Raw genomic sequence first — 57671 nt, forward strand, 5'->3', positions numbered from 1 at the left:
CGAGTGGGCTGGCACTAGTCCTAAGAAATTTTTACAATACATTAGTGTGGCTCATGCTAAGCAGTTACTGAAAGAAAACCAAGCGACACTTTTTGAAACAGCCTATCAAACGGGACTTTCTGGAACGAGCAGGCTGCACGACCTATTTGTCAACATTGAAGGCATGACGCCAGCCGAATACAAGAATGGCGGTAAAAACTTACTGATTAACTATCAGTTTTCCCCCAGTCCGTTTGGGAATATTCTTGTAGCCTCTACTACTAAAGGGATTTGTTATATGGCTTTCGCCGAAGAAGAAACAACCGCGCTAATTGATTTACACAATCAGTATCCCAATGCCCAGTTTCGTAATGGCGAAGATCAGTGGCAACGCAACGCAATGCAAATTTTTAGCCATCCCAAAGATCCATTACAAGAAATAAAATTGCATTTAAAAGGCACTGATTTCCAACTAAAGGTGTGGGAAACCCTACTCAAAATTCCGTTAGGACAGTTGTCAACATACGGAGCCGTTGCCCAACAAATAGCAAAACCAAATGCCTCTAGAGCGGTAGGGACAGCGATAGGAAAAAATCCAGTAGCCTTCTTAATCCCCTGTCACCGTGTCATTCAGGCCAGCGGAAACTTAGGAGGTTATATGTGGGGAAACACTAGAAAAACGGCCATTATAGGTTGGGAAGGTTCCCAATAATAATAATAATAATAGAAATAAGAATAAGAAAATAAATAATAATAATAATAATAATAATAATAATAATAATAAAAATCCCCCCATGACCATACAAAACAGCACCGCTGCAGATATTGACGAAATTTTCCGTTTGTATGCGATAGCCTCTGCCTACCAAAAATCCAAAAATGTAGTTGTTTGGCCCTCTTTCAAAAGAGAATTAGTCGCAACAGAACTGGCCGAAAACCGCCAATGGAAACTGATTATTGACAAGCAAATTGCCTGCGTGTGGGCGATTACTTTTAATGATGCCGAAATCTGGGAAGAACGGGATGCTGATGCCGCCATTTACATCCATAGAATCGCAACTAATCCTGATTTTAGAGGACATAATTTTGTAGCTATTATTGTAGACTGGGCCAAGCAGTACGCCAAGAGCATAAATAAAGAATACGTACGGCTCGACACCTTGGGAAACAATACAGGACTCATTGCTCATTATACCCGCGCGGGTTTTGATTTCTTAGGCATGTTTGATCTGAAATCCACGGCAGGTTTACCGCAGCACTATCAAGACACTAAAGGCTGTTGTTTGTTCCAAATTCAATTGCATAAAAAGTAGTGCGTGCCCCTGCGGGTCGGGCTTTACGTTGCAATCTCCCGTAAAAAAACGGGAGGATTTTCACTGCAATCCCTCACGCAAATCCCACTATGATAACACACAACCAAATTACCGATACCGATCTCCAATCCAAAATTAGGACACAAAAAATAACCTTTGCTGGCAACAGCAAATTAAAAATCTATGGAACACTCCATTGCAAATCAGGCAAACGATTGAAAAGAGAAAATCGCGTCTTTTTTTCGGATGAAGATCAAGCAATTCAAAACAATTTCCGACCTTGTGGTCATTGTATAAAAACCCAATACCAACAATGGATTTATTCAACACAGCACCAGAACAAGAAAACAATTTACTGCCCAAAGACGGCACCGTAAACTATTATGGCACCTTGATGACACAGGCAAAAGCCAACGAATACCTAGCGGAGCTACTAGAAAATATAGCCTGGCAAAACGATCAAGCCATCATTTTTGGGAAACTAATTATTACCAAACGTAAAGTAGCTTGGTACGGCGATAGTAATTTTAGTTATACCTACTCTAACACTACAAAACAAGCCTTGCCGTGGACACCCGCCTTACTGGAACTAAAAGCCCTAGCCGAAGAAGCGACAGGAGAAACCTACAACTCTTGCTTGCTCAATTTATATCATGATGGCAACGAAGGCATGGCCTGGCACAGTGATGCCGAAAAAGACCTAAAGAAAAATGGCGCGATTGCATCGCTAAGTTTTGGTGCCGAACGCAAGTTTGCTTTCAAACACAAAGAAACCAAAGAAACGGTTTCCAAAATACTACAAAACGGCAGCTTACTGGTGATGAAGGACCAAACTCAAACCCACTGGTTGCATCGCCTCCCTCCTACTAAATTGGTAAGCAAACCCAGAGTCAACCTTACTTTTAGGACAATCGTCGTTGGGCAATAATCTGATTTGTAAAATATCACCAAAAGTGGGTATTGGATTACTAATTTATAAATTGTTAATTTACAATTAAGCAAATAGCAGGACTATAAACTAGCTAATAAATTAGTAGCAATTGATGTTATTTGCTAGTTGTGCATAATGCAAAAAATCGTACTAACGATCAATATTTGAACAGTAAAAGCCAACGCACAAACAGCACATTTGGTTTTTTGCCGACACATAATCCAACGCTGAAAAAACCAAAAGAGCTGTTTCGTACCAACGCTCACTTAGATTTATCATTATGAGTAGACTTCAAACAATAGAAAACCAACTTAAAGCAATAAATGGAGCAGTATTTCAAGAACTCTGTGATAGCTATTTAACAATTAGAAATAAAAAATATTCTGGATTATCAAGAATTGGAAGTCAAACTGGAAAACAAAAAACTACAAGAGGCACTCCTGATTCGTTTTTTCTACTACCCAACGGAAATTATCTTTTTGTAGAAACCACAACCGATATAAGTACCAAAAACAAATTATCTAACGATATACTAGCCTGCTTTGATTTTAAAAAGACTAAAATACCAATAAACAAAGTAGAAGAAATAGTTATGTGTATCAATTGGAATATTGATCAAAAAGAAATATTAAAACTAAATAAATTAGTAAAAAGACATAATAATAATGTAATCATTAGCTTTGTTATGCTACAAGAATTAGCTATAGAACTTCACTTAAATCACAGAGATTTAGCACATAGCTATTTAGGCTTACCTCTAGATACAGGTCAGATAGTTTCAATTGAAAACTTTATTAAGGAATATGATAGAGCTTCAAAAGGAATTGCTACTCCTTTAAACAACACCTTTTTACATAGAGAAACAGAATTAAAACAGCTAAGTACTGCAATAGATAGTCACGACTTCATAATTCTTACAGGAGCACCAGGAGTTGGTAAGACAAAATTAGCGATTGAAACTATTAAAGAATATTTAGTGAATAATGATTCGTTCCAAGCATATTGTGTATCATATAAAAATCATACACTACTAGATGATTTGTATCAATATTTTGACGTAAACAAAGATTATTTACTTTTTGTTGATGATGCTAACAGAATTGACGCATTTGAACAAATAACAGGCTTTTTTAAAGCCTACAGAAAAGGTAAACTTAAAATAATAATAACGGTAAGAGATTATGCATTCCAAGAAATTGGGCGTAAATGTCAAGAGTTTTCAACTCAAAAAGTAGACTTGCTCAAGCTTACAGATGAACAAATTATTGATATAATAAAATCTGAGCCATTTGAAATTTTAAATTCAAATTATTATGATAAAATAGTAAGAATTTCTGAAGGTAATCCAAGATTAGCAATTATGATTTCTTTATACGCTAAAGAAGTTAATAACCTAGATGCTTTAAATGATGTTTCCGATTTATTTGAGAAGTATTTTTCAACATTCATAAAAGATGATGGTGAATTTGAAAATTCTTTAAACATTAGATGTCTTGGAATTATTTCATTCTTTTATACTATTCCATATAAAAATAAAGAAGTAACCGAATCAATTCTCGATAAATTTGAAATATCATACAATGATTTTATAGATACAATTGATAAGCTTGACAAGTTAGAATTAGCAGAAATTCAATTTGAACACGTAAAAGTTCCAGAACAAAATCTTGCTACATTTTTCTTTTACAAAGCATTTATAAAAGATGATTTACTCTCGTTTCAAATCCTTTTAAATAACTATTTTGAAAACTATCAAAATAGATTTACAGATAGTATAATCCCAGCTAATAATACGTTTGGTCCACAAAACGTAATGGTCAAGATAAAACCAAAATTAATTAATTATTGGAATCTGATTAAAGATGATGGAGAAGATACATTAGGTTTTCTAAAATCGTTTTGGTTTTACCTTCAAAACCAAACTTTAGAATTTGTATATGAGTATATAGAAACTTTACCAAGAATTGAAGAAAATAAATATGATACTACTTATGAAAACAATCAATTCACTTATGACAAGGATAATATTATAGAACTAGTCGGCAATTTCTTTCGCCTTAATAGTAATTATCTTAAAGACTCAATTGAATTATTATTTGAATATGTATCTCGACAACCCGAAAAACTACCTGAACTTATTCATAAAATAAGGGAATTACTAATCTTTGATAGAGATGATGAACGATTTAATTTTTATAGACAAAATACCCTTTTCGATATTTTAATAGAAGGCATAAATAAAGGAGATGAATTACTTTCAATATCATTTTTTGAACTTGCTAAAACTTTTCTTTCTCATTCATTCCAGCAATTCAAAGGAGGAAGAAATAACAGCTTTATTCATTACCAATACCCAATTCCAAATAATAAAATTATCCAAGAGTTTAGAATAAGAATATGGGATGTTTTAGGTAATAATTTTGTATCTCGTCCCGAAATATCTTTTAAACTACTTTGCAGTTATTCACGAGTTTATCCAGATGTCAATAAAGAAATAATGGAATTCGACATTCCGTTTATTTTAAACATTATTGATAAACACTTAAAAATTGAAAACTTTGAGCATTGTAAATATGTACAAAATCAGATAAGATGGTTTAAACGACACGACCTTGATTTAGAAGAGTTTACTAATTTGACGAATAGATTTGTCAACGATACTTACTTTACATTCCTAAAAATAGATTGGGATAGATTTAGAGATAAAGAAATGTATGAATTTGATGATTTTCGTGAGTATGAAAGATTAAAAGAGGCAGAAATAAGAACTTCATTTATATTGACCACTACTGATGATATAAATAAGTTTTACGTCACTTTTATACTTTTAAGAAATACAGCAAAGAATAACTACAATTACAACAACGCTCTTGAGTTTATCATTGATGAAAATTGCTCAATAGATTTTGATATTGGGATTAATTTACTCAACATAATCATTGAAAAAGAAAATGAAATCAGTTATATCCCGAGAACTGTTTTTAGAAATCAATTAAATACTGACATTAAAGCAAAACGATTTTGGGAAATTATTCAATCCAAGGAGTTTGACTTAAAAGAACGTTGGGAATTATCATTTTACGATTATTTAGACGATTCATTGATAACCAATGAATTTTCTAAAGCACTAATCTGTACGATAAAAAAAATGACTGGTTCCAATACTATCCACTTTGATAGGCTAGAACGTTTTCTTTCAGTAGAACCAAACTTGTTTCAAATAATTTTAAAAACTATTACCGAAAAAAACGAAAAAGAGAATACAAGAGTACAGGTTTGGATGGATTTCTTTAGCAAGCACTTTAATAATCTAGGAAAAGACATTGAGTTAATAAAAAAGGCATATAAACAACAAATCTTTATTCAAAATGATTTTGATTATCAAGGAAAAGGTATTTTAGAAATATTGAAAATTGATAAAAATTTCTTGATTGAATTTGTTGATAGTTTATATTTAGAATCAGACAGACGTAGTCTTAGTGCTGAAAATAGCGATATGAGCTATATTTGGAATATTGATGATATAGAAAATACATTAATTTCGGTATTTGATTTAGTAATCAAAAAGGATTTATATTTCGGAATAAATGAACATTTTTGTAACTCCTTCTTTAGAAATTTAAAGGAAGAGTATAAAGAAAAAGCAAATAATTTTATTAAAAACTATGTAATTAAAAACAATGGAAGTTATAGTAAAATGCAAGTAATTGCTGATATAATTAGACATTCCAGAAAAGAAATTTTCGAAGAAATATTCAAACTATATATTATACAGAATCAGGATAAAGAAGATTTTAGCAAGTTGCTATGGCGAGATAGTGTTAGAACTTATTCTGGTAATGTGAATATTGGCGATGTAAATGCATCAGAATGGAGAAACCTTTTATCAATTGTAAATGAATTAAATCTGGGGATAAAATCGCTTCCTATAAAGAAATATCTTAATGATCAAATTGAATCCTGTTTAATAAGTGCTGATTGGGAAAGAAAACGAAAATTTTTAAGGAAAGGATATTAAATGCCAATACGTAAAGCCATACACATTAGCAATTCGCTACAGCCAACGCTACGCCAAAAATTGCAAAAGAGTATGTCTTTCCAACGCTCACTTCCGAACTAAATAAGAAACACTGGGAATCCAAGTTGAACGTGAAATCACTATGCACAACAGCCGTTTGGCAAGATTGCGAATTTTGTGGTAAATACATGTTTACGTTTCGCAAGAAATTTCATCTTTAACGGAAAATAAACGGTTACGAACTTCGATCCAACTCAAAGCGCCAAAACGTTAGCAGAAACCGTAAGGAAAATTGTGTAATACAACAAACCATAAATTATGAAGAAAATTATAATTTTACTAGTCATTGTACTAAATTTTGGCTGTTCAAATGATTCAATAATTGAAAAAAATACTGAATTAATCGAAAATCCAAATAAAATCGATTTAAAAATAAGTGGATTGAATTCAAATGAGAATATTGTGGGAATTAGTTCGTATTTTAGTTGTGATAGAGATTTGAACGTTACAGTAACATCGAAAAGAAATTTTGTAACAGATGATCTGATAGTTATGAACCTTACAAAAGATGGTACATTAAAATCCGTTTATTTTGTAGACAAGAGCGGACATTCTCGTCAAGATTATTACTCTCCTGATTTTATTCCATCTTCAACAATAACAATTTCTGAATTTGAATTTATAGATAACACAAAACTTAAATTTAAGTTTTCGGGACAAGTTTTTAAAAAGAAACATAGTTTGTTGGAACCAAATGAAACTATGACTATTGAGGGTACTGTCGAAATTAAAAAATTTATAGACAATCAGTGTAATACTTTTGTAAACTATATGACTTTGAATAATGACATAAAATTATCAAATATTAGCAGAATAAATCAAAATGATCAGCAGAATGCAATTGTAAGCTATGAAGGAACATCATTAAATGGCTATAACATTGTATTAAAAAATTTTAAACAAAATTTAACGGAAATGCCATTAGGAACTTATTCCTTTTCAAACAATTCAATAAATGAAAAAATTGAGTTTAGAAAATATATTGGGTTACCGAAATCTTTTTCGACGAGTTACCTAATTCCATCTGACTGGATTTTATACGAAACGCAAGGCAGTTTTACTATTGTTGAAAAAACTAAAATTAATGGTTTTGAAGTAGTAAAAGTTAAGCTTAATTTTACTGCATCACATAATGGAGTAATCGAATACACTATAAATAATGCTGACTTTATTACAGCGTACTAAAACGGCTATCTGCCAACCTCCATTATGAGCTAGCTGGAATTTAGTGGAATTATAGTTTCGCATCACGTTTTCGTTAAGCCGAAAACTGAGCGGTTACGAAGTTCCAGCCATCTCGAAGCAGCAAGACGTTACCCGCGATAATAACCCGAGAAACCTTATTAATGGCTAAAGCTAAAAAGACAGAAGTAGAAATTTCATAAGTGTCTAAAAAATCTGATGTACTTAAACCTAAAGTAACAAAACTGCCAACTAGAAAAACTAATACACAATTAATAAGTGAAAATTCCCTCTAAAGACAACCACCTAGGATTATACCATGCGTTGATCATCATTTTACCTTACATTTTTATAACTGGGATTCTACAACTTACAGGAGCCTATTTGATCGACTATGATATTATGGCGCAACCTAGAGTTGCTAAAACAGAGTTTCAATCGCTAATCATACAAGCTTGTACAACTATCGGATCTGTAATTACTGCTGTACTAATGCTCAAAAATAAAAGCATAAAATCCTTCATAGCTGTTGGTTTTCAAAACATAGCACTAAAAAATGACCTTATGCTGGGGCTGTTAACGGGGTTTATTATTATGTTAGTCGGTTTTTTGACCCTGTATTTTACAAACCAGATTCACTATGAGTCTTATGACTTTGATGCGATCAAATTATTGATCAGTTTTGTTACTTTCGTTCTTGTTGCCTTGTCCGAAGAGCTATTGTGTCGCGGTTTCATGCTGAATAATCTCATGAAATCCTATAACAAATATGTTGCCTTAATCCTATCATCAGCCCTTTTCAGTTTGATACATATTGCAAATCCCTATATTTCGACGCTCAATCTAATAGGTCTTTTTGTTGCTGGCCTACTCCTTGGTATCTCCTACATCTATACCGGCCGATTGTGGTTTCCTATTGCCTTACATTTTAGTTGGAACTTTTTTCAAGGCAGTATTTTTGGATTTAATGTTAGTGGGATTAATAATTATTCGCTAATAAACACCCATTTATCTAGCTCTAATTTATGGAATGGAGGTGATTTTGGTTTTGAAGGCTCCATTCTATCCGTTGTATTTCAAATTATTGCAATTTATTTTGTAGCTAGACATTACCAGCAGGAACCTAGCAGCCTTTAAAATCTTTGCTTTGCTTTGCTAAAAAAATGCCAACTGCCTTTATTTCAATACTCCTTTTTGATTCAATTATTCTGCATTATATTATTACTATTTATCCCCTTTGTAATTAGCCTAAAAAGAAAAATAAATGGTAATTTAGTACTAGATTTATAATTCAATCTCAAAAACAAACCGAGATGACACCCATAAAAATCGCAGTCACTGATCAGGAAATAAGAATGTGCTGGGAAGCTTTGTTCTTATTAAGACCCATGCTACAGCCCGAAACTTTTGTAGAGCAAATTAAAGAAATGCAAAAAGAAGGCTACGTCCTCTTGTATCTTTTTGAGGATAACAAAGTAGTTTCAATTGCTGGCTATCGCATATTTACTATGTTGTACTGTGGTAAAATCTTGTACATCGATGATTTATCCACTTTAGAGTCTGTAAGAGGAAAAGGCTATGCCTCTAAATTGCTCAACCATTTGTATGAAGTAGCTGCAGCTCAGGATTGCAAAGCGGTACATTTGGATAGTGGCCATCTAAGAACCACAGCACACAAACTGTACCTCAAAGAAGATTTTACGATCAGTGCGTTTCATTTTAGCAAACCCATTGGATAAGATAATTTGCGCTCGTTGCCCACTTTTTTAACCGCTGCACTAACTGTAGCGACAAAGGATTTTAAAAAGCAATTAAAACGCGCTGTTCAATATCAAGTTAAGAAATAATAATAATAATAATAATAATAATAATAATAATAATAAAGGGATTCATGAATCACAAAGCCAAATCTATTCGTCCTTTCATTGGAGCTAAAAATTATGACATTTCACGTAATTTTTATCGAGATCTAAATTTTAAAGAGATTGTATTAGCACACAATATGTGTTATTTTGAAGCAGATGGTTTGGGTTTTTATTTGCAAGACTATTACGCAAAAGAGTGGGTTGATAATACGATGATTTTTATGGAGGTAGATGATGTGAACCGCTATTATAAAGAATTAGAAGCCTTAGCACTTCCTTCAAAGTACGACAATGTAAAACTTATTCCGGTGCGCATACAAGATTGGGGAAAAGAATGTTATTTGATCGATCCATCAGGTATTTTGTGGCACTTTGGAGAATTCATTTGACAGTATTGGTGTGTTTCCATAATTTAAAAAAGGAATCAGCTAAATAAAGTACTAACTACAAAAATACACCCGCGGAAATAAACCAATCAAGCTTTGATGATTTTTCAAATAACCAGATTATTCGTTATTAAGAGTATCAAAAATATAAAAACTAAAAATCCCTCTTGAAATAAAACAAGAGGGACTTCTATATATCCTCATTTTTAAAACAAACGTTCTAAAATTTAAACCTTTAAAAAACTTTAAACAAATTTAAACTATGAAGCTTTGAAACTCTGAAACTTCAAACAAACTTAAACTTCAAACAACTTTAAACTTTAAACAATTTTAAACTTTTAAAAAACCTTAAACTCTGAAACAACGCTACCCCTCTTCTTCCTCCGTCAAATGTGACTTAGAATACCCTCTCCATTTCTCGATACAATCCTGGAAATCTTGTGGCAGTTCTGTATCAAAACGCATCATTTCTTTAGTAGTAGGATGAACAAAGCCTAAGGTTTTAGCGTGTAAGGCTTGTCTTGGCAACACTTTAAAACAGTTGTCAATAAATTGCTTGTATTTAGTAAATGTAGTTCCTTTTAAAATCAAATGACCACCGTAACGCTCGTCATTGAATAAAGGATGCCCTATGTGCTTTAAATGCGCTCTAATTTGGTGTGTACGTCCTGTTTCCAGTTGGCACGAAATCAAAGTAACATACCCAAAACGTTCTAAAACTTTGTAATGAGTTATAGCAGGTTTTCCAATTTCTGGATCGGCAAAAACAGCCATTTGCATGCGGTCTTTCAAGTGACGTGCTAAGTTACCTTCTATCGTTCCTTTGTCTTCAGCCACATTTCCCCAAACCAAAGCCACGTATTCTCTTTCAGAGGATTTGGCTTCAAATTGTTTGGCTAAATGTGTCATCGCCGCTTCGGTTTTAGCGATTACTAATAATCCCGAAGTGTCCTTATCAATACGGTGTACTAATCCAGGACGCTCACTGCTGTTCATTGGCAAATTATCAAAGTGATGTGCCAGCGCATGCACTAAGGTACCGGTATAATTTCCGTGACCGGGATGTACAACCATTCCAGGCTCTTTATTGATCAACAACAAAGCATCATCTTCATAAACAATATTCAACGGAATATCTTCTGGAATAATATGGTTTTCGTAAGGTGGATGCGTTAACATCACACGCACTACGTCCAAAGCTTTAACCTTATAATTTGATTTTACAGTGGCATCATTGACAAAGATATTTCCGTCGTTAGCCGCTGTTTGTATTTTATTTCGGGTGGCATTTTGAATCAATCCCATTAAATATTTATCAATTCGCAAAGGCGTTATACCTTTAGGAACTTCAAATTTAAAATGTTCGTATAATTCTTCTTCTAAGTCATTCGACTCTACATTATTGTTCATTTGGCATTTCTTCAATTGGATTAGCAATACTATCCGTTCTTATATCTTCTTCATAACTCGCTTTTCCATCTCCTAAAACCAAATCAATTTTAGATGATTTTAAAACCTTATCACCTGCTTTGATGTTTCTTCCTTTGTAACGCATCTCCAGCACCATGTCTTTACCTAAATTAGGAATATAAGTAATGGTTCCTTCTTCCAGTCCTAATGCTTTTAAAGTAGGTACCGCTTCACGATAAGTTTTCTCAATTAAATCCGGAATGGTCACTGAGGAGAATCCTGAACTATTGATTTTAATATATACTTTTCTACCCACTTTAACCTTTGCTCCTGGCAATGGATCTTGTTGTACAACACTATATTTAGGATAATCACTTTGGTAATCCATACTGTCAAGCAACACATAATCAAGGTCTAAACCATCTAATTTTTCTTCCACTTGCTCTTCTGTCAATTTACTTAAATCAGGAACCACGATTTCATTTCCGTGATCTGTGGTAAAGGTCAACCAGTGCATAAACAAATAGCCCAAAACGGCAAAAATCAATACGGCTAGAAAAACTTGTATTAAAAACACTCGGCTAGTAAGGTACTTACGTAAACTCATAAATTTATTTTTATAATAGGGCAAAGATATAGCTTATTCGTTTCAAAAAAAATGATAATTTTGTTTAAGCAAAAAATAGGCTTTTATATTAGAAGCTATTTCCCGCTATTCGCTTGTATCTTTTCTTTTTTAAAGAAAAAAAGAAAAGGATACCGCTGCTATCGGGGCTAGAAAAAGAAAGACGATACTTCCGCATAGTAGTTATCACTATGTAAACATTAAACTATAGTAAATGAAAAATATTGCCATTATCATGGGCGGCTATTCCAGCGAATATAAAATATCCTTAATCAGCGGTAACGTTGTATATCAATTCCTAGATCAAACAAAATATAAAGGTTATCGCGTTCACATCTTCAAAGAAAAGTGGGTGTATGTTGACGATAAGGAAACGGAGTATCCTATTGATAAAAATGATTTTTCAGTAGTCGTTAACGGTAACAAAATCGTTTTTGACTGTGTTTTTAACGCCATTCATGGGACACCGGGGGAAGACGGACTGATGCAGGCCTATCTCGAATTACTAGAAATTCCGCAAACATCTTGTGATTATTACCAGGCCGCACTTACCTTCAATAAAAGGGATTTTCTCTCTGTATTAAAACCATACGGAATAAAAAGTGCGACTTCGTATTACCTAAACAACGGGGACGAAATACTAACTCAAGAAATTGTGAATAAAGTCGGTTTGCCTTGTTTTGTTAAACCCAACAAAGCGGGTTCTAGTTTCGGAATTTCAAAAGTAAAAACCGAAGCCGAACTTCCTATCGCCATTGAAGTCGCTTATCAAGAAGACAACGAAATTATCATTGAGAGTTTCTTAGATGGAACAGAAGTAACTGTAGGTGTCATTAATTATAGAGAAGAAATAATCGTGTTACCGATCACCGAAATCGTTTCTGACAATGACTTCTTTGACTACGAAGCTAAATATCTAGGAAAATCACAGGAAATCACCCCTGCCAGAATCTCTGAAGAGATGACTAAAAAAGTGGGAAATATTGCAAAGCGTGCCTATGAATTGCTTAAAATGAAAGGCTTCTCTAGAACCGAGTTCATTATTGTAAATGACGAGCCGTTTATGCTAGAAATGAATACGATTCCAGGTTTAACACCAGAGAGTTTAATACCACAACAAGCAACTGCTGCCGGGATTTCATTAGAAGATTTGTTCTCTAATGCCATCGAACTGGCTTTAAAAAAATAAACCATGAAAGACATCTTTGAATGGAGTCGCGTTTTGTTTAATGACCTGCCCGAAATCTTTCTTTTTGAGGTAATTTTTAGGTCCACCATTATGTTTATCGTTTTACTGTTAACGTTAAAAATTGCTGGTAAAAGAGGGGTCAAACAACTTTCGGTTTTTGAAACGGTAATCATTATTGCCTTAGGATCAGCAGCTGGTGATCCCATGCTTTATGAAGATGTAGGTATCCTGCCAGCAATAACCGTTTTTGTGGTGATCATCCTCTTGTATCGATTGATTACTTGGTTAGCGGCAAAGAACAAATTTTTTGAAGAATTTATAGAAGGGAAAACGGAGTGTATCATTAATGAAGGCCGCTTTTCTATTACGACGTTTAAAAAAGAAAGTTTAGCACAGGATGAGTTTTTCTCAGAACTGCGCATGAAATCCATTGATCACCTTGGGCAAGTAAAAAATGCTTTTGTAGAAACCAGCGGAGAAATTAGCACCTACTATTATGCAGATGAAGACGTAAAATATGGTCTGCCTATTCTACCGCATTTATTCAATGCAAAAAGTAAAAAAATCACCGAAAAAGGCATCTATTCCTGTACATTTTGCGGTCTCACCGAAGAAAAGGAGACTGGAACAGCACGCTGCGAACATTGTAAAAGACAAGAATGGGTAAAATCAATTAAAACGACCCGCATAACCTAAAACAAATTTATTATTCTAAATTTGAATATCAAGATACAAAACCATGAGAAAAGCCATATTTCCTGGATCATTTGACCCGATAACCCTTGGACATGAAGACATCATTAAAAGAGGAATTTCTTTATTTGATGAGATTGTCATTGCCATCGGAGTCAATGCCGAAAAGAAGTACATGTTCCCACTAGAAGAGAGAAAACGCTTTATAGAGGAAACTTTTAAGGACGAACCTAAAGTGACCGTGATAACTTATGAAGGCTTAACCATTGATTTGTGCCACCGCATTAAAGCCGATTTTATTTTACGTGGTTTGCGCAATCCTGCCGACTTTGAATTTGAAAAAGCCATAGCACACACTAACCGACACCTGTCTAAAATAGAAACCGTATTCTTGCTGACCGCTGCCAGAACCTCTTATATCAGTTCTAGTATTGTTAGAGATGTGATTCGCAATGGAGGTGAATACCAAATGCTGGTTCCAAAAGCAGTACGCATTAAATAACTTCTTGGTAGCGTTTGTCAAAAGCTATAAATCAGCAATAGCTTGCAGGGCGTAGCTATTAAACGTATTTTCGCAAAATCATAATAAATGCAACAATGAGTATAGAAAGAGAATTAAGCAAACGTAGTGGGTCTAAATGTGAATTATGCGGTGCCACAGAAAACCTAAAAGTATATCAAGTACTTCCAACACAAAAAGGCGGAATTGATGAAGCTATTATGGCTTGTGGCAGCTGTATTGATCAAATTGAAAACCCAGGTAATGAAGATCTAAACCATTGGAGGTGTTTAAACGATAGTATGTGGAGTGAGCACACTGCAGTTCAAGTAGTGGCTTGGAGAATGTTAAGCCGTTTGCGCTCTTCAGGATGGCCACAGGAATTGTTAGAACAAATGTATTTTGACGATGACACCCTTGCGTGGGCACAAGCTACAGGCGAAGGTGAAGAGGACGAAAACAAAATCGTTCACAGAGACAGCAACGGCGTAATTCTGGAAACAGGTGACTCTGTAGTTTTAATTAAAGACTTAAAAGTAAAAGGATCTAGTATGGTTGCAAAGCAAGGAACTGCAGTTCGCAACATACGCTTAGACCATGAAAACGCTGAATACATTGAAGGTAAAGTGGATGGACAAACCATTGTTATTATTACACAATACGTGAAGAAAACCTAATATTCAGTAAGTAATATTCATTTTTTTTAGTGTTCAGACTTGTTCTGTCGATAGAAAAAAGGATCAACGAATAGCTTAAAATATAAAATCGTTAACAGTAAAATAGATTTACCGTTAACGATTTTTTTTATTGCTTTAAAGGAGCCAATGATGACCATTTTCAAATTAAAGACTGATCATTTTTTAACGGGAACACAGAACACTAGTCCTCCTCTTTTTTAATTACTTTTCTAGCCACTTCAATTTTAAACTTTTTGCCTTTCATTTTCTGATCTCTGACATTTTGCAACAAGTCTTTTACTTTGTTGAATTTTACCGCTGCAAAAGAGATAAAATCTTTTACTTCAATCAAACCTAAATCGCCTTTTTCTAATTGTCCCTTTTGAGAAAAGAAACCTACAATATCAATTTTATTTAATTTGTTTTTCTTTCCACCACTAATATAAATGGTCTGAAATTGCGGTGGCTTAGGCAAATTAGTAGCCGTGTCAACTTTTAAAACAGGCATACCGTAATCGATATAATCCATTTTTTTCTCACTGTCGTGAGCAATGATATAAGCAGTTCCCGAAGCTGTCATACGTGCTGTACGTCCGTTTCTATGGGTAAATTCATCTTCCTTTGATGGCAGATGATAATGGATAACATGATTCATCTCAGGAATATCTAAACCACGAGCCGCTAAGTCCGTAGTGATTAAATAGCTCACACTACCATTTCTAAACTGGATTAAAGCACGCTCACGCTCATCCTGATCCATACCGCCATGGTAATAAGTAGCATAAATCCCTTTTTCATTCAAAGTATCACTAATGCGTTCTGCTGCATCACGATGGTTGCAAAAAACAATAGCCGATTCCGATTTTAAAGAACAAATCAAGTTGAACAAACTTCCTATTTTATCTTTTTCCTTAGAAACCACTAATTTCATAGCCAGATTACTCTCTAACTCATGCTCCGGAATAAAATCTAAAATCGTAGGGTTGACCACACGGGTATATCTCGGAATCTCAATATCAGAAGTAGCCGAAACTAAAACACGTTTGTTAAGTTTGCTTAATTTTCCAATGATAAAAGACATTTGCTCATGGAATCCCAATTGCAATGACTTATCAAATTCATCCAATATCAATGTTTGAATCTTATCTACTCTAAAAGTTCCTCTATCAATATGGTCAGCAATACGCCCCGGCGTTCCTATTAAAACAGCTGGAGGGTTGCTTAAATTTTTAATTTCGGTATCGATGGAGTGTCCTCCATAACAAACATTTACTTTGTAATCAGTCCCCATTTTTTTCCAAACCTGCTCAATCTGTACACCTAATTCACGAGACGGAACTAAGATTAAACATTGCACTGATAAAATTTCAGGCTGCAACATCTCTAAAACTGGTAATAAAAAAGCCAACGTTTTTCCTGATCCCGTAGGAGAAAGTAATAAAACATTGTTGTCATTTAAAATAGCATCCTGTGCTACTTCTTGCATTTCGTTTAGGCTTTCGATACCTAAATTCAAAAGTATATTGTTGGAATGGTGTTTCTTATTCATTTTGCAAAAGTAATTAAAAAAATTGGTCAGTCTTCTTTTTTTGTCTTCAGAAGTATTTTGGAGTTATCCTGTCATCACACTTTGAAAATGCCTATAAAAAGCAGTATTTTTGGCTGAGACCAAAAAAACGAACCATGAGATATTTTACCCTTTGCTTTTTATTCGCTCCTTTACTACTGTTCTCACAAAAAAACAGTGCATACGCTACCGCTTTTGAGAAAGGAAATGGCAATCAAACAGCAACTTACCAACAAACAATTGCTTATTACCAAAGTTTAGCCAAAGCTTTTCCAACTATTCAGATGGAAGAAAAAGGACTCACTGATAGTGGTGAACCACTCCACATCATAACTTTCAATCCCGAAAAGAACTTTAATTTTGATGAGCTTCAAAAAAACAAAACCATTCTTTTAATCAATAATGGCATTCATCCTGGAGAACCAGATGGTATTGATGCTACGATGCAACTGTTTAGGGATTTGGCCTTAGCCAAAATAAAAATTCCAAAAAACACCGTCATAGTAACGATTCCCGTATACAATATTGGTGGCGCTTTAAATCAAAATTCGACTTCAAGAGCAAATCAAGACGGACCTGAGCTGTATGGTTTTAGAGGTAATGGCCGCAACTATGATTTGAACCGTGATTTCATCAAGTCAGATACGCGCAACAGTAAAAGTTTTGCCAGCATATACCACCAGATCAATCCAGATGTTTTTATTGACAATCATGTAAGCAATGGAGCTGATTACCAATACGCACTTACCTACATCATGACGCAGCACAACAAACTGGGAGGTACATTAGGCAATTTTTTAAGTGGAGAAATGACGCCTGCCATTGTCAAAGATTTGCAGCAAAAAAAGATAGAAATGACTCCTTATGTCAATGCTTTTAGCGAAACTCCAGATCATGGCTTTGCTCAGTTTTTTGATAGTCCACGCTATTCTACAGGCTACACTTCCCTATTCAATACGTTAGGTTATGTAGTAGAAACCCATATGCTAAAAAAATATGCTGTTCGTGTAAAAGCGACTTATGAATTCATGCTAAGCACCATTAATTTTATTGATCAAAATCATTTAAAAATAAAGCAATTACGTTTAGAGAATGAGAAACAGTACCATCCTAATGAAAAATACAGCCTATTGTGGGAAATAGACACGGTTAAACAAAGTCAATTTTCGTTTTTAGGATTTGAAGCCGCCTACAAAAAGAGTGAAGCAACAACGGGAAGTCGCTTGTATTATGATAGAAGCAAGCCTTATAAAAAAGACATTCCTTATTTTAAAGAGTACAAAGCCACTACTACAATAAACATTCCAGAGGCATATATTATCTCTAAGGCTTTCTGGAATATTATTGACTTATTAAAAAACAATAACATCCAGCTGACGCAATTAAAAAAAGACACAGTAATCTCAGTTGAAGGTTATCGAATAGCAGACTACAAAACGGCTAGCAACGCTTACGAAGGCCATTTTTTACATCGAAATACAAAGGTAATTACTGAGAAAAGCAATAAGGCTTTTGCCAAAGGAGATTATGTGGTGGGTACCCAACAAAAAGGGGTTAAATATTTATTAGAAACGTTAGAGCCAGAAGGAATTGACTCCTTTTTTAACTGGAACTTTTTTGATACCATGTTACAGCAGAAAGAAGGCTATTCTGACTATGTTTTTGAAGATACTGCTGCACAACTACTCAAAGACAATCCGGCAATAAAAGCGGCATTAGAACTGAAAAAAAATACTGACGCTGCCTTTGCAAAAAGCCCAGAAGCACAATTGGACTGGATTTATAAAAACTCTGTCTATTATGAAAAAGCACATATGCAGTATCCTATTTACCGCATAGTGAATTAAATAGGCTTTGACTAAAAAATTAAGGGCTGCTAATCTTTGCGATTCGCAGCCCTTCTTTTATGTTATAGTCTTCACAAAATGTTTATGCTTGTACTTTTTCTTCTTCAAATAATAATTTAATATTTTCATAAGAATTTTTTAGCGCTTCCGGAATGTCGTTTGGATCAATCCAAGCTACTTTTTCAATTCCTTCCTCCAGTTGTCCTTGTGGCGTTCCTTCAAAATCAGAGTGCATTTCAAACCAATGCGTGACTTTTAACTTATGTCGGCCATTGCGTTTAAAAATGTGATAGGTTTTTTGAAGTTTCTTGATAATACGCAATTGATTTACGCCTGTTTCTTCTTCTACCTCTCTCATCGCGGTTTCTTCAATAGTCTCCCCTTTTTCAATTCCACCTTTAGGCAAATCCCATTTTCCATTCCTAAAAATGAATAAGACTTCTCCTTTTTTATTGTACACCAAGCCTCCACCTGCTTTATTAACAGGAATTTTTGTTTTCAAAGTCTTCATAATTTCCTTCTCATCAGGATGATAGAGAGAGGCCTTCTGAATTTTATTTTGAAACATTTTTACGATAAGCTGCTTGATATCAATACTTTCTAACAAAAATAATTGAAAATCTGTTTCCTTTGAGATTTTATTTGTCAAAAAAAGTGGTTTGTCGTTCACAAAAACTTTATACATTTGTACTATGATTTTTAATAAAGATACTGCCGAAAAAACAGCCGAATTGCTTTTGCAAATAAATGCAATTAAATTGAATCCAGGAAATCCTTTTACATGGGCTTCTGGATGGAAATCACCTATTTATTGTGATAACAGGCTAATACTCTCATTTCCACCCATAAGAAATTATGTTAGAGACGAATTTTCTAAACACATTGAGAAACAATTTGGAAAACCAGATGTAATTGCTGGTGTTGCTACTGGAGCAATAGGAATTGGGATGCTCGTTGCAGAAAGCATGGGACTTCCGTTTGTATACGTTCGCCCAGAAGCTAAGAAGCACGGTCGTCAAAACCAAGTGGAAGGTTTTTTACAAAAAGGACAAAATGTGGTTGTTGTAGAAGATTTAATTAGTACTGGTAATAGTAGTTTGAATGCGGTAGAAGCGCTGCGTGCAGCAGGTGCTAATATTAAAGGGATGGCAGCAATTTTTACCTATGGTTTTGATGTAGCTGAACAAAATTTTAAAGACGCTAAACTCGATTTATATACGTTAAGTAACTACCAAAACTTGTTAAACTTAGCTGTTGCTAAAAGTTACATTACGGAGAAAGAAGAAAAAACTTTAAGAGAATGGAGCGTAACTCCTTCTACTTGGGATGTTGAAAAAAAATAAATAAAATAAAAAAATATGAACTTAGAAAGTCCAAAAGTTACTGTTCAAAAATCAGCACCTGAATTATTTAATTTATTGACTGATGTACAAAGTTTTGAAAAATTAATGCCAGATAACATCGCTAAATTTGAAGTCATTGGTGAAGACGCATTTATTTTTGGATTGAAAGGGATGCCTGAGATCAAATTGAAGATGAAAGAAAAAGTAGCGCCAAGCAAAGTAGTATTAGGAGCTGCTAGTGATAAACTGCCTTTCACACTTGTGGCAAACATAGATGCTATTTCTGATAGCTCTAGTGCCGTTAAGTTAGATTTTGAAGGTGATTTTAACCCGATGATGGCCATGATGATCAAAGGACCAATTGGTAAATTCATCGAAACATTAGCAAACAATATGGGTAAACTATAAAACCCATTTCAACAAATAAAAAAACACCCTTTAAGCATTCCTTAAAGGGTGTTTATATTTATGCATCAAGTAGCCTCAGTATAGCATCTGAATTTCTTTAATCGAATATTCACCCACACTATCATCTTCAAGTTGTAATTGTAATTGACCATATTCAGAAACTCCTTGAATAATCCCCATAAAATGCCTTTCGGCACTGTCCTTAAAAGCCATAGGAACGCCTTTTTTAAATAACCGCTGTGTATAATCGCTCCACAACGAGGAAGATTGATTTTGAATCATTCCAATATTTTGCTTCATTTTTTCTACGAGCAGTATTAGTAGTTTTTCCTTAGCAAAATCTTGATTACAAATGACTGCCAAGGAAGAAGCTTTAGGCAAGTTTTCAAAATTCCTCTGGTTGACATTGAGTCCTAATCCTACAATAGAACTCACCGTTCCATCACTCTTAATGCTATTTTCAATTAAAATGCCAGCAATTTTAAAATTGTATGACATAATGTCGTTAGGCCATTTAATGCTTAATTCTGGAATTTCAAGAGATTCCAGTACTTGAGCAACCGCCAAAGCAACTGCAATATTCAAATTGTAGATTTGATTGATATCCGCTAAAAAATCCTTGACAAAAACACTCATTATTAGGTTTTTACCTTGCTCAGAGGACCATACTGATCCCATTTGCCCCTTGCCTTTAGTCTGACTTTCTGCAGTTACTACGGTAAAATTTTCGAGTATTTGCTTATTCGAAAGCCCTTTTAGAAACTCATTAGTAGAATCTATGGCATCGAGTTTGATTAGTTTCATTGACTATAATTTGTGTAACAGAATTTAATATTTTGTTAAGGTTCAAAAATAAACACAAAAAATGGTAACTTTACCAACTTATATAAAAATTTTTCATGGCAAAAAAGACAATAAACAATGATGACTTATTAGCAAACATCATTAAAGGAATAGAAGAAGTAAAAGGAAATGACATAAGTATTCTTGACTTAAGAGAAATAGATCAGGCTGTTTGTGACTATTATGTTATTTGCAATGGTAATTCAAATACTCAAGTAAACGCAATTGTTAACTCTATACAAAAAACAGTTTCTAAAGAATTAAAAGATAAACCTTGGCATGTTGAAGGTTCAGATAATGCGGAATGGGTTCTTATGGATTATGTAAATATCGTAGTTCACGTATTTCAAAAACAAATTAGAGAATATTACAATATCGAAAGTTTGTGGGGAGATGCAAAAATTACTACAATTGAAAACAAATACTAAAGAAAGACACTCATAATGGCTAAAGATAATAATCCAAACCCTAATAAGTTTAAAGTAAGTTCATGGTTAGTTTACACTGCCATTATACTTATTTTCCTTTTCATCAGTTTCATTACAGGAAGTTCTAGTTTATCAGAACCAGCACAATTAAAATCGTCCAACATAGATACTATGTTAAACAAAGGGCAGATTAAAAATGTTATCATTTTTAATAATAAAGATGCTGAAATTTACCTTTCTGAAGCTGGATTGAAAGATCCTGCTAATAAAAAAGTAGCTAAAGATATTTTTGACAGACCTAACAAAGGCCCTCACTATACTACCAAATTTGGTGATCTTAAATCTTTTCAAGAAAAACTAGACAAAGCGAAAGCAGAAAAAAAACTAACTGATTACGATTTCAAAGAAGCGAGCAACTGGTCTGATATTCTTATCAGTTTATTGCCTATCATCATCATTATAGGAGTTTGGATATTCATCATGAGAAAAATGTCTGGCGGTGGCGCTGGAGGTGGTGGTCAAATATTCAACATTGGCAAATCAAAAGCTAAACTATTTGATGAGAAAACAGATATCAAAACTACGTTTAAAGATGTAGCTGGATTAGAAGGAGCTAAAGAAGAGATACAAGAGATTGTAGAATTCTTAAAAAATCCTGAAAAATATACCAATCTTGGTGGTAAGATCCCAAAAGGAGCTTTACTAGTAGGACCTCCTGGAACAGGAAAAACATTGCTTGCAAAAGCAGTTGCAGGTGAAGCACAAGTTCCTTTTTTCTCTTTGTCAGGTTCTGATTTTGTTGAAATGTTTGTGGGAGTTGGAGCATCACGTGTTCGTGATCTATTCAAACAAGCTAAAGAGAAATCGCCTGCTATTATCTTTATCGATGAGATCGATGCTGTAGGTAGAGCGAGAGGAAAAAGCAATATGTCAGGTGGTAATGACGAGAGAGAAAATACATTGAATCAATTACTAACTGAGATGGACGGTTTTGGAACCAACTCGAATGTAATTGTTTTAGCAGCGACAAACAGAGCTGATGTATTGGATAAAGCGTTGATGCGTGCTGGTCGTTTTGACAGACAAATATTTGTTGATTTACCAGATATTCGTGAGCGTGCTGAAATTTTCAAAGTACACTTAGCCCCTTTGAAAAAGGTGGAAGGACTTGATTTAGAATTTTTAGCAAAACAAACACCAGGTTTTTCTGGAGCAGATATTGCTAACGTATGTAACGAAGCAGCATTAATTGCCGCTAGATACAACAAGACCGCAGTAGATAAACAAGATTTCTTAGATGCTGTAGATAGAATCGTAGGTGGATTAGAAAAGAAAAATAAAATCATCACTCCCGAAGAAAAGAAAGCGATTGCTATACATGAAGCAGGACACGCAACCGTTAGTTGGATGTTAGAGCACGCTGCACCTCTTATCAAAGTAACTATTGTTCCTAGAGGACAAAGTTTAGGAGCTGCTTGGTATTTACCTGAGGAACGTCAAATTGTGCGTCCTGATCAAATGCTAGACGAAATGTGTGCAACGATGGGTGGTAGAGCTGCTGAAAAAGTAACTTTTAACCGTATTTCAACAGGTGCATTAAGTGATTTAGAAAAGGTGACTAAACAAGCTAGAGCCATGATCACAATTTATGGTTTGAATGATAAAATAGGTAATGTTACTTATTATGATTCAACAGGACAAAGTGAATACAATTTTTCTAAACCTTACTCTGAAGAAACTGCTAAAGTAATTGATACTGAAATTTCTCTATTAATTGAAGGACAATACCAAAGAGCTATTGCCATATTAGAAGAAAACAAAGATAAATTGAACCAATTAGCCGATATCCTTATCGAAAAAGAAGTTATCTTTAAAGACGATTTAGAAGCTATTTTTGGCAAAAGAACATTTGATGCTAATCTTGATCCAGTAGTGTCTTAATAGCATACCAAATATAATTATTTTTAAAATCTTAATTCAAAAGTCTCTTTTGAATTAAGATTTTTTTATCTTTGGACGTTTACAACTAATATACAAAGTACCCTTACAATATATGAGTCTTTTTAGAAAAATTTTTGGTTCTAGTCTTTCCGCTTCTGAAGAGGAAAATGAGAAGGAAAATAATAGCTCTTCCCCTATTAATGATATGTCTATAGATGAACAGTTTATCTATAATTTCAAGAAAAATGGAGGTAAGTTTTTATACTGCGAAAATTTAGAAGAAGTAAAAGAGCAGTTTGAAAATATATTAGAAGAAAACGACTGGTACGAGAGTGAAGTATTATGTTATGACCCGAAGCTTTTTGGGCTTTTAGACGAAAACAAACTAACGTATGGTAAGTGTACTAATCCAAAATTTCTATTCTCTAGCTGTGAAAACTTAATTGCCGAAGAAGGATCAATCTTATTCTCTTCTAAACAAATTAAGCAACACAAGCCAAACGAGTTACCTACAAATATCGTTATTTATGCTACTACTAGCCAAATCCTGGCGATGAAAAGCGACGGACTAAGTGCTATTAAGAAAAAATACGAGAGGGATTACCCTACCAATATAACAGCAATTAAATATTTTGAAAAAGCAAAAGAGGAAGACTTTACTCAGTATGGTAGTTCTGCCAAAAACCTTTATTTGTTGCTTTTAGAAGATCTTTAAAATGAATGAAACCTTAAAGAGATCTATATCAGGCGCTATTTATATCATTTTATTAATAGCTTCCATACTATATTCTACTGAAAGTTTTTTTATTCTATTTGGTGTATTCTTACTTATTGCTACCGTAGAATTTTGTAACTTAGTACAAATCAATAAAATCGTACCCGTTCTTATTGCTAGTATTTCGTATGCCTTATTTTACCAAATTACCTTTGCTAAAGAAGGAACTTTATACCTGCTGCGTTTTAGCAAAACATTTGATTTAGCCATACTTTTTTCGACACTATTTGTTTTTGCAAAATGTATTCATTTTCTTTTTGATACTAAGGTTTCCAAAATAGATTCCTTTTCAAAATACGTTTATTTAGTTGGCTACATCATATTACCATTTATTATCATCACTAAAATTCCTTTTGGTAAAGATGGGTACAACCCAAAAATATTAATTAGTATTTTTATTTTGATCTGGACCAATGATACCTTTGCTTACATCGTAGGAAAGTCAATAGGAAGAACGAAGTTATTTGAACGGATATCTCCTAAGAAGACCATAGAAGGCTTTATGGGAGGAGTAGTATTTGCAGTAATCATCAGTTATTTGATTGCCATCTATTTCATTGAAATTGCAGAAGAAAAAATATATATTTGGATCATTATTGCTTTAATTGTTGGCGTCTTTGGAACAATTGGTGATTTAATCGAATCTAAGTTTAAAAGAACAGCTGGCGTTAAAGACAGCGGAAAAATAATGCCCGGTCACGGAGGTGTACTAGATCGTCTAGATAGTGTTATATTTGTAGCACCAATTGTATTTTTATTTTATCAAATTTTAAATTATGTTTCATAAAGAAGGAACCAAAACTATCCTATTAGGAATTATTTTCACAGCAGTTGTATTATTAATTTCTGACAATTTAATTGATATCATCTGGCTTAAAAAGGCAATACAAATTAGTGTTTTTTTACTATTGATTATCATTTTACAGTTTTTCAGAAATCCTAAAAGAACTGCAATTACAGATGAAAATCACATTTTAGCACCAGTTGATGGTAAAGTAGTTGTAATTGAAGAAGTGTATGAAGGAGAATACTTCAAAGACAAGCGCTTACAAATATCTATTTTCATGTCACCTATCAATGTGCATGTAACACGTTATGCATTAAGTGGAATTGTGAAATTTAGCAAATACCACCCTGGAAAATTTTTGGTTGCTTGGCACCCAAAAGCCAGTGAAGAAAATGAAAGAACAACAGTAGTAATTGAAAATAATACTTTTGGCGCCGTTTTATACCGTCAAATAGCAGGAGCATTAGCTCGTAGAATTGTAAATTATGCTGAGGAAGGAATGCAGGTTGTTCAAGGAACAGATGCAGGTTTTATTAAATTTGGTTCTAGAGTAGATATATTTTTACCGTTAGGAACACCTATTAATGTAGTTCTTAATCAAAAAGCCATCGGAGGAAAAACGATTATTGCAACAAAGGGATAATGACTGAAAAAGATTTAGATACTAAGTTTCAGGAAGCTGTTGAAAATGCTTCCGAAATGACTCAAGCATCTTTACCGCAAGATGTCCAGTTGCGCCTTTATGCCTATTACAAACAGGCCACCTTTGGCACATTAGAACCTAGACAAACTTCTACCTATCACTTAAGAGATGCATTCAAAACGAATGCTTGGATGCAAATAAGCCACCTAACCGCCAAAGAAGCAAAAGAGCAATATATTGAAATCATTAATTCTATCTTGAAAAAATAGTATTTCTCATGAAAAAGAGCACAATCCTTATTAGCAGTATTTTAGTAGTTACCTTTTTAGTTTCCTGTAAAGACAAAAAATTTACGGAAGTTGTAGAAGTACCCTTACCTACTGCGCAAGAAAAAGTATCTATTGGCTTTCCTGACGATGTCAAAGCTAACCAAGGTTCATTTCAATTAGAGAAGTTAGCTTATCCTTATGACGCTTTAGCGCCTACTGTATCGCCACTAACACTAGAGATGCATTATTCAAAGCATTATTTAACATATACTAATAACCTGAACAAAGCTGTCGCAGGTACCGTGTATGAAAACCAGTCTATAGAAGATATTTTATCCAAATTAGACTTAAATGACGCCGAATTAAGAAACAATGCTGGTGGTTATTACAACCATTCTCTTTATTGGAAATCTATGGCTCCAGAAGCTGGCGGAACTCCAAAAGACACATTGGCTTCGGCAATAAATCGAGATTTTGGTTCTTATGAAAACTTTGTAAACGCATTTAAATACGAAGCTACAAATCAATTTGCCTCTTCATGGGCTTTTGTTGTGGTCGATAAATATGGTAAATTAAAAATTACTAGTTCACCCAACCAAGACAATCCTCTAATGAGAAATGCTGCCGTTCCTGGTACACCGATCTTAGCACTGGATCTTTGGGAACATGCTTATTATTTAGGATACCAATACAGAAGAAGAAATTATATTGATTCCTTTTTTAATGTAATTAATTGGGAACAAGTAGGCAAAAATTACGAAGCTGCACTGCGAAGAAAATACTAGCCTCTCGCTAGACGATATAAAAAAAGCTGATAACTATTATAAATATAGTTATCAGCTTTTTTTTATGATGTCATTATAGTTATTACAATTGATAAATAAAAGACTCTAAAGGTGCAATGTTTATTTGAACTTTCCCCACACCATTAATTACTTCGAGTACTCTGTTATTAGTACCGTACAACTGATCAGTGATTGGATACTTCCCATCTTTTACATCCCATTTTTTCAATAAACTAGCAGGAACGGCTAGTTCAAATGTACTAGTCACACTATCTGAAAAATTAGTAACGATGATTAACTTTTGTGTAGCAGACCAGCGAGTAAAAGCATAAATCCCAGCGTCATACCCTGCAGTTGATTGGCGATTAGCAGTTTGAATTTCTTCAAATTCCCCCATTAAAGCGGAACTATTTACTGAAAAATTTAGAAGTCTCTTGTAAAAGTCACGCAAATCTTTTTCTTTTTGTGAAAGCTGTCCACCGTCAAATTTCCCATTGTTCATCCAACGTTGGTGATTAGGAACGCCTACATAATCAAAAATTGAAGTTCGGGAATGAGTTCCAAAACCACCATTTTCATTACCAGCCTCCCCTACTTCTTGCCCAAAATAAAGCATTGTTGGCGAAGAACTGATTGTCGTAGAAACGACCATTAGCGGTTTGCCTTTTTCTGGAGTTCTAGCAAATTCAGGACTGGCTAAACGTTGTTCATCATGATTGTCTAGAAAATGTAACATGTGATGTTCAATATCTTTCATTCTGTTTTGTATGTCTGATAAACCATCAGGCGATGATCTTCCTTGAATCACCTCTTTTAGTTTATCATAGGTTTCAACCTTATCATACAAATAATCCATTTTCCCTAATCGAATGTAATTGCGGTACTCATTAGGGTTATAGACCTCTGCTAATAAAAAGGCATCATGATTCTTCATTTTTATGGCAGAATTCATGTAGCTCCAAAATTCATACGGTACCATCTCAGCCATGTCGTATCTAAAACCATCAACTCCCTTTGCAGTCCAGTACAAAGCAATTGATTTGAATTTCTTCCATGAATCTGGAACGTCTTTGTCTTTCCAAAACTCATAATGTTCCTCGTATGATTTAGTATCAAATCCTGCAGGAAGCTCAGGAAAATCTTTGGAGCCATCAGGACGTACACCATAATTTACTTTTACTGTTTCGTACCAATCATTTTTATCAGGCTTGGTCATTCTAGAACCATTCCCTGTCCATTTTGCTGGCACTTCTTGAAATTGACCATCACTTAATGGATTGGCTTCACCATTAAGTGGCTTTTCAGTATCGGGCACTTCAAAAGAAGAATTCGGGATGTAATAAAAATTATTATCTCTTTTATATTCGACCGTTACATCATCATTGGCACCAAAATCGGTCACCCCAGCAGGGTTGTTCTTACCTTCGTACTTGCGGGCAATATGATTGGGTACAATGTCAATAATCACCTTCATTCCAGCCTTATGAGTTCTAGCGATTAGCGCCTCAAATTCTTGTAAACGGTTAGCCGGATTTACTGCTAAATCAGGGTTGACATTATAATAATCTTTTACTGCATAAGGAGAACCAGCTCTACCTTTCACCACATCTGGATCATCATTAGAGATGCCAATCGCAGTATAATCCCGAATTAAAGCATGATGAGGCACTCCTGTGTACCAAATATAAGAAACACCTAAATCCTTTATTTCCTGTAGCGCAGTATCTGTGAAGTCATTAAATTTTCCTACTCCATTTTCTTCGATAGTTCCCCAAGGCTTGTTAGTGGTGTTTTTGTTCCCAAAAAGTCTGGTGAAGACCTGATAAACGACTACTTTCTTTTCTGTGGCATTTACTTTGTTATCTGTGTTCATTTTTAAATCTTTCGTTTTGCAAGCAGTAGTAAGTAGCACTAGACTAATTCCAGTGACGAGAGTTCTTTTTTTTATCATGCTGTTTATTATTAATTGCTAAGCACGGCCCTTTTTTAAAAATCAACCGTTTGTATAATCAATTTTTAAATTTAATATAAATTTTAAAACTGAAGTCGAATCTAATTTCATTAATTCTTAAAAGCAGTTATAAAATCCTACTACAACGAGAGAGTTCTGATTTTTGTTCATAACTTCAATAGTTCTCCTCCACTATTTAATAAGTTTACAGCACTTTTGAATGTATAAATAAATGCTAATATCGATTAGGATTGTTTCCTTTTTCCTAAATTTGACAAAAATTAAATCCATTGAATAAATTACTATTTTTCATCTGTTGTAGCTTACTTCTTTTTAGTTCTCCATCTCTTTTGGCACAAGCCCCTAAAAAGATCATTGTAGAACACTCTGACTACGCTGATGTCAATCAAGCAGAGGTGCCAGATGCCTTTCTACTGACAGGAAATGTACGTGTAAATCATGATGGCGTGGTAATGACTTGCAATAAAGCGTACTACTTTCAAAAAGAAAATTACATAAAAGCATTTGGTAATGTACAACTGGTTCAAGGGGACACACTCTTTTTAAATAGTAAATATGCGGAATATAACGGAAATGTAAAAAAAGCATTTGCAGCAGGAGAAGCATTTATGAGTTCGCCTGACGCTACTTTAGCAACGGATACAATTAATTTTGATCGCAATACACAAGAGGTTTATTACAGATCCCAAGGGACTATTACTAACAAAGACAATACGTTGCGTTCTAAATCAGGAAGGTATTATGTAGCCCAAAAGAAATTTCAGTTCTTGACTGCAGTGACTATAACTAACCCGCAATACGTTATTAAGTCAAATCACTTGGATTATTATAGTAATTCTGGTCACTCCTATCTATTTGGTCCTTCTACGATTACTAGTAAGAACAATTATATTTATACTGAAAAAGGGTTTTATGACACTAAAAAAAATCTAGCGCACTTTCTTAGAAAATCCTATATAAAATATGACGATCGTCTGATACAAGGCGATAGTTTGTATTATGATCGGAACAGAGAGTTTGCCTCAGCTACGCGCAACGTTAAGATAACCGACTCGATTAATAGAGGAATTATCAAAGGTCATTATGCCGAAGTTTTCAGAAAGAAAGATTCTATGTTTGTCACCAGGAGAGCTGTCGCTGTCAATTTTGTAGATAATGACTCGGTTTATATTCATGGTAAAAAGTTAATGGTAACAGGGAAAGAAGGCGATCGCATCATTCGTGCTTTTAATAATGTGCGTTTTTTAAAGAAAGACATGAGTGGAAAATGCGATTCAATACATTCCAGTTCTAAAAATGCACTCACTAAACTAATAGGCAATCCTGTATTGTGGAGTGGTGAAAATCAGATAACTGGTGATGTGATGCATTTAATAGGTAATAACAGCACTCGAAAACTAGATTCATTGAAGGTACTCAACAATACCTTTCTCGTCTCCAGAGACACTGTGGGAACAGGTTATAATCAGGTAAAAGGCCTTAACTTGTTTGGGAAATTTATTGATGGCAAACTCCATGATGTAGATATTGTCAAAAATGCCGAGGTGATATACTATATGCGAAATGATGATAAAGAACTCATAGGTATTAATAAAAATGTAAGCAGTAAAATCAACCTAATATTTCAAGACAATGCTGTAGAAACCATTACTTTTTATCAGCAAGTAGATGGCGATATTTATCCTGAAAAGGATTTACCTGAAAATGCCCGAAAACTAAGAGGCTTATTATGGCGGGGCGATGAAAGAATCACTTCAAAAGAGGATCTTTTTCCAGAAGATGAAAATGAATACAATGACAAAATGATGGATGCGGCTAAAAAGGAAGGTGAAAAGGAAAATGTACCTATGAAGATCAGGAAAGAAACATTGAATTACGACAAGAAAAAAAAGAGTAAGTAATCAGTTCTAAGTGTTGAGTCGCTTCTTGCAGTCTATAGTTTTAAGACTATTACAACTCCATAATTTTAAAAAGTAAAAAATTGAATAACGATTTCTTAAAATACCAAGCACAAACCTCTCCTTACCCATTAGGAATGGAGGTTTCTCATGCTAAGGGTAGTTATATATACGACACTAATAATAAAAAATATTTAGACTTTGTAGCAGGAGTTTCAGCATGTACGTTAGGACACCAGCATCCAAGAGTGAATCAAGCGATAAAAGATCAATTAGACAAGTATTCACATGTGATGGTTTATGGAGAATACTCACAAAGTCCAGCGGTAGCATATTGTAAATTAATGGCATCATTATTACCGGCACCACTAGACAAAACCTACCTCGTTAATTCTGGTACTGAAGCAATAGAAGGTGCTTTAAAATTAGCACGAAGAGTTACAGGAAGAAGTCAGCTGATTTCGTGTCACAACGCTTATCATGGCAACACTATGGGCTCTATGAGTGTGATGGGATTTGAGGAACGCAAGCAAGCCTTCCGACCGCTGATACCGGATGTTGATTTTATTACCTTCAACAACGAAGCTGATCTTGAAAAAATTACTACTAAAACTGCAGGAATCCTGCTGGAGACCATACAAGGAGGAGCTGGTTTTATACAGCCTGAAAATGACTTTCTTAAAAAAGTACGTCAACGCTGTAATGAAGTAGGTGCTTTATTAATTCTGGACGAAATTCAGCCTGGCTTTGGTCGAACAGGGACCCTTTTTGGTTTTCAGAATTATGATGTTGTACCTGATATCGTTGTTATGGGAAAAGGAATGGGCGGCGGAATGCCAGTTGGTGCATTCACTGCTTCAGCTGCGATGATGGACTTATTGAGCGATAACCCCAAATTAGGCCATATTACTACTTTTGGTGGTCACCCTGTCATTGCGTCAGCCTGCTTAGCGACTTTGCAAGAAATTACTGAGACTGACTTAATGGCAAAGGCCATAGAAAAAGAAAAGCTATTTAAATCACTTTTGGTACACCCTTTGATACAAGAAGTTCGAGGAAAAGGGTTAATGCTGGCTGCTATGACGGCAGATGCGGCAATAACAAATGAAGTGATTTTAAAATGTCAAGACAAAGGACTTATTTTATTCTGGTTGCTATTTGAAAGTTGTGCAATAAGAATTACGCCACCACTAACGATTTCTGAAGAAGAAATTAAAGAAGGTTGCGCTATAATGTTAGAAGTAATGGATGAAATACTTTTGTCAACTGCAAATTAATAAGCCAAAAACAGCACTACTAATTTAACAATTTCTTTTTGTTAATTAAATTGTTCACAACAATTCTGATTTTTCTTCACATTAAGAATAAGGATGCCTAACTTTAATTGGGCTAAATTCAAAAAAACAAAGTATGCAATTAAGCAACGAAGAAGAAGACTATAACTTATCATTATCCAAATTTGAGTCTATGTTGAAAACCAACAAAGTACTCTTTTTTGACTCAGAAGAATTTGAAGAGATTATTCTTCATTATCTGGATATGGGTAAGGCCGCATTAGCGAAAAAAGCACTTAAGCTAGCTCTAGATCAACACCCTAAATCAACTGGTTTGAAGTTGGTTCAGGTAGAGATGCTTGTTTTTGATGAAAAGCTAGACATTGCCGAAAAATTATTAAACGAGCTGTATGCAATAGAGCCGAATAATGAAGAAATATACATTCAGAAAGCTAATATCTGTTCCAAGAGAGACCAACACGAGAAAGCTGTTGAGTTCTTAAAAATCGCCCTGAAATTTACAGATGACTATGCTGATGTTTACAACCTGATAGGTATGGAATACCTGTTCATGGACAATCTTGAATTAGCCAAGGAGAGTTTTATCAAATGTCTTGAAGAAGATTTAGAAGATCAATCAGCATTGTACAATGTGGTGTATTGTTTCGAATTTTTAGATCAAAATCTGGAAGCGATAGCGTATCTCAATAAGTACATTGATAAAAATCCTTACAGCGAAATTGCTTGGCACCAAATGGGTCGTTTGTATTATGGAGTAAAAGACTATGAAAACGCCATTAGAGCCTTTGATTACGCTACCTTAATTGATGACGAATTTTTAGGCGCTTTTATGGAAAGAGCCAAAGCCTTTGAACGTTTAAATAGATATGAAGAAGCAATTGAGAGCTATAACCGCACCATTGAATTAGATGACGCCACCTCTTATGCGTTGTTAAGAATAGGAAAATGTCATGAGAAGTTAGGGAATACAGCACTAGCTTTAAAATATTACAATGAAACGGTACATGAAGATCCTTTATTAGACAAAGGATGGATTGCTATCACAGATTTTTACTTACGTCAAAAAAACTACCAAAAAGCATTATTTTTTGTCAATAAAGCTTTAGCTATAGACAATCAAAATCGTTTGTACTGGAAAAGATACGCGACGATCAATAAGGAAATGAACTTTTTTGAAGAAGCGGAGTTTGGGTTTAGAAAAGCAGTAGAATTTGGTGACACGGGATTAGATACATGGTTGTTTTGGGTTGACATCCTTCAATTCTTAGGTGAATTTGAAAGTGCTATTCAAACACTATTACAAGCATCAGAATATTTCCCTGAAGAAAACGAGATTGAATACCGATTAGCAGGATTGTATTTTATGATTCAAGACAATACAAAAGCTAAATTTCATTTGAGTAATGGACTGCGTTTAAAATTTGACAACTACATTCTTATTGAGGATTTATTCCCTGTAGTTTGGACAAAGAAAATGGTTCGTAATTATATTGACAAACATAAGAAAGACTAATGACGGATTACATTAAGAAAAGGTATGGCTTACTAGGAAAAAACATTAGTTACTCTTTTTCAAAAGGTTATTTTACAGACAAGTTTAATGCTGCAAATTACTTAGGCTACACCTACGAAAATTTTGATATTCAAGACATTAAGGAGTTTGTTGAAATTATAAAAAACAACCATCAGGAGTTAGAAGGAATGAACGTCACTATTCCATATAAAGAAGCTGTCATGCCTTACTTAGACAAGCTTTCTAAAAAAGCCACGCTTATAGGAGCCGTAAATACGATAAAATTTACAAAAAAAGGACAATTAAAAGGCTACAACACGGATTATTACGGCTTTAAAAAAGCTTTAAAACCTTTGTTGCAGGCACATCATAAAAGCGCCTTAATACTAGGTACTGGAGGTGCATCAAAAGGCGTATCATTTGCACTAGACGAGTTAGGAATCAAGTATACTTTTGTTTCTAGAATTGCTAATGAAAACACTATTTCCTATGAGCAAATTAATGCAGATACCTTTAACGAACATACCATTGTAATTAATGCCACTCCTGTAGGAACGAGTCCAAATATCGAAGCATTCCCAATGATTCCGTATGACTATTTCACAGACAATCACATTGCATTTGATCTTATTTATAATCCTGCTGAAACGCAATTTTTAAAGAAGGCGGCCGAACGAGGAGCTCAAATTAAAAATGGTCATGAGATGCTTGTTTTTCAAGCAGACAAAGCGTGGGAAATCTGGAATAGATAAATTCACCGTACATAGCTAATTACAAAAAGCTTTCCATCCTTAATTAGGAAGGAAAGCTTTTTTCTTGCCTATTATTTCAGCATTTTTTAAGTACTCTAGCTACAAGTACTCGTCCTAAAATAGCTATTTATCACTAGTTAACTGCAACTGTGCATTACTGCCTATATAAACGAGAATATACTATAATTGATAGCCGCTAGCCCTGATAGTAGCGGCATCCTTTTTATCTTGAATTTAGTTCAGGATACTGAAATAAATTAAGGATAAAAAGATAAAGCGAATAGCAGGAAATTGCTTCAAAAAAAGCATTATTTTAACATAAAACGACTCTAAACTAACGATTTATTTTGTAATTCAATACTGCTTTACTATCTTTCGTGTTCGATATATTAGGAACCTTAAACATTGAACCAATGTTAGAAGAAAAGAATGATAACCTGCAAAATGCAGATGGAACGTTAACAACAAATACAACAGAATCTGCTGAAAACACAACTACTGAAGTTGAAGAAAACCCTATAGCAGCTGAGGAAAACACTGTAGAACCCACTACCGAAGAGGCTGAAAATAGTGTTACTGAAAATGCAAATCAAAAGGCACTAAATTCTATTGAAGACTCTAATGCTGAGGAAAGCGAAGATGAGACTTTAAAAGACCGTCATCACATCCCGATGCAAGATTATGACACTTTATCAATGGAAGCGCTTGTAGATGAATTAAAAGTTTTAGTTGCTACTGATAAAGTCATGTCAGTTAAAGAGCATGTTGATGAAATCAAAAAAGCTTTTTTAGCAAAATACCATCACTTTATCGAAGAGAAAAAGGAAGAATTTCAGGCAGAAAATCCTGATAGTACTGAAGATTTCCAATATCATTTGCCTTTAAAAGGACAATTTGACGAATACTACACCTTATACAAAGACAATAAAAATGCGCATTTCAAGAGTTTACAAACCAACTTGAAATCAAACCTTGAAAATAGATTAGCTATTGTTGAAGAACTAAAAGAGCTAATTAACCCGCAGGAAAATATTAAAGATACCTTAAAGCATTTTAACGAATTAAGAGATCGATGGAAAAATGCAGGTCCGATTCCTAAAGACAAATACAATCACGTTTGGAACAACTACCATTTTCATGTAGAGAATTTCTATGATTATTTGCACCTTGATAGAGAAGCAAGAGACTTAGATTTTAAACACAATTTAGAGCAGAAGCAAAAAATAGTATTACGTGTTGAAGAATTACTTCTAGAAGAAGATGTAAATAAAGCTTTTAGAGAGTTACAGGATTTACACAGAATGTGGAAAGAAGATATTGGACCGGTTTCTAAAGAACACCGTGATACCATCTGGAATCAATTTAGTGATCTTACTAAAAAGATGCACGACAAAAGAGAGCTTTTATTTGAAAAATTAAGAGGAACTGAGGTTGAAAATTTAGAAAAGAAAAAAGACATTATTGCTAAAATTGAAGAGCTTGCTACTATTAAAGTAAATGCACACTCGCAATGGTTAGCACAAATAGAAAAAGTAGAAGCCCTGCGTACTGCTTTTTTTGCCGCTGGTAAAGTCCCATCAGAAGTTAATGAAGAAACATGGGCGGCATTTAAAACAGCTGTGAGAAACTTTAATTCTTTTAAAAACTCTTTTTATAAAGGAATTAAGAAAGATCAAAACGAGAATCTAATCAAGAAAAATGCCCTTGTTGCTAAGGCACAAGAATTAAAAGACAGTACTGACTTTGATGCGACTACTCCAGTGATGAAGCGCATTCAAGATGATTGGAAAAAAATAGGACATGTCCCTAGAAAATATTCTGATAAGGTATGGGCCGAGTTTAAAGCAGCATGTAACCACTATTTTGATCGTTTAAAAGAACAAAAAAGCGAAGAAAACGCTGAGGAAATGGAAGCTTTTGACAATAAGAAATCCTACTTAGATACCTTAAGAGAGTACCAATTGACGGGAGATCATAAAACAGATCTTGATGCTATTAAACTTCATATTGAAACTTGGAAGAGTTTTGGAAGAGTGCCTTTCCCTAGAAGACATATTGAAGGAAAGTTTAATAAAATCTTAGATGCATTATTTGATAAATTAAGCTTGAGCAAGAAAGAGACTGATATGATGCGTTTTGCTACACGTATGGATCAATTGTCTGAAAACAATGATACTCGTAAATTAGAAAATGAAAAGATCTTCTTAATGCGTAAAATCGATGAAGTTCAAAACGAAATTTTCCAATTAGAAAATAACATTCAGTTTTTTACCAATACCAAAAATGCCAAAAAAGAAAATTCTATTGTTTTAGAAGTGCGTAAAAACATTGCTATACATAAAGAAAGTCTTGATATCTGGAAAGAAAAATTAAAGCAGTTAAGAAATCTAAATCAAGAATAACTTTTTTTTTAAAATACAATCTTGCAAACCTCATCCTAGCCATAGTTTGAGGTTTTTTTATGCAGTTACGTTACTGTCGAAAGTTTTAAAAGAGAAAAAGGGACTGAATTGAGTTCCTTTACACCGCTGTCATGATAAATATCATTTTAATTTAGTCGCCTTGCTACTACTTTTGAAGTAGCGATAAATTATACTATCATGAAAACTGCTCTAATTCAAAAATACAATGTTCCCGGCCCAAGATATACCAGCTACCCTACCGTTCCTTACTGGAATGAGCCTGCGTTTTTATATGACAATTGGCTAGACTCGCTGAAGAAATCATTTAGAGAAAGTAATACTGAGGAAGGCATTAGTTTATACATTCATCTTCCTTTTTGCGAAAGCATGTGTACTTTTTGTGGCTGCAACAAGCGCATCACTAAAAATCATGATGTTGAACATCCGTACATAGAGGCTGTCTTAAAAGAATGGTCTTTATATTGTAAACTGTTAAATGAAAGACCCATAATTAAAGAAATTCACCTTGGGGGTGGAACGCCAACTTTTTTTTCGCCAAAAAACTTAGAAGATTTAATCAATGGTATTTTCTCTTATGCTAATAGGGCTGAACATTACGAATTTAGTTTTGAAGGACACCCAAACAATACGACGCACGAACATTTACAAAAACTCTATGATTTGGATTTTAGAAGAGTGAGTTTTGGTGTCCAAGATTATTCGCCTGTAGTTCAAAAAGCAATTCACAGAGAACAACCCTTTCATAATGTAGCGAAAGTCAGCTTATGGGCAAAAGAAATTGGTTACACTTCTATAAGTCATGATATTATTTATGGACTGCCTTTTCAAACTGCTGATGATGTTATTGATACTATCGAAAAAACAAAATCATTACAACCCGATCGTTTGGCTTTTTATAGTTACGCCCATGTGCCCTGGATAAAAGGCAATGGTCAACGTGGATTTAAGGACGAAGATATACCCAAAGATGAGGAAAAAAGATTGTTGTACCAGTTAGGCAAAGAATTACTGCTTAAAAATGGTTACCATGAGATAGGAATGGATCATTTTGCTTTAAAAACAGACTCCCTTTACGATTCTTTTAAAAGCGGGAATTTGCATCGCAATTTTATGGGCTACAGCTCGTCAAAAACAAAATTAATGATTGGATTAGGCGTGTCCTCAATAAGTGATAGCTGGTATAGTTTTGCTCAAAATGAAAAAAACATTGAAGATTATTATCAGTTATTAGAATGGAATAAGTTACCCATATTTAGAGGTCATTCCTTGACTAATGAGGACTTAATCATTCGCAAACACATCCTTAATCTGATGTGTCAATTTGAAACTTCGTGGGACGATGATAGCAGTTACTTTACTGAAATCCCAGAAATCTTAGTACAGTTGAGAGAAATGGAAAAAGACGGACTAGTTAGTATACAAAGCAATAGTATTCATGTTACTGATACCGGTAAGCCCTATATTCGCAATATATGTATGGCCTTTGATTTGTTATTAAAGAGAAAAGCACCTGAAACCAAACTGTTTTCAATGACTATTTAACGACCAAATTTTTAATAAGGAACTACTTAAAAATTTCATCGAAGAAAAATGAAAAATCGTAAATTAAATACAGTGGTGAGCTGTAGATAATTTACGATTTTCTGCTATTTTATTGTTATCAATAAGTTCTGGCCGTGTACTTTATTTTACTTTGTAATAATACTGTACAATTCATCTTTAATAAACAGTAGCTTGGCTTTTAGCTCATGAGCATATTCATCAGTAACTACCTCAAAATCCGTGTTGATTCGATGTATTTCATGTTCTAATTCATGGTATTCATCAAATAATTCTCTAAAGTGCTCATCGTTAACTTTCAGTTCATGAATTTTATCCTCGTATTCAGGGAACTCGTGTATTAAATTGTGTCTTTCCATTTTGAATGCTTTATATATTAAACTTCATTATCGAATACTTACTAGTGACAATTGGGGTTAGCTTGTACAAACAAACTCATATTTGAAGGAGAAACGTATGGAATCCCTAAACCTAATCCCCTCAATATAAACAATGTCCCTATAGCAACAGCAACATAGGGAATTGCTTTTTGAATTTTATTTCGAATAGGCATCGTAATAAAGGAGTTCATATATACTACTGCACTCATCAGCGGAACAGTACCTAATCCAAATAACACCATATATAAAACACCCCAACCCGCAGATTGCATGGCAATTGCACCAAATAAGGCTACGTAAACCATACCGCAAGGTAAAAAACCGTTTAATAAACCTATTGTAAACAAGGATTTATAACTTTTATTTCTAAACTGACTCCCCAGCTGTTGTTTTAGCTTCGAAATTATTTTAAAAACGGGTTTTGAAAAATTATATTTAGCAAATATTTTCTCTGGTATAAGCACAACAGCAATCATGGCAACACCTATAAATATAGATAAATTTTGTTGAACACCTGCCATAAAAAAACCTTTGCCCAATAAACCAAAAACAAAACCAATGGTACCGTAGGCCGTTAACCTACCAATATGATACGTCAAGATTTGAGCTGTTCTCTTAGAAGGATTATTCCTATCAACCGGCAACATCATAGCAATAGGTCCACACATACCGATGCAGTGCAAACTACTAATCAATCCAAATAGGAAGGCGGTATATAACATATTGTTATTCTAAAAGTTAAAGGTTTAAAATTCAAGTAATACAATGAACCATTTATGAAGTGCGAACCTTATGTATGTATAGTTTTACTTTTTTACTGTGTTTTGTTTTTTTACCTATCTAAAAATTGAGCCCCTCAATTAAGCAGAAACTTTGAATCTTTGAAGCTCTGAAACTCTGAAACTTTGCAACTCTGAAACTCTGAAACTCTGAAACTTTGATACTCTGATACTTTGATACTCTGATACTTTGATACTCTGATACTTTGATACTCTGATACTTTGAAACTCTGATACTTTGAAACTCTGAAACTTTGAAACTCTGAAACTTTGAAACTCTGAAACTTTGAAACTTTGAAACTTTGACACTTTGACACTTTGAAACTCTGAAACTTTGAAACTCTATTACAAAGAATTACTCTATATAAATCGTCTCTTTTGTCAAGTATTGTTTTCCTTTGTACTGCCAGTGCATATTAATATCCCATCGACCGCCTACCAATTTTGATTTAGGTATGAGCAAAGTTGGATTAGACAACGAAATTGGAATTTCAAAATCTAAATTTTTCATAGACGGTCTATAAAGGGATACTTTTCCTTTAATATTTTCTGGTACATAAACAGATGGAAACACGATGGTTACTCCATCATCAGATTTAGAAATTACTGGCTTTTGAGCCAAATCATGTGCATTTTGTACCCTTTCCATTTCTTCCTCAAAACGAGCATCATGCTTATAATACTCCTCAACTACTAATTCATTATCGTATTTAGAATTAGATTGTACCTTAATTACAAAATACAGTATGAAACTCATAAAAAGCGCAATGGCAATTACTATTCCTGTTCCCCAATTGATTTTCATCCTTTTTAATGTTTTTTTGAAGATACCTCTTCAATTAATTTATTTTTTAATCAAAACTGCGCGGACTTAAAAAACTGGTTGTACTAGTTTCAATTTTTTTATCTCCGTTATAAACTTCAATCTTTAATTTAGTTTTATCATTTTCTAATAAAAACTGATTAATCTCAACAAATAGCGTTCCTTCACTCATTCCTTGTTTTAAAACCTTAAAATGTTGGTTTCCTACTACTTTTAAGGTACCTTTTATATTGGCCAGTTCAAAATGAATGTCATTAAAATCATTGTTAGTCTTATTGATAATTTTATAAGTAAATATGTTACTTATGTTCTCGCCTTTATGCTGGAAAAGTTGTCCCGGTAAACGTAAAATTGTTGTTTGAACTTCAGTTCTTAAAAATAATAATCCAACTAAAACACCAACTAGAATAAACAAAATTGCTGAATAGCCTTTCATTCTTGCAGTGAATTTAAAGGCTGCTTTTTTCTCAATTTCGTCTTCAGATGCGTATCGGATTAATCCTTTGGGTAAATTAATACTCTCCATGATTACATCACATTCATCAATGCAGGCGGTACAGTTTACACATTCTAACTGCGTACCATTACGAATATCAATTCCTGTGGGACAGACATTGACACATTGTTTACAATCAATACAGTCTCCTTTCCCTGTTGCCGCTCGATCTTCCTTTTTATTAAATTTAGCCCTTCCTTCTTCTTTTTCTCCTCGCACAAAATCATAGGCCACGTTGATTGATTTATTATCAAGCAGTACACCTTGTAACCTCCCATAAGGACAAGCAATTATACAAACTTGTTCCCTAAACCATACAAAGATGAAATAGAACACCCCTGTAAAAATAGACAATGCTATAAGTGTACTCAAATGTGTTTGTGGACCGTCCTCAATCATTTGAAACAATGCATCACTACCTATGAGATACGCCAAAAATACATTGGCAATCGCAAAAGAAATTAATAAAAAGACAGACCACTTAATTCCTTTTTTTCTTATTTTTTCGGCATTCCATTCTTGTTTTGATAAGCGAATTTGGGCTCCACGGTCTCCTTCTATCCAATATTCAATTCTTCTAAAAACCATTTCGAGGAAAATAGTTTGCGGACAAATCCATCCACAAAATATGCGTCCAAAAATTACCGTAAACAAAATTACAAACACTACTCCCACTATCATAAAGAGCACAAAAAGGTAAAAATCTTGAGGCCAAAATGGAAAACCAAAAATATTAAAACGACGTTCTAATACATTAAACAGCATGAATTGATTCCCATTTATCTTGATAAACGGATTAGCAACTAAAATGATTAACAAAAAATAACTAACCCATTTTCTATAATCATAGAACTTTCCAGACGGTTTTTTGGGGAAAATAAATTTTCTCTTACCTTCATCGTCAATCGTTCCAATGGTATCTCTAAAAGCTTCGTCTGGTAATTTTGACATTTTGTTTTACTTTATAATTCTATGTTTCAAAACATTATTAACCTTTTTAAAACATAGTAAATCCGTGCTATTATTTTGCCACAGGAGTTGTTGCAGCGTCATCCACCCAAATCTCACCATCTGGCGCTTTTGGATCTTTTGGATTACTTCCTTTTAAAGATAATATGTAGCTGGCAACTTTTTGAATTTCTTTAGGTTTGAGAGTTCCTTTCCAGGCAATCATTCCTTTTCCGTCTCTACCACCATTAGTAATTGTGTGGAAAATATTTTTAACACCACCTCCAAGAATCCAGTGATCATCTGTTAGGTTGGGTCCAATTTGTCCTCCTGCGTCAGCTCTGTGACAAGCCGCACAATTGTTTGCGAAAAGGGTTTTTCCAATGGCTAAATCAGCTGGATCAGTTAATAACGTCACTGTTTTTTCATCCATCAAATCGGGGGCTGTTTTCATATATTCTGCTACATCAATTTTGGCTTGAGCCAACTCTTTCTTCAATTCCATTTCTTGATTATCACCTCCCATGATTTCAAAACGAACTAAATATATTACAGAAAAAGCAATACAACCATAGAATAAGTACACCCACCAAGGCGGTAAATTATTATCTAATTCTTTGATACCGTCGTAATCATGATGCAACAATACGTTAGCTTCATTCTCAATTGGCTCTGTTTTAGTTAATCTTTGCATTAATTTTTTAAACCACTCGCGATCTTTATAACTCACAGTGCTCGCTACTTCAAGTTTTGCCTTTTGTTCTTCTGTAAGCATTTGATAAGTAATATTATCAATGGCACTAATCGTTATTTCTATAGCAATTAATAGAAATAGAAAAACAAATAGAAATAGCGAAACCATTGGGTATTTTATAAATGCTGCTCGGTCGCCAGAATCTATAAAGTATTCCATTGCGCCAAACACGAAAAAGAAAATTACTGGTACTCTTAAGTATGCTGGGATTAATTTTTTCATTTTATCTCTTTTGAAATCCTCTTCAAATCCTCTACAAAAGCGAGAGAAGTAATAGGAAATGGTTATTTATTTATTTTGGACTCAGCCGTTCTTAACATCTATAGGAGAGCCACTGTACAATCCAAGTAGTAATTCTTTCTTCTTGATACTAATTAATTATCATTCAATGGGATTTGACTTAACTCTTTTATCTTATCTTTTTTATAGGACAGAACCCATATTCCTAATCCAACAAAGAAGAAAAAGAAAATCAATAACGATAGTATAGGATAAATCGCTACTCCCGCGATGGTTTCCATGTTGTGTTTTATTTGTTCGAACATTTTTTATAGTTTTATAAAGCCTCAAAGTGCCAAAGTTTCAAAGTTTTACTTTAAGTTTCCACTACATTGAGACTTTGCTTCTTTGTTACTTTTGTTACTTTTTATCTTTCACTTTAATATCAGTTCCTAATCTTTGGATATAAGAAATTAGTGCTACAATTTCTCTTTGATGCATGGGAACAAATTCTTCTCCTTTTGCAGCTGCCTTTTTCTTACTATCCTCATAGCTTTTGACAAAATCAGGATCGGCAGTAAGGTTGTTTTCAATTTTTTGTGATTGAACTTTGATTGCGTTTTTAGCGTTAGCCACTTCAGCATCTGTATACGGTACACCTAAAGTTTGCATCACTTTCATTTTAGTTTCGATATTCGAAATATCCAGAGCCTCATTGTCAAATAACCATTTGTACCCTGGCATTATAGAACCCGATGAAGTACTTTGAGGATTCCACATATGGTTAAAGTGCCAGTTGTCATTGTACTTCCCACCTACTCTTAATAAATCTGGACCAGTACGTTTAGATCCCCAAAGGAAGGGATGATCGTATACAAATTCTCCTGCTTTAGATTGCGGACCGTAACGTTCAACTTCACTTCTAAAAGGGCGTACCATTTGTGAGTGACAGCCCACACAGCCTTCACGTATGTAAAGATCGCGTCCTTCTAATTCTAATGGAGTATACGGTTTCACACTAGCTATAGTTGGAATATTAGATTTTACCATAATCGTAGGTACAATCTGTATTACTCCTCCTATTAAGATGGCTACAGTAGCTAAAATGGTTAATTGTATAGGTTTTCTTTCTAACCAAGGGTGAAATTTCTCTCCTTTAGTTCTACCACTGCTTATTTTTTGTAGTTCTGGCGCTTCTGCTAATTCATCTTCTATTGTAGCATTAGCTCTAATTGTTTTAGTGATATTGTACACCAACACAAACATTCCAATGATATATAATGTTCCTCCTACGGCACGCATCCAGTACATTGGCATAATTTGCGTTACTGTTTCTAAAAAGTTACCGTAGGTTAATGTTCCATCTGGATTAAATTGCTTCCACATAGAAGCTTGTAAAAAACCGGCCACATACATGGGAAGTGTATATAATATGATACCCAATGTTCCTATCCAAAAATGAAAATTAGCTAGTTTAGCTGAAAATAATGGCCCTTTTGACATTCTTGGTACTAACCAATAAATCATTCCAAAAGCCATAAATCCATTCCAAGCTAAAGCCCCTACATGCACGTGAGCAATAATCCAATCAGTAAAGTGGGCAATAGCGTTTACATTTTTTAATGACAACATAGGACCTTCAAAAGTAGCCATACCATAACCTGTAATGGCTACAACAAAGAATTTTAAAACTGGGTCTACACGCACTTTATCCCAAGCTCCACGCAAAGTCAGTAATCCATTAATCATTCCACCCCAAGAAGGTGCAATCAGCATTATCGAAAATACTACCCCTAAATTCTGAGCCCAATTGGGTAATGCAGAATACAGAAGGTGATGCGGTCCTGCCCAAATGTATAAGAAAATTAACGACCAGAAATGCACAATCGATAATCGGTAAGAATATACGGGACGATTTGCTGCTTTTGGAACAAAATAATACATCAGCCCTAAAAAAGGTGTCGTTAAGAAAAAGGCAACGGCATTATGACCATACCACCATTGTACCAATGCATCTTGTACACCTGCATAAACAGAATAACTTTTCATTCCTGAAACAGGAATAGCCAAACTATTAAAAATGTGTAGTACAGCAACGGTCACAAAAGTGGCTAGGTAAAACCATATAGCAACATATAAATGACGTTCTCTTCTTTTAAGAATAGTTCCAATCATGTTGATACCAAATACTACCCAAATCAAAGCAATAGCAATATCTATAGGCCATTCTAGCTCAGCATATTCCTTCGATGAAGAATAGCCCATTGGTAATGAAATAGCTGCTGCCACAATAATCAATTGCCAACCCCAAAAATTAAGATTACTCAAAAAATCACTAAACATTCTTGCTTTAAGCAATCGCTGCAAGGAATAATATACTCCGGCAAACATGGCATTTCCTACAAAGGCAAAAATAACTGCATTAGTATGTAAAGGTCTTAACCGACCAAAACTCAACCAAGAAACACCGTCAGTTAGATTGGGGAATAAAAATAATGTTGCTAATAAAAGTCCGACGACCATGCCGACTACTCCAAAAACAATGGTAGCGTAAATAAACTTTTTTACAATTTTGTTGTCATAATAAAACTGCTGCATTTCCATAATTAAATTTGTTTTTCTTCTGTTGTTTGTATTTTGTTCTGTGGTGTTTTCTTTATTTCATCGTCAAATAACATTCTGACAGAGGGTGTATAATCGTCATCATACTGTCCGCTTTTTACTGCAATTACAAATGCAACAAAAAAGCCAATAGCGACTACGATACTGATGGAGATTAATAAATAGATGACACTCATACCTTAAAATTATGTTAACAAAATTATCCTACTAGGTCCTTAATAAATATGATATTTATCATACCCACTTACTTTATTGAAATTTCTTACCTATTTTTTAAAACTCTGGCATTGTAATTACTCATGATAGTTACAAAACTGACAATTGTAATTGTGCTTAAAGGCATTAAAACAGCTGCAAATAAAGGCTTTAGATTTCCAGTGATAGCAAATGCCAATCCCACAATATTATAGAGTAAGGATAATACAAAGCTCATTTTTATTGTTTGCATTGCTTTTTTAGACATTTTTAAAAAATAATTTAATTGAGAAAATTCTTTAGCTTCTAATATGGCATCGCATGCTGGCGAAAAAACGTTGACATTTTCAGAGATAGAAATTCCAACATTACTCTGAGCTAACGCTCCAGCATCATTTAATCCATCTCCTACCATCATTACGTTCTTTCCTGACTCTTGTAGGTTTTTGATAAATTCGAGCTTTTGTTCAGGCTTTTGATTAAAAACAAGTGCAACACCTTGCGGTAAAAGTTGTTCTAAGGATGTTTTTTCTCCTTCATTATCACCCGATAATACTTTGATCTGATAACTGGACGTTAAGTTTTTAAACAACTCCTCTAAACCTGCTCGATATTCATTGTTAAAAATATATTTGCCGTAATAAACATCATTGATACTGATATGGACAGCGGTTTGCAATATACTTTTACCCTCTACATTTCCGGCAAAACTGGACGACCCAATTTTCAATAGAAACCCCTGCACTTGGGCTTCAATTCCCTGTCCAGTAATTTCGCGATACGTTTCTATTTTAACTTTTTCTGAATTCGGTATAAAATCGTAAAGCATTCTGCTTAACGGATGATTAGAGCCCTGAATAGCATTCTTAATCAACTTTAAGTTCAAAGCAGTGAGCGTTGCTCCTTCATAACGAATACTGCTCTTATTATTTGTGGTTATTGTTCCTGTTTTATCAAATACAATTGTGTCAACTTTGGCTAACTGCTCAATCACTAAAGCATTTTTAAGATAGAATTTTTGTTTCCCAAAAATGCGCAGTATGTTCCCTGTTGTAAATGGTGCCGTTAATGCTAAAGCGCAAGGACAGGCCACTATCAGTACCGCAGTAAATACATTAAACGCAGTATTCACATCAATGAACACCCAATAAATAAAAGATAAAAAGCTAATTACTAATAAAGCAGGTGTAAAATAATGACTGACAGTATCCGTAATGGTTTGGTACTTTCGTTCAACGTTTTTTTGAAAAACATCATTGCTCCATAACTGAGTCAAATAGCTTTGGGAAACAGAAAGTAAAACTTCCATTTCAATTACTTTCCCCATTTGCTTACCACCGGCAAATATTTTATCCCCTGACTTTTTCGTGATGGGAATTGCTTCACCAGTGACAAAACTGTAATCTATAGCCGCCGTTTCACTGATCAGTATTCCATCTACAGGAATTAATTCTTGGTTTCTGATAAGTAGACGATCTCCTTTTACAATATCGTATACCGGTATACTTTCTTCTCCATTTTCGGGATTAAGGCGAGTAATCGCTATGGGAAAATAAGATTTAAAATCCCTCTCGAAGCTTAAAAAACTATAGGTTTTTATTTGGAACATTTTCCCCAGTAGCATAAAAAAGATAAGCCCAGTAAGACTATCAAAAAATCCAGGTCCGTAATCAAAGATGATGTCCACTAAGCTCCTAACAAACATAACAATGATTCCTAAGGCAATGGGAATATCAATATTTAGTATTTTGGTTCTTAAACATTTGTAAGCTGAAATATAGTATCCACTACCTGAATAAAGGAAAGCAGGCAATGACAAAGCAAAAATGAGCCATCTAAAAAATGGTTTATAACTATCCAACCAAAATTCATTTACATCAAAATATTCTGGAAATGACAGTAGCATTATATTCCCAAAACAGAAAAAGGCGACTCCTAATTTATACGTTAAACTGCGATCAAGGTTCTTTGTTCCCGACTCATAATTCTCCAAGCTGATATAGGGTTCATAACCAATAGAACTTAATAAATAGACAATAGCTTTCAAAGAAATTACCTCAGGGTTGTAAGTAACGCGTACTTTTTTTTCATTAAAATTTACTTGAGAAGCTTGTATTCCTTCCCCAAGGCGCTGTAAGTTTTCTAAAATCCAAATACAAGAACTACAATGAATATGAGGAATATTCAGTGATACAATAGCTGTTGATGCTTCATTAAATTCTAATAATTTTGAAATTATCGCCTCGTTATCTAAAAAATCATACTTCCCTTGTATATCCAAAGGGGATGCTCCAGGGGAATTTTCGAAATCATAATAACAACTCATATCATTAATCGAAAAAATTTCATACACGGTTTTACATCCGTTGCAACAGAATTTTTTAGCATCGAAAATGATTTCATCATTTATTATAATATCTAATCCACAATGGAAACAGTTTTGTGTGTCCATATTTTTGCTCATTTACCTAGAGCAAAATTCTTAAATATATGTTAATGAAAATATGACATATATCATATAAAAATGTACTTTTACATTACAAACAAACACATTTTTTAACATGAGTAAATGCGAACAGTGTATCGTGAGGGAATTCAGCTCGCTAAAAGCACTCAAAAAAGATGAGTTACTTAGAATTGCGGACTGCAAAACTTCCTATACAATTAAAAAAGGCGAACTTATCTTTGCAGAAGGCGATAATGTCAATGGCATTTTTTGCATTAAAGACGGAGTCTGTAAATTGAGTAAATTAAGTCCGAATGGCAAGGACCAAATTATAAAATTAGTTACTAAAGGCGAGTTGCTAGGACAGCGTTCTATGATAAGTGATGAGCCGGTAAACCTTAGTGCTGTAGCTCTAGAAGATATGGAAGTTTGTTTTATTCCAAAGACGGATGTAATGGGATTCTTTGATAAAAACAATCAGTTTTCAATGAATGTGATGAAGAACATATGCGGAGATTTAAAGGATGCAGATGATCACACCGTATCCATGGCCCAGAAAACAGTAAAAAGTCGTTTAGCAGAAACCTTACTTTATCTAGAAACTACTTTTGGTAAAAACGCAGATGGTAGCCTGCACATTCAGTTGTCTCGTGAAGAATTAGCAGGCATGATTGGGACAGCCACCGAAAGTTGCATTCGGTTACTATCTGACTTCAAGAAATTAGGATTAATTGAATTGACGGGTAAAAAAATTATTCTGAAAGACTCCTCTAAATTAAAAAAACTAGCTGAATAGTTTTACACTTTCTTGTTCATCGCCAAGTAGTACACGGGAATTCCCAGTGCTACTATTCCCAAACCTAATCCTGTATTGAAAGTGTCATACACTAATAAAGTGATGCAAATACCTACGGTTACAATAATATAAATTGCGGGAACCAGCGGATAGCCAAATGCTTTATATGGTCGCTCCGTATTAGGCTCTTTCTTTCGAAGTATAAAAACACCTATGATTGTGAGTATATAAAAAAGGAGAGATGCAAATGTGGCATAAGTAAGTAAATCTCCAAATTTACCTGAAATTCCTAACACACACGCCCAAATACATTGGACCCATAATGCTTTAGCAGGAACCTGATGCTTATTTAGCTCAGTCGCTTGTTTAAAAAACAAACCATCTTTTGCCATAGCATAAAACAACCTACCTCCTGATAGAATCAGTCCGCTATTAGCACCAAATGTAGAGACCATAATTAGTGCTGCCATTACAAAAATACTTACATTACCCATAATCATGCCGGCAGCCGCTGCTCCTACTCTATCATTGCTCGCAAACATAATTCCTTGTTCGGCTACAGTTGTACCATTTGGAGTTCCATGCATAGGCAACAATGCCAGATAAGCCACATTGGCCAAAATATAAATAATAGTCACTATCAAAGTACCTAAAAATAGGCTACGCGGAATGTTCTTTTTTGGTTCTTTTATCTCCCCTGCAATAAAAGTTACATTATTCCAAGCATCACTAGAAAACAAAGAATTGATGATCGTCGCTGCTGCAGCTCCAAGTATAGCAGTCCCTGCAAGTTTAGTTACAGTTACTGTCCCGTCAGGATTTAAAACCGTTCTACTTGCATCCCACATATTTTCAAAATTGCTAGCCAAAACATCTGTTTTTAAACCCACGTATATTCCTAAAATAATCAATGCAAATAGCGCAATTAATTTTGCTGCAGTTAAAATCAGCTGAATAATTTTCCCACTTTTCACTCCCCTAGTATTGATATACGTTAACAATACGATACTAAATATTGCTAGTAACTTACTGTTTGTAAAAGCAAAACCAGTTCCTATTGTAAAAAGAGTGTCGTCTAAAACCGGAAAGAAAATAGCGGCATAGTTAGCAAAAGTTACCGCGATCGCAGCAATTACACCTGTTTGAATTACAGTGAAAACAGTCCATCCATAAAGAAAAGATACTAGTCGCCCGTAAGCACGCTGGATGTATACAAATTGTCCACCTGCATTAGGCATCATTCCAGCCAATTCACCATAGCTTAAAGCAGCTGCTACTGTAATCAAGCCAGTAACTAACCAAATAATTAACAACCAAGCCGCTGAACCAATGTCCCTAGCCATTGCTGCTGTTACTATAAAAATACCAGAACCAATCATGGATCCAGCTACTAAGCTCGTAGCATCAATTAATCCTAAGGAGCGTTTTAGCTCGGTTTTATTTTCGGACATAACTATAAAATTGACTTATAATAATATTTAGATTGTATTTGTTGACCTTGACGGGACTAGAATATTTGAAAATCATAGATTTTCTGTTCCTATTTTTTTGGAAGCCGCTTCGCTTCTTCCCAATTTGGAATATTTGAAAATCACAGATTTTCTATTCTATTTCTTTGGAAGCCGCTTCGCTTCTTCCCAATTTAGAATATTTGAAAATCATAGATTTTCTATTCCTATTTTTTTGGAAGACGCTTCGCTTCTTCCCAAAAAACATCCATTTCAGCCAAGGACATGTCCATTAAGGGTTTTCCTAATTCCAATGCTTTACTTTCTAAATATTGGAAACGATTAATGAATTTTTTATTTGTTCGCTCCAGCGCATCTTCAGGGTTTATATTCAGAAAACGAGCATAGTTAATCATTGAAAATAAAACATCACCAAATTCTGCTTCCATTTTATCTTGATCTCCAGCTGCGACTTCTACCTGAAGTTCGTTCAGTTCTTCCTGGACTTTATCCCAAACCTGATGTGATTCTTCCCAATCAAATCCTACACCTTTGACTTTATCTTGTATTCGACTTGCTTTAACTAATGCAGGCAAGCTTTTAGGAACACCTTCCAGTACGGATTTCCTACCTTCTTTTAACTTTAGTTTTTCCCAGTTTTGTTTCACCTCTTCTTCATCTTTTACTACTGTATCTGAATAGATGTGGGGGTGACGGTGAATTAATTTATCACAAATTTCATTACACACATCAGCAATATCAAAATCATTAGTTTCACTACCTATCTTAGCATAAAAAACAAGGTGTAACATCAAATCACCCAGTTCTTTTTTTACTTCATTCAAATCATTATCCAAGATGGCGTCTCCTAATTCATAGGTTTCTTCAATGGTGAGATGCCTTAAGCTTTGCATGGTTTGCTTTTTGTCCCAAGGACATTTTTCACGCAAATCATCCATAATGTCTAATAATCGTTCAAAAGCCTGAAGCTGAGTTTGTCTCGAATTCATAGTAAATCGTTTTGTGTAAAATTAAGAAATCCTGTATTCTATAAAAGTAGATTACAGGATTTCTTTATAAAGTAGAAAAGAATAAATTACTCTTTAACTTTCTTTTCTTTTTTTGGTCTTTCTTCAACTACCTCATCAGTAGCAGAAGCTACTTCTGTCTCTTCTGGTTTAGTGTCTACCACTAATCCTTTAGCGTGAAGCATATTGTACCAGTTCAATATTTTTTTAACATCAGAAGGATACACTCTTTCTTCATCAAAATCAGATAAAACTTCTCTAAAATAGGATAATAAAGTAGCGTTATCTTCTTTATGAGAGATTGCTGGACCATTGTTTTCTTTGGCAGCAATGTTAGCCATAATTTCAGCTAATGGTTTCTCTCCTTCATAAGTATAAATTGAAATTTCAGAAAGTAAGCTTACGTTACTTTTTAAATTCACAGTGATTTTTTTTCCATCAGCTAATGATTCTGCAACAAATCCTGAGCGCGTTTGTACTTTAAGTACGTACAATCCTGGTTTACCTGAAATGGCTAATATTTTTTCTAAATTCATTTTTGTTTGATTATTAGTAAGAATTCGATTTGTATTATTTTTTTTATTAAAACCCAAAAACTGTACCAAGATAGGGTACAATTAGTAGTTTTATCTCCCTTTCTTGGCAATAAATTTCATTCGATAATCTTGAAATGTCTTCCCTTCGGTAATATTTTTTAATTTCTTTTGAATCAGTCTTTTTTTCAACGAAGATATTTTATCAGTAAATAGAATTCCTTCAATGTGATCGTATTCATGTTGGATAACTCTTGCGATTAAACCGTCAAAAACTTCCGTTTTTACAACAAAATCTTCTTCACAATATTCAATAGTTATTCTCTCATTTCTATAAACGTCCTCGCGAACATCTGGAATACTTAAACATCCTTCATTAAAACACCATTCTTCACCATCTTCAACTAACATCTTTGCATTGATGAACGTTCTTTTAAATCCGTTTAATTGTTTTTGTTCTGCATCTTCTAAATCTTCATCATCACTAAAAGGTGTCGTATCAATCACAAACAAACGCAATGCTTTACCAACTTGTGGTGCTGCAAGACCAACACCAGAGGCATTATACATTGTCTCGTACATGTTAGCAATCGTTTCTTTCAATTCAGGGTGGTCTTGTGAAACTTCCTCTCCCACTTTTCTCAGAACCGGATCTCCATATCCTATAATTGGTAAAATCATCGTTGTTGTATTAAGTATTAACTACCGCGAATAAAGAACTAAATCTCCTTATTTACGGTTGGCAAAAATAGTAAAAATTTAGACAATGAATAATCACAAGATGATAAATAGCATTTTTTTATAATTTAGACTTAAATCACAGTGTCTTATGCTATGATAAATCTCACAATTCATACCTTTGCGTGTAATCAAAACACTATGATTTCTAAAATTCAGAAATTCGCCGACTCTACACATTTTACAAATGCTTTAAAAGTAACTATAGCTGCGGTACTACCTGCCTTGCTATTTACTTATCTTGGTAATTTTCAAATTGGTTTTACCATAGCTCTTGGAGCATTTTTCACTTATCCCAGTGACATTCCTAGCAATTTAAAACATAAAATTAACGGGATATTAGTAACCGTTATTATTGTTTCCGGTGTTAATCTTATAATAAATCTTGCTAACCCCTATCCATGGCTGCTTTACCCGCTACTGGCTTTATTAATTTTTGGACTATCGATGATATCAGTGTATGGGCAGCGAGCTACTATGGTGTCGTTTTCAGCTTTATTATCGATTTCACTAGCCTTTGCGCACATACAAACCGGTTGGCAAATTCTCCAGTATTCGGGATTAATATTTGCTGGAGGGCTTTTCTACTTACTCATTTCTTTGATTTTTTATTATATCAGGCCTCATCGCTATATTGAATTGCAAATTTCTCAGTGCATGGAACTTACCTCTAAATATTTAAAACTTAGAGGGGATCTATGGAAATTAAAGTCGAATAGAAAGGCAATCACAGAGAAGCAATTACACTTACAAGTAGAACTCAATGTGATTCACGAAAACATTAGAGAAGTGCTGGTTAGAAACAGAACCAACTCTGGCTCTTCTAATCAAAACAGAAAGATGCTAATGGCTTTTATTTCTTTAGTCGAAATAATAGAATTAGCCATGTCTACATCGTTTGACCATAATACACTACACCAGAAATTTGATGAATACCCCCGTATTTTAGATACTTATCAAAACTTAGCATACAATTTAGCAAAAAGCTTAAAGCAGCTTTCTAAAATACTGGAAGACGGCAAGTTCACTGCTATAAAACACAATTTGATTGATGACCTAAACGCTTTTGAAACTGCAATTGCAGATTATCAAAAAGAGCAAGGAGAAAACTTTACCTACGAAGGGGTATTTATGCTGACAACGATGCTGCATTATGCCGAAAAGCAAGTAGAAAAAATAAAAATATTGGAACGTGCTTTTACCTCAACCAATACTACTCATGATTTTAAAGGAAAAGATAAAGATTTAGAAAAATTCATTACCCCTGAATACTACCCGATACAAACCATGATTGAAAACCTGAGTTTTTCATCGACGGTTTTTAGACACTCTCTCCGCTTGACCATTACTATACTTGTAGGGTTTATTATTGGACAAATATTACCGTTTCAAAACACCTACTGGATTGTACTGACTATTGTGGTGATTATGCGTCAAGGCTATGGTTTGACAAAACAGAGAACCTATCATCGTATTTTTGGGACCCTGATGGGTGGGATAATTGCGTTTGGAATATTATCTACTATTCATAATCCAGAAGTCATTGGTGCCTTAGCGATTATTACGATGATTTTAGGATTCTCATTTACCCCTACCAATTACAAAATAGGAGCTACATTTGTAACCATTTACGTGATATTCATTTATGGCATATTAACACCTAATATTCAGGATGTTATTCAGTTTCGTGTATTAGATACTCTTGTAGGTGCCTTACTTTCTTTTCTCGCCAACAGTTTTATATGGCCCTCATGGGAGTTTTTAAATGTGCCAGCCTATCTTGAAAAATCAATTGAAGCCAATCGCATTTATCTAAAAGAAATATCGTTGTATTATAATAAGAAAGGAGAAGTTTCTACCTCTTATCGACTGGCCCGCAAACAGGCTTTTATTGCGATAGGTAATCTCATGGCATCGTTTCAAAGAATGGTACAAGAACCTAAATCAAAACAAAATCAACTTCCTCAAGTGTATAAGTTAACGGTGCTCAATCATACGTTACTATCCTCTGCTGCATCGCTAGGAACTTACATACAATCACACAAGACAACCGAAGCTTCAGAAGCTTTTAATGTGGTCGTTGATAAAGTTATCAAGAATTTAGATCATGCAATTATTCTTTTAACAAAAAATCCACTGGATTTATTCCCTCAAGAATCTAATGAAGAATTGAGCAGGCGGTTTACCGAGCTAAAAAATATTCGCGTAAGAGAATTAAAAGAAAGAAATCCAGAAAATGACGAAGATTTTCAACTAAAGATGCAAGAAGCACATTTAGTCATTGAACAATTAATATGGTTGACCAATCTTTCAGAAAACATTGTGAAATCAACTCAGTTATTAATTGATATCAAAAAAGAAGCCTAGTAATTTCTTACTAGGCTTTCTACAATTTTTATCAATACAGTTACAACTTTAAAACAGCTGCTGTATGCGCTCTAATCTGATCTGAAAGAGCGGGGTTTTCATTCAAAGATTGTCCAAAAGAGGGAATCATTTCTTTAAACTTTTGCTGCCATTCTGCTGTCTTAGCTTCTTCTTTGAAACACCTTCCTACTAAGTCTACCATAATAGAGACAGCAGTTGATGCTCCAGGTGAAGCTCCTAACAATACAGCCATTGTACCATCAGCGGTTGTAATGACTTCAGTACCAAATTCAAGGATTCCTCCTTCTTTTTCATCTTTCTTTATTACTTGTACGCGTTGTCCTGCTCGTTCAATTACCCAGTCTTCAGACTTCGCATTTGGAACATATTCGCGCAAAGCATTAATTCTATCTTCAGTAGATTGACGAACCTGTTCGATTAAATATTTCGTTAAAGGAATGTTTTTTATCCCTGCAGAAATCATTGGTAAAATATTATCTGTAGTTATCGACAAGGGTAAATCAGAATACGATCCATTTTTCAAGAAACGGGTTGAAAAACCAGCAAACGGCCCAAACAACAATTGTTTCTCTCCATTAATCATTCTAGAATCAATGTGTGGAACCGACATAGGTGGCGCTCCAACACTAGCCTTACCATACACTTTTGCAGCATGTTTAGCAATCACTTCTGGATTAGTACATTTAAGCCATTGTCCACTAACTGGAAAACCTCCGTAACCTTCACCTTCAGGGACATCAGCCTTTTCTAATAAAGGTAACGAACCTCCACCTGCTCCTATAAATACAAATTTAGTATATACTTTCCTTTTTTGACCTGTAGCCAAATCAGTAATTTTTATTCTCCATGTTTTATCATCACGTTGTTTCATTTTTTTAACTTCATGATGGTAGTGGATAGTTACTCCGTCAAGAGTACCTAAGTAATTGAAAATGCTTCTAGTCAATTCACCAAAATTCACATCAGTCCCCATAGCCATATGAGTAGCAGCCATTTTCTGAGAGGCATCTCTACCTTCCATTACTAACGGCATCCATTCTTTTAACTGAGAAAAATCAGTGCTGAATACCATATCCTTAAAAAGTTGATTTTGCTGTAAAGTTTCAAATCTTTTCTTAAGGTAGGCTACATTTTTTTCTCCCCATACAAAACTCATATGTGGAATGCTTTTAATAAAATTCTCAGGAGATGGAACTTTCTTTTGTTCTACTAAATAAGCCCAGAATTGGCGTGATACTTCAAAAGATTCAGCTATACTAATTGCTTTTTTAGGATCAATACTACCATCTTCTTTCTCAGGAGTGTAGTTCAATTCACAAAAAGCAGAATGTCCAGTTCCAGCATTATTCCATGCGTCAGAACTTTCGGCAGCAGCGATATCTAATCTTTCAAAAATTTCAATTTTAATATCCGGTTGCAGTTCTTTTAGAATTAAGCCAAGAGTGGCGCTCATAATTCCAGCTCCTATAAGAACTACTTCAGTATTTGAACGAATTGTTGTGTCAGGCATAGCAAAAATTTTAAAGTGCAAAGATACTTTTTATAATTGCAAAAAAAACTATAAATTAATAGAGAAAAGTTAGAAATTACGAAAACGTTTTATCTTACTTTACTTCATTAAAGATGACTGTTTAAAACATTTTTCGATTCAGATAATCTTGCAGCATTATGGTAGCCGAAATCTCATCAATTAATGCCTTATTTTGACGTTGTTTTTTATTGAGTCCGCTATCAATCATCGATTGAAAAGCCATTTTAGAGGTAAAACGCTCATCTACCCGAATCACTTTCATCTCTGGAAAATGATTAGTAAAATGAGTCACAAAACCTTTGATTATCGATGCACTTTCTGAGGGTTGTCCATTCATTTGTTTTGGTTCTCCAATCAAAACTGCCTCCACTTTTTCTTTGGCAAAATAATCTTTTAAAAAAGCGATTGCTGTAGCACTAGGAATCGTCGTTAAACCCGAAGCAATAATTTGCATTTCGTCAGTAACCGCAATACCTGTTCGTTTTTGACCGTAATCGATAGAGAGAATTCTAGGCATGATTTTTTATTTATTTGGCAAAGATAAGCAAAGAATACATTTTGAATATGCATTTTATTTACTGAGGTTATTTTAGTTGTTACAATTCTTTACACAAGAACAGATGAGGCTCTAACAACCCTTTTGTTGTTTTTTGAACAATAAAAACAAATATGTTAGTATTCCAAAAACTCTTCCCTTTTCTAAAAAAACCAATTATATTTGCTTAAAAATTAGCAAACATGGATTCATTACAAACAATTATAGAACAAGCTTGGGAAAACAGAGCTTTGTTACAAGAAGAAACGACTACAAAAGCGATTAGAGAAGTAATCGAATTAGTAGATTCAGGAAAACTACGCGTTGCAGAACCAAAAGGAGACGGATGGCAAGTGAACGAATGGGTTAAGAAAGCAGTAGTAATGTATTTCCCTATTCAAAAAATGGAAACTTGGGAATCAGGAATTTTTGAATATCATGATAAAATGTTACTTAAAACAGGTTATGCAGAAAAAGGAATTAGAGTTGTACCCAATGCAGTAGCCCGTTACGGAGCGTATATTTCTAGCGGTGTTATCTTGATGCCAAGTTATGTAAACATAGGTGCTTATGTAGACGAAGGAACTATGGTTGATACTTGGGCAACAGTAGGAAGCTGTGCACAAATAGGTAAGAATGTTCACTTAAGTGGTGGTGTAGGTATTGGTGGGGTTTTAGAACCATTACAAGCAGCGCCAGTTATTATTGAAGACGGAGCATTTATAGGATCTCGTTGTATCGTTGTTGAAGGTGTACATGTGGGTAAAGAAGCCGTTCTAGGTGCAAATGTATGTTTGACTGCTTCAACAAAAATAATCGATGTTACTGGAGATACTCCTGTTGAAACAAAAGGATATGTTCCTGCTCGCTCAGTAATAATCCCTGGAAGTTATACTAAGAAATTTGCTGCTGGTGAGTTTCAAGTGCCATGTGCTCTAATCATCGGACAAAGAAAAGCTTCAACAGATTTAAAAACATCATTGAATAACGCTTTGCGCGAATATGATGTAGCGGTTTAAAAATTATTTTACAGTAAATTATTATATTGTATATTCCTCCCTCAACAAGGGAGGTTTTTTTATCTTATGAAAATACTAGTTATACAACAAAAAATGATTGGAGATGTATTAATAAGC

Annotated in this window: 54 protein-coding genes (2 of these 54 cut by a window edge); 33 read left to right on the forward strand and 21 right to left on the reverse strand. The window is 34.3% G+C overall.

What is annotated here, in order from left to right; translation table 11 throughout:
- The 9 genes from ACEN2K_RS07510 to ACEN2K_RS07550 form a co-directional block, all read left to right on the forward strand.
- On the forward strand, window positions 1-691 hold the 3' portion of the coding sequence (locus ACEN2K_RS07510; RefSeq protein ID WP_441758713.1) for a bifunctional helix-turn-helix domain-containing protein/methylated-DNA--[protein]-cysteine S-methyltransferase. Its footprint begins 143 nt before the window's first position; only the last 691 of its 834 coding nucleotides appear in the window; its start codon lies beyond the left edge, outside the window; the stop codon is at window positions 689-691.
- An 82-nt stretch (window positions 692-773) separates the two neighbouring features.
- Window positions 774-1292, forward strand: coding sequence for a GNAT family N-acetyltransferase (locus ACEN2K_RS07515; protein WP_441758714.1), 519 nt, complete (start codon window positions 774-776; stop codon window positions 1290-1292).
- A gap of 89 nt (window positions 1293-1381) precedes the next feature.
- Window positions 1382-1669, forward strand: a complete 288-nt coding sequence (locus ACEN2K_RS07520) for an Ada metal-binding domain-containing protein (protein ID WP_441758715.1) — start codon at window positions 1382-1384, stop codon at window positions 1667-1669.
- A complete protein-coding gene (locus tag ACEN2K_RS07525; protein WP_441758803.1) occupies window positions 1606-2220 on the forward strand; it encodes an alpha-ketoglutarate-dependent dioxygenase AlkB family protein in 615 nt (204 codons plus the stop codon). Before ACEN2K_RS07520 ends, ACEN2K_RS07525 begins: the two co-directional genes overlap by 64 nt.
- 283 nt (window positions 2221-2503) lie before the next feature.
- Window positions 2504-6241, forward strand: a complete 3738-nt coding sequence (locus tag ACEN2K_RS07530; RefSeq protein ID WP_441758716.1) for a hypothetical protein — start codon at window positions 2504-2506, stop codon at window positions 6239-6241.
- Between the two features lie 318 nt (window positions 6242-6559).
- Window positions 6560-7486: a hypothetical protein gene (locus ACEN2K_RS07535; RefSeq protein ID WP_441758717.1), complete on the forward strand. Its 927-nt coding sequence runs from the start codon at window positions 6560-6562 to the stop codon at window positions 7484-7486.
- Window positions 7487-7762: 276 nt separating this feature from the next.
- Window positions 7763-8620: a CPBP family intramembrane glutamic endopeptidase gene (locus ACEN2K_RS07540; protein WP_441758718.1), complete on the forward strand. Its 858-nt coding sequence runs from the start codon at window positions 7763-7765 to the stop codon at window positions 8618-8620.
- A 176-nt stretch (window positions 8621-8796) separates the two neighbouring features.
- On the forward strand, window positions 8797-9222 hold the full coding sequence (locus ACEN2K_RS07545; protein WP_441758719.1) for a GNAT family N-acetyltransferase: 426 nt from the start codon (window positions 8797-8799) through the stop codon (window positions 9220-9222).
- Window positions 9223-9374: 152 nt separating this feature from the next.
- A complete protein-coding gene (locus ACEN2K_RS07550; RefSeq protein ID WP_441758720.1) occupies window positions 9375-9737 on the forward strand; it encodes a glyoxalase in 363 nt (120 codons plus the stop codon).
- A 363-nt stretch (window positions 9738-10100) separates the two neighbouring features.
- On the opposite strand, the gene ACEN2K_RS07555 is transcribed toward ACEN2K_RS07550, so the two are convergent.
- Window positions 10101-11144, reverse strand: a complete 1044-nt coding sequence (locus ACEN2K_RS07555; RefSeq protein ID WP_441758721.1) for an RluA family pseudouridine synthase — start codon at window positions 11142-11144, stop codon at window positions 10101-10103.
- On the reverse strand, window positions 11134-11751 hold the full coding sequence (locus ACEN2K_RS07560) for a PASTA domain-containing protein (protein WP_441758722.1): 618 nt from the start codon (window positions 11749-11751) through the stop codon (window positions 11134-11136). Before ACEN2K_RS07560 ends, ACEN2K_RS07555 begins: the two co-directional genes overlap by 11 nt.
- Before the next feature lie 232 nt (window positions 11752-11983).
- Between ACEN2K_RS07560 and ACEN2K_RS07565 the strand changes: the two genes are divergently transcribed.
- The 4 genes from ACEN2K_RS07565 (at window position 11984) to ACEN2K_RS07580 (ending at window position 14827) form a co-directional block, all read left to right on the forward strand.
- Window positions 11984-12958, forward strand: coding sequence for a D-alanine--D-alanine ligase (locus tag ACEN2K_RS07565; protein ID WP_441758723.1), 975 nt, complete (start codon window positions 11984-11986; stop codon window positions 12956-12958).
- Between the two features lie 3 nt (window positions 12959-12961).
- Window positions 12962-13654 (forward strand): DUF421 domain-containing protein, encoded by a 693-nt coding sequence (locus ACEN2K_RS07570; protein ID WP_441758724.1) that lies wholly within the window; start codon window positions 12962-12964, stop codon window positions 13652-13654.
- A 43-nt stretch (window positions 13655-13697) separates the two neighbouring features.
- Entirely contained in the window at window positions 13698-14153 is a 456-nt protein-coding gene (gene coaD / locus ACEN2K_RS07575) for a pantetheine-phosphate adenylyltransferase (protein WP_441758725.1), read from the forward strand.
- Between the two features lie 95 nt (window positions 14154-14248).
- Window positions 14249-14827, forward strand: a complete 579-nt coding sequence (locus ACEN2K_RS07580) for a PhnA domain-containing protein (RefSeq protein WP_441758726.1) — start codon at window positions 14249-14251, stop codon at window positions 14825-14827.
- A gap of 202 nt (window positions 14828-15029) precedes the next feature.
- Here the strand turns inward: ACEN2K_RS07580 and ACEN2K_RS07585 are convergent, their stop codons facing one another.
- The gene (locus tag ACEN2K_RS07585; RefSeq protein WP_441758727.1) at window positions 15030-16376 is read right to left on the reverse strand and encodes a DEAD/DEAH box helicase; all 1347 of its coding nucleotides are present in this window, start codon (window positions 16374-16376) and stop codon (window positions 15030-15032) included.
- Window positions 16377-16510: 134 nt separating this feature from the next.
- Here ACEN2K_RS07585 and ACEN2K_RS07590 point away from each other — a divergent pair, with 134 nt between their 5' ends.
- Window positions 16511-18241, forward strand: coding sequence for a M14 family metallopeptidase (locus ACEN2K_RS07590; protein WP_441758728.1), 1731 nt, complete (start codon window positions 16511-16513; stop codon window positions 18239-18241).
- A gap of 82 nt (window positions 18242-18323) precedes the next feature.
- Here the strand turns inward: ACEN2K_RS07590 and ACEN2K_RS07595 are convergent, their stop codons facing one another.
- Window positions 18324-18926: an NUDIX hydrolase gene (locus ACEN2K_RS07595; RefSeq protein ID WP_441758729.1), complete on the reverse strand. Its 603-nt coding sequence runs from the start codon at window positions 18924-18926 to the stop codon at window positions 18324-18326.
- A 7-nt stretch (window positions 18927-18933) separates the two neighbouring features.
- Between ACEN2K_RS07595 and pyrE the strand changes: the two genes are divergently transcribed.
- A complete protein-coding gene (gene pyrE / locus ACEN2K_RS07600) occupies window positions 18934-19584 on the forward strand; it encodes an orotate phosphoribosyltransferase (RefSeq protein WP_441758730.1) in 651 nt (216 codons plus the stop codon).
- Between the two features lie 15 nt (window positions 19585-19599).
- Window positions 19600-19992, forward strand: a complete 393-nt coding sequence (locus ACEN2K_RS07605; protein WP_441758731.1) for an SRPBCC family protein — start codon at window positions 19600-19602, stop codon at window positions 19990-19992.
- Window positions 19993-20067: 75 nt separating this feature from the next.
- Here ACEN2K_RS07605 and ACEN2K_RS07610 read toward each other — a convergent pair whose 3' ends face one another.
- The gene (locus tag ACEN2K_RS07610) at window positions 20068-20796 is read right to left on the reverse strand and encodes a biotin--[acetyl-CoA-carboxylase] ligase (protein WP_441758732.1); all 729 of its coding nucleotides are present in this window, start codon (window positions 20794-20796) and stop codon (window positions 20068-20070) included.
- Window positions 20797-20891: 95 nt separating this feature from the next.
- On the opposite strand from ACEN2K_RS07610, the gene rsfS reads away from it, so the two are divergent.
- The 7 genes from rsfS (at window position 20892) to ACEN2K_RS07645 (ending at window position 26463) form a co-directional block, all read left to right on the forward strand.
- The gene (rsfS, locus tag ACEN2K_RS07615; RefSeq protein ID WP_441758733.1) at window positions 20892-21263 is read left to right on the forward strand and encodes a ribosome silencing factor; all 372 of its coding nucleotides are present in this window, start codon (window positions 20892-20894) and stop codon (window positions 21261-21263) included.
- A 15-nt stretch (window positions 21264-21278) separates the two neighbouring features.
- Window positions 21279-23204: an ATP-dependent zinc metalloprotease FtsH gene (gene ftsH, locus ACEN2K_RS07620; RefSeq protein WP_441758734.1), complete on the forward strand. Its 1926-nt coding sequence runs from the start codon at window positions 21279-21281 to the stop codon at window positions 23202-23204.
- Between the two features lie 112 nt (window positions 23205-23316).
- Complete coding sequence (locus ACEN2K_RS07625) at window positions 23317-23919, forward strand: lactate utilization protein B/C (protein ID WP_441758735.1); 603 nt, start codon at window positions 23317-23319, stop codon at window positions 23917-23919.
- 1 nt (window position 23920) lies between these two features.
- Entirely contained in the window at window positions 23921-24766 is an 846-nt protein-coding gene (locus tag ACEN2K_RS07630) for a phosphatidate cytidylyltransferase (RefSeq protein ID WP_441758736.1), read from the forward strand.
- Complete coding sequence (locus tag ACEN2K_RS07635; protein ID WP_441758737.1) at window positions 24756-25409, forward strand: phosphatidylserine decarboxylase family protein; 654 nt, start codon at window positions 24756-24758, stop codon at window positions 25407-25409. The genes ACEN2K_RS07630 and ACEN2K_RS07635 overlap by 11 nt, the downstream gene beginning before the upstream one ends.
- Window positions 25409-25678, forward strand: a complete 270-nt coding sequence (locus ACEN2K_RS07640) for an acyl-CoA-binding protein (protein WP_441758738.1) — start codon at window positions 25409-25411, stop codon at window positions 25676-25678. Before ACEN2K_RS07635 ends, ACEN2K_RS07640 begins: the two co-directional genes overlap by 1 nt.
- A gap of 8 nt (window positions 25679-25686) precedes the next feature.
- Window positions 25687-26463 (forward strand): superoxide dismutase, encoded by a 777-nt coding sequence (locus ACEN2K_RS07645; protein ID WP_441758739.1) that lies wholly within the window; start codon window positions 25687-25689, stop codon window positions 26461-26463.
- A gap of 82 nt (window positions 26464-26545) precedes the next feature.
- Here ACEN2K_RS07645 and ACEN2K_RS07650 read toward each other — a convergent pair whose 3' ends face one another.
- Window positions 26546-28414, reverse strand: coding sequence for an alpha-amylase family protein (locus tag ACEN2K_RS07650; RefSeq protein ID WP_441758740.1), 1869 nt, complete (start codon window positions 28412-28414; stop codon window positions 26546-26548).
- Between the two features lie 290 nt (window positions 28415-28704).
- Here ACEN2K_RS07650 and ACEN2K_RS07655 point away from each other — a divergent pair, with 290 nt between their 5' ends.
- The 6 genes from ACEN2K_RS07655 to hemN all read left to right on the forward strand — a co-directional run bounded on the left by ACEN2K_RS07655 (window position 28705) and on the right by hemN (window position 37858).
- Complete coding sequence (locus ACEN2K_RS07655; RefSeq protein ID WP_441758741.1) at window positions 28705-30336, forward strand: OstA-like protein; 1632 nt, start codon at window positions 28705-28707, stop codon at window positions 30334-30336.
- 80 nt (window positions 30337-30416) lie between these two features.
- The gene (locus ACEN2K_RS07660; RefSeq protein WP_441758742.1) at window positions 30417-31610 is read left to right on the forward strand and encodes an aspartate aminotransferase family protein; all 1194 of its coding nucleotides are present in this window, start codon (window positions 30417-30419) and stop codon (window positions 31608-31610) included.
- Window positions 31611-31743: 133 nt separating this feature from the next.
- Entirely contained in the window at window positions 31744-33141 is a 1398-nt protein-coding gene (locus tag ACEN2K_RS07665; RefSeq protein ID WP_441758743.1) for a tetratricopeptide repeat protein, read from the forward strand.
- The gene (locus ACEN2K_RS07670; RefSeq protein ID WP_441758744.1) at window positions 33141-33893 is read left to right on the forward strand and encodes a shikimate dehydrogenase family protein; all 753 of its coding nucleotides are present in this window, start codon (window positions 33141-33143) and stop codon (window positions 33891-33893) included. The genes ACEN2K_RS07665 and ACEN2K_RS07670 overlap by 1 nt, the downstream gene beginning before the upstream one ends.
- A 413-nt stretch (window positions 33894-34306) precedes the next feature.
- The gene (locus ACEN2K_RS07675; protein ID WP_441758745.1) at window positions 34307-36295 is read left to right on the forward strand and encodes a DUF349 domain-containing protein; all 1989 of its coding nucleotides are present in this window, start codon (window positions 34307-34309) and stop codon (window positions 36293-36295) included.
- A 198-nt stretch (window positions 36296-36493) separates the two neighbouring features.
- A complete protein-coding gene (gene hemN / locus ACEN2K_RS07680; RefSeq protein ID WP_441758746.1) occupies window positions 36494-37858 on the forward strand; it encodes an oxygen-independent coproporphyrinogen III oxidase in 1365 nt (454 codons plus the stop codon).
- Window positions 37859-38004: 146 nt separating this feature from the next.
- Here hemN and ACEN2K_RS07685 read toward each other — a convergent pair whose 3' ends face one another.
- The 9 genes from ACEN2K_RS07685 to ACEN2K_RS07725 all read right to left on the reverse strand — a co-directional run bounded on the left by ACEN2K_RS07685 (window position 38005) and on the right by ACEN2K_RS07725 (window position 47544).
- Window positions 38005-38235 (reverse strand): YdcH family protein, encoded by a 231-nt coding sequence (locus ACEN2K_RS07685; protein WP_441758747.1) that lies wholly within the window; start codon window positions 38233-38235, stop codon window positions 38005-38007.
- 41 nt (window positions 38236-38276) lie between these two features.
- Window positions 38277-38978, reverse strand: a complete 702-nt coding sequence (locus ACEN2K_RS07690) for a sulfite exporter TauE/SafE family protein (protein ID WP_441758748.1) — start codon at window positions 38976-38978, stop codon at window positions 38277-38279.
- 412 nt (window positions 38979-39390) lie between these two features.
- Entirely contained in the window at window positions 39391-39840 is a 450-nt protein-coding gene (locus ACEN2K_RS07695) for a FixH family protein (protein WP_441758749.1), read from the reverse strand.
- A gap of 46 nt (window positions 39841-39886) precedes the next feature.
- The gene (gene ccoG / locus ACEN2K_RS07700) at window positions 39887-41305 is read right to left on the reverse strand and encodes a cytochrome c oxidase accessory protein CcoG (RefSeq protein ID WP_441758750.1); all 1419 of its coding nucleotides are present in this window, start codon (window positions 41303-41305) and stop codon (window positions 39887-39889) included.
- A gap of 70 nt (window positions 41306-41375) precedes the next feature.
- A complete protein-coding gene (locus ACEN2K_RS07705; RefSeq protein WP_441758751.1) occupies window positions 41376-42278 on the reverse strand; it encodes a cbb3-type cytochrome c oxidase N-terminal domain-containing protein in 903 nt (300 codons plus the stop codon).
- Window positions 42279-42430: 152 nt separating this feature from the next.
- On the reverse strand, window positions 42431-42601 hold the full coding sequence (locus tag ACEN2K_RS07710) for a CcoQ/FixQ family Cbb3-type cytochrome c oxidase assembly chaperone (protein ID WP_441758752.1): 171 nt from the start codon (window positions 42599-42601) through the stop codon (window positions 42431-42433).
- Between the two features lie 94 nt (window positions 42602-42695).
- Entirely contained in the window at window positions 42696-44879 is a 2184-nt protein-coding gene (gene ccoN / locus ACEN2K_RS07715; RefSeq protein WP_441758753.1) for a cytochrome-c oxidase, cbb3-type subunit I, read from the reverse strand.
- A 2-nt stretch (window positions 44880-44881) separates the two neighbouring features.
- Window positions 44882-45073, reverse strand: a complete 192-nt coding sequence (ccoS, locus tag ACEN2K_RS07720; RefSeq protein WP_441758754.1) for a cbb3-type cytochrome oxidase assembly protein CcoS — start codon at window positions 45071-45073, stop codon at window positions 44882-44884.
- Between the two features lie 86 nt (window positions 45074-45159).
- Entirely contained in the window at window positions 45160-47544 is a 2385-nt protein-coding gene (locus ACEN2K_RS07725; protein WP_441758755.1) for a heavy metal translocating P-type ATPase metal-binding domain-containing protein, read from the reverse strand.
- A 109-nt stretch (window positions 47545-47653) separates the two neighbouring features.
- Between ACEN2K_RS07725 and ACEN2K_RS07730 the strand changes: the two genes are divergently transcribed.
- Entirely contained in the window at window positions 47654-48334 is a 681-nt protein-coding gene (locus ACEN2K_RS07730; RefSeq protein WP_441758756.1) for a Crp/Fnr family transcriptional regulator, read from the forward strand.
- Window positions 48335-48336: 2 nt separating this feature from the next.
- Here the strand turns inward: ACEN2K_RS07730 and ACEN2K_RS07735 are convergent, their stop codons facing one another.
- The 4 genes from ACEN2K_RS07735 to def all read right to left on the reverse strand — a co-directional run bounded on the left by ACEN2K_RS07735 (window position 48337) and on the right by def (window position 52024).
- Window positions 48337-49785, reverse strand: a complete 1449-nt coding sequence (locus ACEN2K_RS07735) for an APC family permease (RefSeq protein ID WP_441758757.1) — start codon at window positions 49783-49785, stop codon at window positions 48337-48339.
- Window positions 49786-50009: 224 nt separating this feature from the next.
- On the reverse strand, window positions 50010-50792 hold the full coding sequence (gene mazG, locus ACEN2K_RS07740; RefSeq protein ID WP_441758758.1) for a nucleoside triphosphate pyrophosphohydrolase: 783 nt from the start codon (window positions 50790-50792) through the stop codon (window positions 50010-50012).
- Between the two features lie 86 nt (window positions 50793-50878).
- Window positions 50879-51346, reverse strand: a complete 468-nt coding sequence (locus ACEN2K_RS07745) for a DUF5606 family protein (protein ID WP_441758759.1) — start codon at window positions 51344-51346, stop codon at window positions 50879-50881.
- Between the two features lie 90 nt (window positions 51347-51436).
- Window positions 51437-52024 (reverse strand): peptide deformylase, encoded by a 588-nt coding sequence (gene def / locus ACEN2K_RS07750; protein WP_441758760.1) that lies wholly within the window; start codon window positions 52022-52024, stop codon window positions 51437-51439.
- 198 nt (window positions 52025-52222) lie between these two features.
- Between def and ACEN2K_RS07755 the strand changes: the two genes are divergently transcribed.
- The gene (locus ACEN2K_RS07755) at window positions 52223-54448 is read left to right on the forward strand and encodes an FUSC family membrane protein (RefSeq protein WP_441758761.1); all 2226 of its coding nucleotides are present in this window, start codon (window positions 52223-52225) and stop codon (window positions 54446-54448) included.
- Between the two features lie 40 nt (window positions 54449-54488).
- Here ACEN2K_RS07755 and ACEN2K_RS07760 read toward each other — a convergent pair whose 3' ends face one another.
- A complete protein-coding gene (locus ACEN2K_RS07760) occupies window positions 54489-55979 on the reverse strand; it encodes a malate:quinone oxidoreductase (protein WP_441758762.1) in 1491 nt (496 codons plus the stop codon).
- A 121-nt stretch (window positions 55980-56100) separates the two neighbouring features.
- Complete coding sequence (gene ruvX / locus ACEN2K_RS07765) at window positions 56101-56517, reverse strand: Holliday junction resolvase RuvX (RefSeq protein WP_441758763.1); 417 nt, start codon at window positions 56515-56517, stop codon at window positions 56101-56103.
- A 221-nt stretch (window positions 56518-56738) separates the two neighbouring features.
- Here ruvX and ACEN2K_RS07770 point away from each other — a divergent pair, with 221 nt between their 5' ends.
- Entirely contained in the window at window positions 56739-57554 is an 816-nt protein-coding gene (locus ACEN2K_RS07770; RefSeq protein WP_441758764.1) for a 2,3,4,5-tetrahydropyridine-2,6-dicarboxylate N-succinyltransferase, read from the forward strand.
- Window positions 57555-57620: 66 nt separating this feature from the next.
- On the forward strand, window positions 57621-57671 hold the beginning of the coding sequence (locus ACEN2K_RS07775; RefSeq protein ID WP_441758765.1) for a glycosyltransferase family 9 protein. Its footprint extends 1023 nt past the window's final position; only the first 51 of its 1074 coding nucleotides appear in the window; the start codon lies at window positions 57621-57623; its stop codon lies off the right edge, out of view.

Origin of the sequence: Flavobacterium sp. W21_SRS_FM3 (genome assembly GCF_052113625.1) — a bacterium.
Lineage (GTDB): Bacteria > Bacteroidota > Bacteroidia > Flavobacteriales > Flavobacteriaceae > Flavobacterium.

Excerpts from the sequence above, each read along its gene's own strand:
- ACEN2K_RS07515 (WP_441758714.1), top strand. The coding sequence starts at position 774 with ATGACCATACAAAACAGCACCGCTGCAGATATTGACGAAATTTTCCGT.
- ACEN2K_RS07520 (WP_441758715.1), top strand. The coding sequence starts at position 1,382 with ATGATAACACACAACCAAATTACCGATACCGATCTCCAATCCAAAATT.
- ACEN2K_RS07525 (WP_441758803.1), top strand. The coding sequence starts at position 1,606 with ATGGATTTATTCAACACAGCACCAGAACAAGAAAACAATTTACTGCCC.
- ACEN2K_RS07530 (WP_441758716.1), top strand. The coding sequence starts at position 2,504 with ATGAGTAGACTTCAAACAATAGAAAACCAACTTAAAGCAATAAATGGA.
- ACEN2K_RS07535 (WP_441758717.1), top strand. The coding sequence starts at position 6,560 with ATGAAGAAAATTATAATTTTACTAGTCATTGTACTAAATTTTGGCTGT.
- ACEN2K_RS07545 (WP_441758719.1), top strand. The coding sequence starts at position 8,797 with ATGACACCCATAAAAATCGCAGTCACTGATCAGGAAATAAGAATGTGC.
- ACEN2K_RS07550 (WP_441758720.1), top strand. The coding sequence starts at position 9,375 with ATGAATCACAAAGCCAAATCTATTCGTCCTTTCATTGGAGCTAAAAAT.
- ACEN2K_RS07555 (WP_441758721.1), bottom strand. The coding sequence starts at position 11,144 with ATGAACAATAATGTAGAGTCGAATGACTTAGAAGAAGAATTATACGAA.
- ACEN2K_RS07560 (WP_441758722.1), bottom strand. The coding sequence starts at position 11,751 with ATGAGTTTACGTAAGTACCTTACTAGCCGAGTGTTTTTAATACAAGTT.
- ACEN2K_RS07565 (WP_441758723.1), top strand. The coding sequence starts at position 11,984 with ATGAAAAATATTGCCATTATCATGGGCGGCTATTCCAGCGAATATAAA.
- ACEN2K_RS07570 (WP_441758724.1), top strand. The coding sequence starts at position 12,962 with ATGAAAGACATCTTTGAATGGAGTCGCGTTTTGTTTAATGACCTGCCC.
- coaD (WP_441758725.1), top strand. The coding sequence starts at position 13,698 with ATGAGAAAAGCCATATTTCCTGGATCATTTGACCCGATAACCCTTGGA.
- ACEN2K_RS07580 (WP_441758726.1), top strand. The coding sequence starts at position 14,249 with ATGAGTATAGAAAGAGAATTAAGCAAACGTAGTGGGTCTAAATGTGAA.
- ACEN2K_RS07585 (WP_441758727.1), bottom strand. The coding sequence starts at position 16,376 with ATGAATAAGAAACACCATTCCAACAATATACTTTTGAATTTAGGTATC.
- ACEN2K_RS07590 (WP_441758728.1), top strand. The coding sequence starts at position 16,511 with ATGAGATATTTTACCCTTTGCTTTTTATTCGCTCCTTTACTACTGTTC.
- ACEN2K_RS07595 (WP_441758729.1), bottom strand. The coding sequence starts at position 18,926 with ATGTATAAAGTTTTTGTGAACGACAAACCACTTTTTTTGACAAATAAA.
- pyrE (WP_441758730.1), top strand. The coding sequence starts at position 18,934 with ATGATTTTTAATAAAGATACTGCCGAAAAAACAGCCGAATTGCTTTTG.
- ACEN2K_RS07605 (WP_441758731.1), top strand. The coding sequence starts at position 19,600 with ATGAACTTAGAAAGTCCAAAAGTTACTGTTCAAAAATCAGCACCTGAA.
- ACEN2K_RS07610 (WP_441758732.1), bottom strand. The coding sequence starts at position 20,796 with ATGAAACTAATCAAACTCGATGCCATAGATTCTACTAATGAGTTTCTA.
- rsfS (WP_441758733.1), top strand. The coding sequence starts at position 20,892 with ATGGCAAAAAAGACAATAAACAATGATGACTTATTAGCAAACATCATT.
- ftsH (WP_441758734.1), top strand. The coding sequence starts at position 21,279 with ATGGCTAAAGATAATAATCCAAACCCTAATAAGTTTAAAGTAAGTTCA.
- ACEN2K_RS07625 (WP_441758735.1), top strand. The coding sequence starts at position 23,317 with ATGAGTCTTTTTAGAAAAATTTTTGGTTCTAGTCTTTCCGCTTCTGAA.
- ACEN2K_RS07630 (WP_441758736.1), top strand. The coding sequence starts at position 23,921 with ATGAATGAAACCTTAAAGAGATCTATATCAGGCGCTATTTATATCATT.
- ACEN2K_RS07635 (WP_441758737.1), top strand. The coding sequence starts at position 24,756 with ATGTTTCATAAAGAAGGAACCAAAACTATCCTATTAGGAATTATTTTC.
- ACEN2K_RS07640 (WP_441758738.1), top strand. The coding sequence starts at position 25,409 with ATGACTGAAAAAGATTTAGATACTAAGTTTCAGGAAGCTGTTGAAAAT.
- ACEN2K_RS07645 (WP_441758739.1), top strand. The coding sequence starts at position 25,687 with ATGAAAAAGAGCACAATCCTTATTAGCAGTATTTTAGTAGTTACCTTT.
- ACEN2K_RS07650 (WP_441758740.1), bottom strand. The coding sequence starts at position 28,414 with ATGATAAAAAAAAGAACTCTCGTCACTGGAATTAGTCTAGTGCTACTT.
- ACEN2K_RS07665 (WP_441758743.1), top strand. The coding sequence starts at position 31,744 with ATGCAATTAAGCAACGAAGAAGAAGACTATAACTTATCATTATCCAAA.
- ACEN2K_RS07670 (WP_441758744.1), top strand. The coding sequence starts at position 33,141 with ATGACGGATTACATTAAGAAAAGGTATGGCTTACTAGGAAAAAACATT.
- ACEN2K_RS07675 (WP_441758745.1), top strand. The coding sequence starts at position 34,307 with ATGTTAGAAGAAAAGAATGATAACCTGCAAAATGCAGATGGAACGTTA.
- hemN (WP_441758746.1), top strand. The coding sequence starts at position 36,494 with ATGAAAACTGCTCTAATTCAAAAATACAATGTTCCCGGCCCAAGATAT.
- ACEN2K_RS07685 (WP_441758747.1), bottom strand. The coding sequence starts at position 38,235 with ATGGAAAGACACAATTTAATACACGAGTTCCCTGAATACGAGGATAAA.
- ACEN2K_RS07690 (WP_441758748.1), bottom strand. The coding sequence starts at position 38,978 with ATGTTATATACCGCCTTCCTATTTGGATTGATTAGTAGTTTGCACTGC.
- ACEN2K_RS07695 (WP_441758749.1), bottom strand. The coding sequence starts at position 39,840 with ATGAAAATCAATTGGGGAACAGGAATAGTAATTGCCATTGCGCTTTTT.
- ccoG (WP_441758750.1), bottom strand. The coding sequence starts at position 41,305 with ATGTCAAAATTACCAGACGAAGCTTTTAGAGATACCATTGGAACGATT.
- ACEN2K_RS07705 (WP_441758751.1), bottom strand. The coding sequence starts at position 42,278 with ATGAAAAAATTAATCCCAGCATACTTAAGAGTACCAGTAATTTTCTTT.
- ACEN2K_RS07710 (WP_441758752.1), bottom strand. The coding sequence starts at position 42,601 with ATGTTCGAACAAATAAAACACAACATGGAAACCATCGCGGGAGTAGCG.
- ccoN (WP_441758753.1), bottom strand. The coding sequence starts at position 44,879 with ATGGAAATGCAGCAGTTTTATTATGACAACAAAATTGTAAAAAAGTTT.
- ccoS (WP_441758754.1), bottom strand. The coding sequence starts at position 45,073 with ATGAGTGTCATCTATTTATTAATCTCCATCAGTATCGTAGTCGCTATT.
- ACEN2K_RS07725 (WP_441758755.1), bottom strand. The coding sequence starts at position 47,544 with ATGGACACACAAAACTGTTTCCATTGTGGATTAGATATTATAATAAAT.
- ACEN2K_RS07730 (WP_441758756.1), top strand. The coding sequence starts at position 47,654 with ATGAGTAAATGCGAACAGTGTATCGTGAGGGAATTCAGCTCGCTAAAA.
- ACEN2K_RS07735 (WP_441758757.1), bottom strand. The coding sequence starts at position 49,785 with ATGTCCGAAAATAAAACCGAGCTAAAACGCTCCTTAGGATTAATTGAT.
- mazG (WP_441758758.1), bottom strand. The coding sequence starts at position 50,792 with ATGAATTCGAGACAAACTCAGCTTCAGGCTTTTGAACGATTATTAGAC.
- ACEN2K_RS07745 (WP_441758759.1), bottom strand. The coding sequence starts at position 51,346 with ATGAATTTAGAAAAAATATTAGCCATTTCAGGTAAACCAGGATTGTAC.
- def (WP_441758760.1), bottom strand. The coding sequence starts at position 52,024 with ATGATTTTACCAATTATAGGATATGGAGATCCGGTTCTGAGAAAAGTG.
- ACEN2K_RS07755 (WP_441758761.1), top strand. The coding sequence starts at position 52,223 with ATGATTTCTAAAATTCAGAAATTCGCCGACTCTACACATTTTACAAAT.
- ACEN2K_RS07760 (WP_441758762.1), bottom strand. The coding sequence starts at position 55,979 with ATGCCTGACACAACAATTCGTTCAAATACTGAAGTAGTTCTTATAGGA.
- ruvX (WP_441758763.1), bottom strand. The coding sequence starts at position 56,517 with ATGCCTAGAATTCTCTCTATCGATTACGGTCAAAAACGAACAGGTATT.
- ACEN2K_RS07770 (WP_441758764.1), top strand. The coding sequence starts at position 56,739 with ATGGATTCATTACAAACAATTATAGAACAAGCTTGGGAAAACAGAGCT.